The sequence below is a fragment of the Thalassoroseus sp. genome (assembly GCF_984380535.1).
The window spans coordinates 1-57671 of sequence record NZ_CFHRBF010000015.1 but is presented as its reverse complement, the minus strand read 5'-3'; the positions used below and the strand labels follow the sequence as shown (position 1 = coordinate 57671).

Sequence of the window (57671 nt, the reverse complement as noted above, 5' to 3'; positions counted from 1 at the left end):
GGCGGCGGTCACTGAGGAATCCACCCCGCCGGAAAGTCCACAAATCACGCGGTTATTGCCGACGCGTTCGCGGATCGTCTGCGTTTCCCGCTCGATCAGCGAACTAATTCGCCAGGTTCCATGACATCCACAAACCTGCGTCACGAAGTTTGCCAGCAATCGCCCACCAAAAGCGGTGTGCGTGACTTCCGGGTGGAATTGCAGACCATAAATCGGGGCGTTCTTGTGACGAACGGCCGCGTGTGGACAGGTCTCGGTTTCTGCAAGCGAATCGAAATGCTCGCTGAGATTCTCGACTTGGTCCCCGTGACTCATCCACACCGTGGATTCCACGGGAATGCCTTGGAACAGTGCGTCAATGTCGTGACTTCGCAGCGTTGTCCGTCCGAATTCCCGAGAATGGCCCGGTGTAATCGCACTACCTTGCGAACGACACACCAATTGCATTCCGTAGCAAATCCCCAGAATCGGTATGCCGAGGTTGAAGATTTCGGGATCGGGTTGCGGCGCACCGTCACCGTACACACTGGCCGGTCCGCCGGAAAGAATCAGCCCCTTCGGGTACAATTCGCGTATCCGTGACGCAGGCAAATCGTGGCGGACGAGTTGGCAAAACACGTTCTGTTCCCGCACGCGACGAGTAATCAGCTGTGCGGTTTGCGAACCAAAATCCATGACGAGAACGAGTTCTTCGTCTTGGGTATTGACCAGTCCGGGCGATGAACCCGCCGGAGCAATGTCGGACATCGATCGTATTCTTCCTGCTAAGTCGCGTTACTTCTTCGGGGCTTCCAGACCAATACCGGAATAGTAGAAACCACGTTCGGCCATCTTGATTGGGTCGTACAAATTGCGTCCGTCGATGATCACGGGGTTCGTCAACTTGTGCTTAATGAATTCAAAATCAGGATTTCGGAATCCATTCCATTCGGTGACGATCGCCAAAGCGTCGGCTCCCTCCAAGGTGTCATAGTGGTGGGAGAAGTACTGCAAGCGATCACCGTAAATCTCGCGAACATTCTCCTGAGCGACCGGATCATGCACGTGCGGAATGGCACCGTCTTCCAGCAGTCGATCCAGTAGAACCAAGGACGGTGCTTCCCGGATGTCATCGGTGCGAGGTTTGAACGACAGGCCCCAGACCGCAATGGTTTTGCCCTTCAAATCGCCGTTGAAGTAAGTTTTCAACTTCCGATGCAGCACTTCTTTTTGGCTGTTGTTGACGTTATCGACGGTTTTCAGGATTTGAGCGTCGAGCCCGTTGTCCTCCGCCACGCGAACCAACGCCCGCACATCTTTTGGGAAACAGGAACCGCCGTAACCGACACCCGGAAACAGGAACGAAAACCCAATGCGTTGATCGTGCCCGATACCGCGTCGGACATCGTTCACATCGGCACCGACCAATTCACAGAGGTTCGCCATTTCGTTGATGAAGCTAATTTTCGTGGCCAACATGCAGTTGGCCACGTACTTCGTCATCTCCGCACTCTCAAGCCCCATCACGAGGAACGGTTTGTCCGTCCGCAGGAATGGTTTATACAGTTCGTGCAACGTTTCACCGACTTCCGGTCGTTCAACACCGACCACCACGCGGTCAGGTTTCGTGAAGTCGTCAATCGCTGCCCCTTCCTTAAGGAATTCCGGATTCGACGCCACATCGACCGTTCGGCCGGTCAATTCCTTGAGTCGCCGAGAGACCTCCCGATTGGTACCGACTGGCACAGTACTCTTGACGATCACAATGACATGGTCGTTCAAATGTGGAGCAAGCGACTCGGTCACCTTCCAAATGCCGTTCAAATTCGCGGAACCATCGTCGCCCTGTGGCGTGCCGACAGCGATAAACACGCAATCGGCTTTCGGGACTGCTTCTTCGTAGTCGGTCGTGAACTTAAGACGACCGGACGCTGCGTTCCGTGTGACCAGTTCCGTCAAGCCGGGCTCGTAGATCGGGATTTCATTGCGATTCAGACCGGCGATTTTGTTCTTATCGATATCGACACAGGTGACATCATTGCCACTCTCGGCCAAACATGTGCCGGTGACCAAACCGACATAGCCGGTACCAATCATCACAATTTTCACGTTCCCGCTCCTTGCCAGTTGGGATGAGTCCCTTCGAGCCCACATGACTTGAATGGAAAACTCACGTTCGCGACAAAAGTTGCCACGACGTGAGTGGTTCGAATCTGAGAATTCGATCAGATCGGAATCCTAATCGAATTGCGTCCACCTGCCTAGCGAAACTGCCGCCGGAAGTCTGAGATCACACGCGCTCTGGTGTTGCCCGCGGGCCGCGATACAATACTCTTTGAGAATTCCCTGACGAATTCCGCCCGGACTAATGTCTGTCGATCCGATCCCGGAGTCCTGAAATGGCTGGCCAATCGTCGTTTTCTGCGGAACTATTGGATCAATTCCATGCGTTGGACCGTCGGATCCGCCATGCCCATGTGCTGCGTGGACTGGGGATTCTCCTGTTGTTGATCGGATTGGTGACCGGATTGGCACTTCTCGCCGACTGGCTATGGGGGTTGCCGACGCCGTTGCGATTGGTGACGTTAGGCCTTGCGGTTGGTCTCGTGCTGGTAGTGGGTTGGCGTCGGGTCGTGTCTCCAGCCCTGCAACGACGCACATTGCCCGAATTGGCAGCGGTGGTCGAAGCGGCTCATCCGGAGTTAAAAGGGCGACTGGTCACGCTAGCCGAGTGGAACGATCCCGAATCGACACTCGATCAGGAAAGTTCCGCCCTAATGCGGCGACTACTCGAACGACAAACGCTGAAATCGATCGATCGATTGGAATTTGGCGAAACCATTTCTACTCGCCGCTCGAAACGGATGATCCTGGCGGGGTTCGCCGCGATTGCCGTTCTCCTTCTGCCTTGGTTTGTCCGACCGACTGCCTACGGCCAATTGTGGTCTCGGTTGTTATTCCCTTGGGGAGAATACCGTAATCCGACTCTACTGACGTTCCACATCGAAGATGGCAACCGCGCGGTGGCGAAGGGTGACAACATCACGCTCCGAGTGCGACCGGATTCCGAACTCAAGCTAACGGAAGACAAACTCCCACCGGCCATCCGACTGGTTTGGCGGGACGATGAGGGTGGGCTCGACGATCGGCTGCTCGAATTCGAATCGACAACGAACTCCTGGACGTTCACACGATCACGGGTAGAGCGTTCGTTTACGATGTATGTCGATCATGATGGCCCGGCGTCTCCCGAATACCGGGTGGAAGTTCGCCCACGTCCGGAAATCACTGGGGCCACGCTGGAAGTCATTCCCCCGAGCTACACCGGAATGCCCGCCGAGGTGTTTGACGGCATTGTCGGTGATATCCCGGTATTCGAGCACAGTCGGCTCATCGTTCGTGTGGAAACTTCCTTGCCGGTGGAGTCCGCACAATGGACTTGGTTGCAGACTCGCGTTCATGCATTCAATGCCGACCCCGAAACACCATTGCCCGACGGGACACCCATTCCGCTCGAAGTCAGCAAAGACGGACAAACAGCGACAGCGGAGTGGATCGCTGCATATGGCGGAACGTTTGGTCTCGACGTGACTCACGCGAACGGATTGTCCAATCTTGACGAGACGTATCGTAATTTGGCCGTTGTTCCCGACCTGCCACCTCAACTGACTATCGTCGATGAACCGGTATCGGACCGCGTGCGACCGGACGATGTCTTTTTTATCACTGCGACCGCCAGCGATGACATTGCCATCGAGGAATTCGAGTTGCATCTCGAATCGCCAAATGACAACCACGATATTCGGCCGGTGAACCAGGATCAGTTGTCGCAGCAATTAGTGGAACACGCCTTCCGCGTAGACCTTTCCGAGTTGAATCTCCAGCCCGGCGACACGCTCACCTATCGTTTGCGAACTGTGGACGGACGCAAAATCCCCGGTCCTCAGGAGGTTTGGTCGCGAAGTCGGACACTGACGCTTCGCAGCGACGCTCCGAGTGTCGATGCCGCCAAGGTCGCCAAACGACAACAAGACTGGCGACAAGAATTTGACGAAATCCGCGAAGACTTAGCGGAAGTCCGTAGCGAAGTCCAAGCACTGCACGAGCAAGCTGAAACCGATCAAGAAGAACAGATAGAGTTCGAACAAGACGCCGAACTACCGGCGTTGTCCGAACAAGAAGCGGAGTTGGCCGACCGACTCGAGCAACTTGCGGAGGAATTGACGGATCACCCGTTGTTTCAGCGAGTCGCGAAAGACTTCCAATCAACCGCCCGCGAAACCTTGGACCAAGCCGCCGCCGAATTAGCCGAGGCACCACAACAGAAACTGAACGAGAAAGTCGACACACTCGAGCGGAACCAGGCACAACTTGCCGACGCCGAGAAGAAATTGGAGCAGGCCGCGAAGGAATTCGAGTTGGCGTCCGCCCTCGAACGCGACCTACAAGAGATTCCCGAGTTGGCCCGCGAGGCGGAGAAACTCGCCGATCAATCTGAGCAACTCGCGAACGAACAAGCCGCCGCGGCACAAGAACCGAACGCTGCGGAACAAGACCGTCAGCAAGCCGAATTGGCCAAGCGTCAGAACGAGCTGGTTGCCGACCAAGCGGAGTTGGAAGATCGGTTGGACGATTTGCTAGAGCGTCGTCCGGAGTTACTCGACGTGGCTCGCCGAGAAGAACTCGAGCAACTTCAGGAATTGGTCAAGGAAGCTGAGCGATTGGCGAAGGCCGAAGATCAATTGGCTGAATCCATCGAGCAAGACGCAAAGCAGGCCGCCGAAGCCGCGAAAGAATTGGCAAAACGTCAAGCGGAACTCGCGAAAGCCATCGCAGAACTGGCCAAGCAACAGACGGATGCCGACACAAAAAACACCGAAGACGAACAACCGATCGACCCTCAAAAAGCCCAAGCCGCAGCCGATGCCTTGGCACGTGGCGATCTCGCCGAAGCCGAGCAGAAGAACCAACAACTAGCCGACCAGATCGAACAGTTGCTCAAGGAAAATCGTCCGCAACCCCAACCAAATAACAACCAGGAGAATGCGTCGCCGTCAGCAAGCGAGCTAGCCAAACAACAACAAGAACTCCGCAAACAAACGGAAGAACTGAGCAAGAACAACGCTGCGACCGAAGACGATCGCGCGAAGTTACAGGCAGCCCAAGACCAACTCGCAGAGCAAGTCGAGAAGCTTGCCGACACTGCTCAGAAACCAGCTGATGCGGATTCGAAGAAGTCGCAACAGTCAGCCCTCGAAGCCATGCAAAAGGCGAGCGAAGCCCTTGAGAATGGCGAGTTAGACAATGCTCAAGCAGAGCAGAAAACCGCTGAGTCTGAATTGGAGAAACTCGCGAAACAGAATTCGGAGCCACCAGGGAACCCGATCGATCCCGAGACCGTAAAGGAAATGCAGCGTCTCGCAGAAGAGATGCGACAACTTCAAGAAGAGATCGAACGACTCCGCCAAGAACAAGGCGCGACCGACGAACCGAACTCGTCAGACACACAGCAAACTGAGACCAATCCAGAGCCGAACACGAACCGCTCTGACGAAGCCCCGATGAACCCGGGTAACACATCGGAGCAACCGCAAGAAGAGCCCCAAAACGCTCAGCCAGAGAATGCGGAACCTGCGAGTGAACCGCAGCCGTCCGAACCATCGCCAGCCGAGAACACGCAAACCCAACCAGCGGGACAAGACCCGACGTCCCCTTCGGCTCAGGACAACCGTGACGCCAACCAACAGCCTGGCAGCGAGAATTCGGAAAACAACGCCGAAGCCGCGAACTCTTCCAACGACAACGCGGAGTCGCCACCGCAATCGAACGCGGGACAGAATTCTGAGCCAACCCCCGGACAACAACTTGCGCAGCAACAACGACAACTCGCTCAACAAGCTGCTCAATTAGCGTTGGATGTCGCCCGTGAACGCGGGGCCGAATCCGAGGAAGGACAGAGAGCGTTGGAGATGGCTCGCCGAGCCGAACAAGCTGCTCAGTCAATGGAGAACGGTCAACCACAACAGGCGAGCGAGGCCGCCGAGCAAAGTGCGAACGCCGCTGAGCAATCCGCGGAACAACTCGGCCAACCACGAGGCAACTCCCCCGCAAACCCACAATTGCAACAGCAAGCCGAGCAACTCGCCAACGCGCAACGAGCACAACAACGGGCACTCGAACAAGCAGCCCAATCACCAGCCGGTCGACGGTCGGCTCGACAGACAGGGCAGGAATCGTTGAATCAAGCCACCCAGGAGCTTTCTGAAAGACTCGCCGAGGCCGCTCGCAACTTGAACTCCCAGCCACTCAATCTCAATGAACCTGGCCAACAAGCCGGTCAGCAGGCCCAAGCCGCCGAAGACGCCCAAGGTTCCATGCAGCAGGCGAGTCAATCACTCGGTCGTGGCAATGACAGCCAAGCGGCACAGTCCGCTCGACAAGCGGCCGAATCGCTACGACAAGCGGCCGGACAAGCCGCACAGGCGACGAACGAACCGGCCGACTCCTCCTCATCGTCCCCCGTCCCGGGTAATTTGGCTCGCCAACTCGCAGAAGCCAAACGACAGTTGGCGGAAGCTCAGCAGCAACTCGCTCAGGGAAATCAATCCCAGAATGCCCAACCGAGCGGACAACAACCCGACGCAAATTCTCAGCCCCAAGGGAATTCCAATTCTGAGCCCAACGATGCCAACAGCCAAAGTGCGGACGCGAACGCCTCGCCGAGCCCGATGAGTTCGCAAGCTAATTCGGCCGGCTCGCAATCGTCGAATCAACCCGGTCAACCGTCGAACGGATCACAGAATCCTTCTTCACAGAGCCTGCAGCAGGCGGCTCAGGCATTGCAGCAGGCTGCCCGCAGCATGCAACCGGGCCGACCGTCGTCTCAACAAGCGTCTTCGCAGCCGGGTGAATCGTCTCAGTCGTCTGAGGGTGGCGATGGGAGTGGCACGCATGCCGACATGGATATTTCCAGCATCGAACAGGAACTCCAACGACGAGCCCGGCGGGAATGGGGCCAACTACCTGGCAACCTAAGGACCGAAATCCTGCAAGGTAGTCAACGCAAACCCAACGGCGATTACGCGAAACTCATCAAATGGTATTCCGAAGAAATCCAGAAAGCCCAGGAGAAGTTGGCTCCATGACGCGGTTATTCCCAAGGATTCTTCTGATTGTCAGTGTCTGCGTCACTTCGGTACGGGCGGACGAGCGAACCGCGGAAGATCGCAAAGTCGATGCGGCGGTTGCTAAGGCGTTGAACTACCTGGCGGGCGTGCAACAGCCCTCCGGTGCGTGGCGGGTGGACGCTTACGGCGAATCGACGGCTGGCACTTCGCTCGCGGTCATGGCGTTTCTGGCTGCTGGTCATCTACCAGGCGAGGGACCGTATGGCGATGCCATCAATCGTGGTATCGATTGGGTTCTCGACCATCAAGAACCGAACGGCATGCTGATCAATCCGCGACATACAAGTCACGGCCCGATGTACAGTCATGGCATCAGTACGTTGATGGTCGCCGAGATCATCGGCATGGTCGATGTGGAACGCGGGAAGAAAGCCAAGAAAGTTTTAGAAGAGGCCATCCGGCTCATTCTGAATGCGCAGGAAGTGGCTAAATCTCCCGGCAACGAAGGGGGTTGGCGGTATTCTCCCCATAGTCGGGACAGTGACCTCAGCGTCACCGGTTGGCAACTACTTGCCCTGCGAGCAGCAAAAGACGTGGGGTGTGACGTGCCCGCGGACAACATCGAACAGGCAATCGAATATGTGAAGCGTTGTCACCATCGTGGTGGCTTTGCCTATCAACCGCGACAAAATCCGACTGCCGTCCGCACGGGAACCGGAATTCTGTGCTTGGAAGTTGCCGGCGATCACCACAGTGACGAAGCACTCGCCGGCGTGCAGTATCTGCAAAATCGCCCGCTGCGGTGGAACGATCAGCATTGTTTCTACGGCGTGTATTATTGCAGCGTTGGCATGTTCAAAATTGGTGGCGACGCGTGGAAGCAAACCCAGCAGCAGATCAACAGCATGCTACTCCAGCACCAGTCGCTCAACGGCAGTTGGCTATGCGACAAGGAAAATAACCTTGGTCGCGGTTACTGCACCAGCATGGCAATTTTGGCCCTCACAATCGATTATCGGTATCTGCCGATTTATCAGCGGTGAAGGTCGATTTTCTTTTCGGTGCGTTTGCGATATCATCCTACACTCATAGACTGTCTGTCATTCAGCGGTCTAATCAATTCGAATTTTTCATCGCCATTGTTGAGACTTCACTCCGATGCCGTACTCCATCGACCGTGCCGAAGAACTGAAAACCGAGTTGACGGACAAATACGTGGTCGTTGACCCGAAGCAACCGCACCTCAAGCGTTTTGCGAAACGCACGGGTATCGTGAAGACCGTCAACATGAATGGCCGTGCTTTGGTGCAGTTCGATGCGCCGGAAGACATTTCCTGGTACGACATCGATCCCAGTTTTTTGAAGATCGTCGATAAACCCCAGCCCAAACCCAAGGCGGAGGAAGCCCCGGCGAAAGAAGCCCCTGCCGCCAAGAGTTCCGCTCCTGCCGCGAAGGCTGCGACGGGCAAGAAGCTCAGCCCCATCGAAATGGCCCGTCAACAAGACGCCGCCAAGAAAGCTGCTGCCGCCGCAGGCGAAGGTGGGAAGAAGCTCAGTCCGATTGAGATGGCTCGGCAACAAGATGCCGCGAAGAAAGCCGCCGCTGCGGGGGAGAAGAAACTGAGCCCCATCGAACAAGCTCGCCAGCAGGATGCCGCGAAAAAGGCGGAAGAGTCGCCCGCACCTGCTGATCCACCCGCCGGTAAGAAACTCTCGCCGTTGGAGATGGCACGGATGCAGGACAAGAAAAAGTCCGAGTAACCGCCACTTGGCTGACACAGACTTTCTTCAGTGCAGAATTTCGTTGTTAGTTGGTGAGCAACCAGGGCATCATCTCGTGACCGGCAATTTGCCAATCGCTTTGGCTGGCCACCACTTCATTGTAAGCCGTCGCCGAGTCCGCTGAGATTCCCGTCCCGCAAGACGTAAACGGCACCAAGCCGTGGCTATGCGTTTTCGTTCGCAGAAACGTGGGATGGTCAGGGGTAATCAAAATTCGGTAATCGCCCTGACTTTTCAGGTACGCATGGAGCGGGGCGACGATGTGCCGATCGATTTCTTCGAGTGCCTTCACTTTTGCAGCTGCATCGCCTTCGTGTGAGGCTTCGTCGGTCGCTTCCACATGCACGGTGATCAAGTCGATATCCGATAAGGCGTCGATCGCGTATTGTCCCTTGGCGGCATAGTCGGTATCGGTGTAGCCGGTTGCCCCGGGAACTTCGATCACGTTCCAACCCACCAACCGTGCCATTCCACGCAGCAGATCGACGGCAGTAATTACCGCTCCCTGTTTGCCGAAGCGGGAGTCGAATGCTTCCATATCGGGTCGCTTGCCAAGTCCCCACAACCAAATGCTTGAAACCGGTCGCTCGCCACGTGCCGCTCGTCGGCGATTGACGTCGCAGTCAGCGAACAGTTCCTGACTCCGCTGCATCAAAGACCGTAATTCCTCCGCACCGGGACCGTCTGGAAGGTGCGGTTCGATCGGTTGGTCAGTGATGTCATGCGGCGGTGTCGAGGTGGTGTCTTTCGAGAACGGAGCCTCGCCGTCGCGAGACCGGAAAAGCAGCAAGTTGCGGTAACTCACTCCCGCATGAAACTTCCAGTTCGAGTCGCCGCAGCACTCCTTTTGCAGCAATTCGATGAGTTCCCGGCCTTCGTCATTGGGAATCTGGTGAGCTGTAAACGACTCCATCTTGCCGTCGTTGAGCGTCACGAAGTTGCAACGGATGGCCCAATCGTCCGGCCCGAGTTCGATCCCCTGCGCCGCCGCTTCGATCGGTGCCCGTCCGGTATGAAACTGCAGCGGGTCATAACCGAACAGACTCATCGTACCAACATCGCTGCCCGGCGGGAGTGACTCCGGCACCGTCAGTGCTTGCCCGATCCGACCGAGAGTTGTCACATGATCCATCGCAGGAACGCTGGCTGCTTCCAACGGAGTGCGACCGCCCAGCGAACTTTGGGGTTCGTCAGCACAGCCATCAGGAATAATTAATGCGAATTTCATGGTCGAACTCGTTCGGTGACTTAAAACAGGAACTATCGCGAATCCGCCCGATTGCATCAAGGTCTCAACCTGTCGTCTGGATGTGTAATCGGGATGGCTGTGATATAATCCAAGCAACTCCAAGACGCTCTACCAGGATGACTTCGTATGCCAACTTCGCTATTGCATCCCCGCGACGAAATTATGCAAACGATGGAGCGAATCTATCGCTACCGCATGACGACGACTTCCGGTGGCAACCTTTCCATTCGCGATACCGACGACGTTTGGATCACACCGGCTCGAATCGACAAAGGAAGTTTGCGACGTGACGATATTGTCTGTGTGACGAAGTCCGGTGACTCATCTGGCCCACATCGGCCGTCCTCGGAATTCCCATTTCACAAGGCCATTTATGATCGACGTCCCGATTTCGGTGGCATCGTTCACGCTCACCCGGTGGCGCTCGTCGCATTCAGCATCGCGGGACAAATTCCGCGGACCGGTCTGTTCCCTCAAGCCCGTCATGTTTGTGGTGATGTCGGATTCGCCCCGTACGCATTGCCCGGAAGTCAGAAACTGGCGGAAAACATCGCGGACGCATTTACAGAATCGGTGAATGCAGTGATTCTGGAAAATCATGGCGTTGTGGTCGGTGGAACGACACTTTCCGACGCCTACCAACGGTTCGAAACGCTGGAATTTCTCGCCAAAATCCTGATCAAAGCCGGCCATATCGGTGAGGTCAATTCGCTCTCCGACTCGCAATTCCAGATGTTCCAGAACCGCCAGGTCGATGTCGCCGGATCATTGCATGATGGTGAATCGTCCATACCGATGTCGAGTCAAGAAAAAGAACTTCGTCGCCAATTGAAAGAGTTTGTTCGACGAGGCTGTCGCCAGCGACTGTTGATTAGCACCGAAGGAAGTTTTTCAGCACGTCTTGGCGAAGATTCCTTCCTGATTACGCCATCCCAACAAGATCGGGAACAGTTGGACCTGGGCGACTTCGTGCGAGTTGCGGGCGACGAATGTGAAGCGGGAAAAACGCCCAGCCGGGCCAGTCGGGCTCATCAGGCGATTTATCGACGATATCCCGAGGTGCAATCGATCGTGTTCGCTCACCCTGTGAATGCCACTGCCTTTAGCGTCACCCAAACCCAACTGGATGCGCGAACGATCCCGGAGAGTTATCTATTCCTGCGAGATGTCCATCGGCTTCGGTTCGGGCTGCCGTACCAGAATGCCACCGAACTTGCAGAAAGCATTTCTATGGAGCAACCCGTTGCGCTCTTAGAAAACGACGGTGTGCTTGTGATTGGAACAAGCGTGCTCGATGCTTTCGATCGTCTCGAAGTTCTCGAAGCGACCGCAGAGGCGTTGATCAATACACGACCACTTGGCCCGGTGACTTCCATGTCGAACGATGTCATCGAGGAACTCCGAGCGGCGTTTCTCGGCTAAATGTTCAACCGAAACTTACGCGTCCGAAAACTGTGTCGATTTCTTTCCCGTTTGACTGAAGGAGAATGCAAGTGACCTGCCAAGTGACCGAACTCGACGAAGGTAAGCTTATCCAAGTGGATCTCACCGGCAAGCTGTCCGGCGAAGACTACGAACACTTCGTGCCACTTGTCGAGCAGAAGATTCAACAATTCGGCAAAGTCAAAATGCTAGTCGTGTTACAAGATTTCCACGGTTGGGACGCCAGTGCGTTGTGGGACGACATCAAGTTTGACGCAAAACATTTCCGCGATATCGAACGGCTCGCGTTGGTCGGCGACAGTCGTTGGGAAAAGGGCATGGCAGTCTTTTGCAAACCGTTCACATCGGCAAAGGTCAAATATTTCGATATCAGCGAACTGGCTGCCGCTCGGGAATGGGTTCAGTCTGCCGCTTGATACTCAGGGTCACCGGCATCGCGTGGCATGTCGGCATTCCAGTCGCGGATGGCTCGTCGAAGACGATTGACGACTTCAGGGTGAGCATCCGCGACATTCTCGGTCTCGGACTTGTCTTTGGACAAATCGTAAAGCTGCGGCGTGCTGTCATCGTAGTTGATGTAAAACTTCCATCGCCCGTCGCGAACGGCTAAATCGGGATTGTCTTCGTCGAGTCCATGGCCAAAACCAGGACGATCCGGTGGACGACGCCAAAAGATCGGCAACTTGCGACTTTCCGTCGCTTGGCCTAGCAAGGTCGTAGCTAAATTCTCGCCGTCGAGTTCCACATTTGCCGGGACCTCGACATGACAAATCTCGTAGAGTGATCGATTGAGATCGATAGCGCTGAAGACCGATTGCTCGTTGATCGTCCCCTTCGAATCGTTAGCGAGCAATCCGGGGCTCCATGCGATCAATGGTGAGCGAACGCCGCCTTCATATAGCCACGTCTTCCCACCACGAAGCGGATCCGACGAGCCCGCCCCGATTTCGTGACCGTTATCCGAACACAACAGAATCAGCGTTTGCTTACGAAGTTGTTCGTCGTCACGAATTCGGTCAAATAGCCGAGCGAACTGCTCATCCATCGCATCCAACACACCTCGATACAACGCTCGCTTCCCGTCCTTCCATTTGTCCAATGGCGGAAAGAACGGCGAGTGCACATCATCCGGCCAAACATTGACGTAGAAAGGCTTGCCGTCGTTCTGTGCCTGATCGATAAACTCAAGGGCGGCATCCACAAAGCCGCCGGTAATTTTTGAACGCTGCATCCACGTCACCGGTTTTCCCAGCCGCACCGCTTTCTGCCAGATTCGGCCCGGCTTTTCCCATCCCGGTTGCATCGTCAAGGGCAACAACTTCGCGCCCATGCCTTCGAAATTCGTGAGACTCTGATCGAATCCGTACTTGGTGATGGGCGGGGCATTATCGACATCCCGTTGCCCTCCCATGTGCCATTTCCCGAAGTGACCTGTCGCATACCCGCTTCGCTGCAGTTGACGTGCGAGCATGGGTGCTTCGACATCAAGCCATTGGGCCACGCCTCGTTCTCGATTGCTGCGGCGGTTATTCAAGTAAGACGTAATCCGCCAGCGTTGCGGATACTGCCCGGTCGAGATCGCAACTCGCGATGGCGAGCAAATCGGCGAGTTGACGTAAAACTGCGTGAAGCGAATGCCCTCCGCTGCCAGCCGATCAATGTGCTGCGTCTTTGGCCCTTCGCCATTGAAGCAAGACAGATCCGACCAGCCCATGTCATCGATAAAAACTAAAATGACATTCGGATGATTCGTATCTGCGTCGTTCGCCTGAATCGTAGTAGATGGATTCCAACAAACAACGACACCCGCAACGAGACCACTAAAGAGAAACTTCCACATAAGAGCGCTTTCGACCGAGCGGATTGGGGAACGAATCCGTGATGTCACAACATGCAATGTGACCTCTTCCTACGCTATCGATAGCTGTAGCGAGAATCAAACCCATCCGCAATTCACGCGTTACTGTGGTTTCTCGGCGATTGCGGGCCGTACTGTATTGGCATTAGCGTGTTCAGGAATCCCTAGCAGTGTCGGGTCTTGTGTGTTACTGCCTTCAATGACCGGCAACGGACTCGGGCTGAACCACTCGCGATGCGGAATCTTCGTTTCCTTCGCGGTCGCAACCGCCCCAAGAATTAGCAAGTCCCCCATCCAGAGATCTGCGTTTTCGCCAACTCTCCCGTTGATGATAGGGATCTCATAACGAATGGCATAATGGACTGCCCGCCCATACCAGATGTAAACCAGGCCACTCAGACGCTGACTATTATTCTGTTGGTTCTTTGCGATCGGATAACGACACATCCCCTCCTGATTTGCACGAATCGTCGTCATTCGCTGAGCATCGGAATCGTGTCGTATTTCGTCTGCCGGGTAACGAGTTGTCATCACGACTTGTTGAATAATTTGATCTCGATAGAGTTCGTCAGCCGTTCCGGGTGGTCGTACAAAACGGAATTCGATCGCTAGACCATCTTCGGGAATTTTATCGCCGTGTGTTACCGCTTCGCCTCGACGATCGACTAGCGTAATCTTCAGTTGTGCCGTCTGATAAAGACCACCATTATAGAGTCGCTCACTACGTTCATCGTTGCCGCGATAATACGTGCGAGCCAACCGATGCTTCGGCTCTGATGATCTCACCGGAACAGGGGGACGACCATAGTGCTTCTCTACAGGTTCCACGGCTTGTTCGCGTCGCTCAGTTTGTCGATAGTGCTCGAGTTCGCGTTGCACTCTTTGCAGGTTTGCTCTCGTTTCAAGCAGATATCCATATTGCAATGCGATGATTACAGTGACCAGATAGATGCCCCAGAGGAACGTATAGTGTCGAACGCTGACAGACTGAAGCATCTGTACAAATCGCCCACACTGATTTTCGGAATTCTTAGTTCGGTTCTTGATGCGTTCGATGACTAAGATCGCAACCTGCATCACCACTAGAATTCCAAGAAACCAAAACCGGTAAGGCAGGTGTTCAATCGGATCGCCAAACCTGATTAGTCTTTCCCAAAATCGGCTCGGTGGTTGGGACCGCGTTGGCGGTTCCGTCTGGGAACCATCTGAATTTGCAGTCTCGGATACTCGTTTCTGGCCTAGTTCTTGACCTGATTCTTCTGGCCAAGGTGCTCCCGCTGCAATCCAGTTTTCGATCAACTCCACTTCTATCCTAGAAAGCGGTGGCCGATCATACGGCATACGATAGGAAACGTCGGGCGAGTTAATACGGAGGACGAGCTCATTCTCTTCAAGGTTGCGATTGAAGATCGACAGCATGGAGTCCCCGCCACGTTTCGCATCGGAATAGTTGTCTAGCCGTAGACCACCCTCTTGTTTCCGACCTCCATGACACTCAACACATTTTGATTTCAGGAGACTTTGAACTCGATAGGCGAGTGAATCCTCCGCATAAGTTCGAATGTATGGCGTTTGTGTGAAAAACAACGTGAACGCTGTCATCATGATGACAAGAAGCCGGCGACTAGAATGGCATATTCCGACGCGACAGCGAGCTACAAATTTCAGACTAGATAGGTTCACAATGTCGTCTGATCGATTGCAAGATGATACGACTGAATCTCAAAACTGTGTTACGGTCTTCGATGTCTATAGAATCCGATGTTTTTCTTTGGCCCTTCCGCCACAGGGAAACCCGCGACAAGGAAACAAGACCAATTCTGAGATTATACGACTATCTATTCTTACAAGAACCACATAACAAATAAAAAGCCGAGGTCTAGCAAAAGCCAAACCTCGGCCGAATTCTTCGACTTATTCGCGCGAAGCAAGTCCGATTATTCGAAGTTGCCTTTGACGAAGGTGTCGGTATTCAAGAAAGTACCGGTGTAAACTTCGAACGCGTTGACTTCGCAGGTGCCGTCGGTGTAACCGTCGGTTGCTTCCGAACCACCGGCAGCAGGAAACCCTGGGTTGAGGAAGCCGTCGCCGTTTAGGTCGGCGATTTGTTTGACTGAACCGTCAGCCATCAAGACGTTAGCACCACCACGGTGAATACCAAACCAGTCGCGAAGGTCTTGCAAGATGACTTTGCCATCGTAGGTTGAAGAGGTATCGCTTGTCGGTCCACCCACCGAGGTGACAGTCGTCGCGTAGACGGTTTCTTCGTAGCCGGTGGAACCAACTACGGTTCCGATCGTGGGGAAGGTTTGCGGGATGAACTTGTCTACCAAGACCAAGTTCGGAGCAGCTGGGTCGGAACCTTTGACGGTTTTGACAGCACTGCCGTTCCAGTAGGAAGGACCATCGTTGAAAGACTCAGCCAATCGAGCACCAGCGACCAAGCCTTCGTCGGTAATCGTTCCGTCGAGGTTGAGCGGGGTTTCTTTCAGGATCGCTTCGCCGATGTCCCCAGGAGCACCGTCAGCCAACATGCCGATCGAGCTACCAGGAATGTCAGCTTGGCTCATCAGGTTCTGGGTTAGCGGGCCACGGGTGTTAAGGATACTCTTCATGTCTTTACCGTCAGCTCGCATACCAGGATCGGTAGCAGCTGGGTTCGTGTCGACATACCGAGCTTGTGAACCGGTCGAGTCAACGATACCAGCGGTATCGATTTTCGCCAACCGAGGTTCACCACGAACCATGTGCCAGCCCGAAACGTAGTTCGAGTTGTAGCCTTTACGAATTGCTTCACCGACCAAGTTAGCAGCACCAGGATAAACCTTGCCTTCATACATGTAAGGGGCGGTGCCATTGGCGATGACGTTGCAGATCCCTTTGTTGGCACGACCTGGCAACGAACCTTGACCGTTCGACGAAGCCCCACCGAGGAGGTCGTTCAGCTTTTCCATTCCACGAAGTTCGTTGGAAGGACAACGAATTTGGTTAGGGTTACCAGCGTTGACGCTGACCATGTCAGCCACCCAACCGTAGGTGTCCCAGCAGCCATCGCGGCCGGAGTCATAAGCACCCGAGCAAAGACGTTTTTGAGGGTCTTTGTCAGAGAATGCATAGAGTGCAATACCGATTTGCTTCAAGTTGCTACGACATTGGGTGGCACGGGCCGCTTCCCGAGCCGATTGAATCGCAGGCAGCAGCAGTGCAATCAAAATGGCGATAATCGAAATCACGACAAGGAGTTCGATCAGGGTGAAACCACGGCGTTGTGGCTTCGTAACATTCGAGCGTGTCATTGGGTTCTCTTCCTCGACTAACTGGTGAAATCAAACGCTGACCTAGAGACTTCTCAAGGCGCAGTGCTAGACAGTTCAATGCTCATCCATCAACAGGGGGTGGTCATCCAGACCAGGTATTTTGCATGCAAGCGTTATCGCTGATCACGTTCCGTCGTGATCAAAGTATCGGCCAAAGTTATCCCGGATTGCTTTCGCCACTCGCCTGAAAGATGCAACGAAGTGACCGTAGTACGATCCTTCAACTTTCAGGTTTTGGTTCGACGTCGGTTCCGGGGGTTCTAACCCTGGATTCGTGGATTGAAGGCTCAGTGCGAATGGTTGTGGAAGCCATTCGTTTCGGCCAGGATGCTAGCCGCGGAATATGAGCGTTTCATGAAGCCAATACGAGTTTCCCGTCAATTTGTTTTGGAACCAACGATTTGGCTATTGGCATCAAAGATCGTTGGTATAAGACGGGCAGACGCCCCATAGAACCGGGGGAAAAGAAGAGTGCCCCTTAAGCATGCGACATCTTACATATGTCGAGCAGCGAATACCAGAGAATGAAAAGCGACTTTTCTATCTAGGCAAGATACGAAGACGTCTTTGGGTTCCAACGTTCACGATCTGAAGACAGTTCCAAGCCAAAGCGAACTCGCCAAACAACTTAGAAAGTCTCATCGACAACTGCTGTGTTACGCGGCTCGGTAACTGGGGCCAGTTGTTTCACGACTCCATTCCACCGTTTCCCAGGGCGGTAACGCGACGGTTGGACGAGGCCAACGACTTGGCACCGTGGGACTCGATTGTCCCGAGGGTGGTTGGAGTTTGCTTAGGAGTTCGCTGGCGAGTCGTGGAGCGAGGACGAGTTTCGTCGGCCAAGCTGTGAGATAGGGGCCTGTCTGATCGATTTGATAACTCTCGGGACGGCCACCGTTCGGAGTGCGTCCTTCGGCCCGATCAACCCGATAGGTGGCCCATTCGACATTCGTGAAGTCAATTCCCGGAAGCACGTTGGAAAGCTCGGTTTTCGCACTCGCAATCAGTTCGCGAGCGGATTGTGTCACGCCCAATTCCGAGACTTGCCCACCAATTTGCCAAACCGTGCGGTTTTCGGTGTCGACATCACTCGTGATTGTCACTCGCGTTTTTGCACCGTCGACACAGTGGCCGTTTAGTTTCGGCAGCGGGCCCCGTGCAAGTACCATGTGCAACGGACGTCGCTGCATCGTTTGTGCGTCTAACCCCGCTTGCTGGCGGAGCATCGCATTTCCTGCACCGGCAGCGAAGACAATTTGCGTCGGTGAAACCGTTAGCGTTTCACTGGATGTTGGATGGACCAGTTGCACCGACTGAAGTTGACCGTTCGGTGCCCGGCGAAATTCGGTTCGCTCGGCGTTCACGAGCACAATGGACTCACTGTGTCTCGCTGCGAGATTCTGAATCATCCCGGCAGGCGAGATCACTTGCTCGTCCAAACGAGCGACGGTGCCAGGCACGTTGGCCAACGCTTCGGGTCGTTCGTCCTTCTCCAAACTTTGCGGTGCAACTCGCAACCCAAACCGTGCGCCAATCATTCCTAACCGGGAAGAGACTGATTCCGTTCGCCACAGGTAGCAATAGTCACTCCGTACGGGCGTGTCGGTCAGGTCCGGTTGTCGTTGGCCGGCGAGGCACTCTCGCCAGACCAAAGGCATCTCGCGGATTGCGGTCGCCGAACCGGTCAACAGGCCCTGCAATGTATATTTCAATCCGCCGTGGATGATTCCCTGCGATGCGACCGTCTGACCACTTCCCAGTGCTGATGCCTCTACTAAGATCGCGGAATATCCGTTGCGGACAGCTTCGTCCAAGAGCCACAGCCCAGCCACTCCACCGCCAAAGATGATCAGATCACGATGCATCACGTCGACTTTCTCGTTTTCCGAAGACTATTGTCGCAATCGTTACCAAAGATGACTTTGTGCAAACTCGACGACATCCCCGAACAGCACATAGAACAGGCTTTTCTGGCCGCAATGAATTTTCCCGCGGACCTCGGCACCGATGCGGCGTTGTTCGATGAGATCGGCGTCAACCCCCACAAACACGTCGATCACGCTGCCGTCCGTAGCGGACACACTGGTCCGCGTTGCGATCTCCCCGAGCGTGCCTTGGAACCTACTCTCCGGATCGGTCGCCAACACAAAATCGACAGGCAACTCCGTTATGCCGGTCGCCTCGGATGCTTCGAGTAAATGTCCCAATCGACGTTCGGGCAATTTGAGTTCCAACCGCCAGGGACCGTTTTCGTTCATGACTTCTAGCAGACGTTCGCCACGTCGCACGGGGCGGTTCAACAACATCTGTTCGACTTGGAATGTCGAAATTGTGCCATCGATCGGAGCGCGAATCGTCAGCTTTTCGATTTGCGATTCCAGTTCCGTCAATTGTTGGCTAAGGCCGCGAATTTCGATCGCCGTTTGTGCGTATCGTCCTCGCAGCCGAATTTCTTCCTCACGTTTCGCCTCGCGACTCGCCGCCGCAATGCCCGCTTCCAGCGTTTTCAGGAGTTGCTGTTTCTCGGCGAGTCGACCACGGGTGTCGAGTTGTTGCGTATTGAGTTCGTCGTTGCGAAGTTTCAGTAATACATCACCCTGAGAGACATGATCGCCACCAGTAATCGCCAATTCGACAACTTCGCCGTCCCACGGTGCAAAGATTTCCTGTCGAACCGAAGGCATCAACTGCCCCGTGCCTTCGACACGGTAGTCCGCAGGAATGAACGCCAAGCCGCATGCGATACCCGCCAGCAGGCAGATCGCCAAGATCGTTTGCCATACGATCCGCCCATGGAACGCTTGCCACATTCGTCCGAGGAATTTCCAAAGCGGTAGCAAGAGAATTCGGTGGTGCGTGCGGGCGTTGTGTAGAGCGGTCCCGAGATGATCGGCCAACAGTTCGGTCTGCTTCAATTGCGGAGGTGTCAACCAACCTTCGGTCGTGCGTTCGACGATGAGTACGCCGAAACATTTTTGCGATCGATACTTGCGTTTGTCCTTTTGCCGATCGGATTCCATCAACGGTGTCGGTTCGACCAGCGGCACCAACCGGACCATCCGTGATCGACTTTCCTTGACGAAGTTCGTCAAGGGCTTCAACAGCGACGGCGGCAGCCCTTCGGTGTTCCCGACGTACGTGATGGGTTGTCCCGCGCGGACGATCGGCCTGGCGAGTTGACGCATCGTGCGGATCAAATTCGATCGCCGCTTCACGCGTGCTTGCCCACTAACGGCGACAATTTCCGTCCGGACACCGCGTTTGACGGCAATGCTCACGCGATCGCATTTCAGAAGTTTGCGTCCATCGTTGACCGCCGTCAATGCGACTTCTTGTGGGTCGAGGCTGCGATGCAGCCCACTGATCATTTTTTCGAAGTCGGACCAAAACCCGAGTTGTCGGTCGGGGGAAGTTGTCTCGTCGCGCCAAGCGAGATATCGCCCGGCGTAGGCAGCCGCCTCTTCGAGGAACTGCAAATGTTCGAGGCGATGCAACTCCGGCGAATCGGTCGACAGAAAATGTTCCGCGACGCCAACCACGCGATCGCCCAACCGCAATGGAACCAACAACAGCACGTGATCCGTCGGCAATTCGAAAGAACCGGAAGCACCGGGAACATGGACGACCGGTTCACGGGTCTTCAGTACCGAAGCCAATACGACCAAGTTCCGCTGCATCGCGGAGCGGTCGCCGGACAATCCCACGTCCGGCAAGTTGCGATCACTTAGCAAACCAATCCGTTCGCTGCCGTCGAGCATCCACACGGCCGATGCAATGGCCCCGGTTTGTTGGGATGTTTTCGCCAACCATTGCCCGAAGAACTGATCTTCGGCAATTTCGGACGTTGCCAACTGTTCGATGTCATTGATGATTTGAACCGCGACGCGGGAATCCAGGGGTTTGGAATCGCGTTCGGCAGTCGCGTTCAGACGCTCCGCGTTTGGCTGAGTCGGGCGAGTAGTTGTCTCGGGCATGGCGTGTCCGCTTCCTTGCAGAACATCCGCAATGGTCAATCATTCACGGTTTGAATGCCGCAGAGTGTCGGATGGAAACGACAATCTGTCAAGATGAGGTAGCGTAACCGGGTTTTGATGGTTGCCGATCACCTGTGCTCCGCCGGTCGGCTGGGCTTGCCCCTGCGTCCGGAGAATCGGTAATCACAGTTCGTCAAGCAACTTCTTGGCGGACTTTGCAGCATCGGATGTGGGTGCGATTTCGATCGCTTCTTCGAGGTATTTTCGGGCTTTGTCGGCATTCGTGCGGAGCAAAAGTTTGCCGAAGCGGAGTTTCGATTTCGCCTTCCGAACCGCATCGTCTGACGCAGACGGCTTTTCGTCCGTGGAAGTTTCATTCATCTCGTCGAAATCGGCGTCGGCGAGTTGTGAATTCGTCTCTCGTTGATCGGGACGGGGCAGGGGACGCGTGGAGTCGTTTTCTTTGATGAGGAAATCGATTTCGCCAGTGTTGTCCGCGAGTTCCCCCCAGGCATCTTGGCAACGCACGAAGAGTTGGCCATCGGCCGGGGCGGTGAATGTGCCGTAGGCGTCCAACTCGAATGGTTCGCCGAGCTGGTAATCGTCGAACAACACGCCCACCAATCGACCGCGATTGTTCTCACCACCGGCGGCGGTAACGGGGGTTCCGTCTTTGGATGTCTTCCAGAACCCGGCGGCCGAATAGTTGTACTCTCCCCCCTTAGTCAGCATGGCTCGCGTGGCTTGCCAACCGCGACCGGCTTCAATTGTCGACCGCAACGTGCGACTCCGCGTGGGTGTTACGAACTTCGCAGTCCAGTCCCAACTGCATAAGTCGGCCCGATAGCCGGTTTCCATAACTTCGAGCATTTCCAGGTACTCGAACACGATTTCATCCGACATCGAACCATAGACCTGCTCGAAACTAACGTTTTTCTTGGTCAACAAGCCCAACCCCAGCGGACGGAATCGCGGTGCGTAGTTGGTGTTGTTGGCCAGCAGGTGACACAACGCCCACCGCCACGCGTAATTCTGCCAAGAGTCGCCCGTGAATTCCGTTTGCGGATTGACGATCTCATTGAGACTCTTCGGTTCGCTTTCTTTGAGGAATCTCAGCACGATGTCGTTGCAATTCAGGCTGGCATCGTCTTTTCGCCAATATTGGCCCATTTCCGCCATGCCTTCGGAATACCACAGTGGCCCCGATGTGCCGAATGTCTGGTGACAATACGCATGCACCGCCTCGTGCTGGGGAGTGCCCCGATCCGCGACCGCGTACACCTTCGATTTCGTCTGCCGAGACACGGCTGAAATCCGGGAGACACTCGCCGTAACCCCGGCACCACTGCGGATTTGCCTCACCCCATCAGGGTCCATTTGAGCAATTGCCTGCGGCGGCCAACGAGTGATGTCCTCCGCGACGAACATCTCGATGATTTGTTTGTTCGGTTGGCCCCAATAGGTGGATATTAACCCCAGCATGGTTTCCAAGCGGGTCAGCAGCTCTCGGGCATCGTCAGCGGCGAGATCGGTGTGCATCAGAAAATTTCGGGAATTGTACGTCCGCACGTTCGCCGTCTGAGCTATTGCCGGTTCCACCGTGAATGTGCCGAGGAGAACAGCAAAGATCCCGACGTATCCCAATCGCAAACTCATATGAAACGACCATCACTGGAAAGAGGGTTCATGGAAGTTTTCTAAAATATTCAATTGTACCCGGCCTCTTAGTCGTTGTCGTCGGCTTTTCGGATCAGCTAGCAAATCAACAGTTTCCCCAGGCAAATTGCCCGTTGGTCATGGAAAATCGGTACAATTGGCAGGAGTGACGAGTGTGACGGATATCAATTCTGATCAATTCTGGAACTCTTATTGAAACGCAGGACGAGAATTCGTTTCAACACTAGGAAATGGCATTTGCGCGATCGTTACTAACACAACCTATTACAACAAAAGACGTTGTGTGCCACTGCTAGCTTGCCTAGCAGTGCGAGTCACCAGTTGACCGCAAGTTGCTGAAAACACTTCTGGACAAGCCAGCAGTGGCACTCGCTAACTCTAACAGATGCAATTTCCTGAACACGCTGGCCCTATCAATTCTGGAGAAAGCCGATTATGTCGCAAGCGATAGCCAACCCGGAGGAGTTGCGGAGGTTTGCTCAACTTCTGAAGCAGTTCAACAATACACTTGCCGAGCAAGCGACGGCGTTGTCCGGGCATTTGGAAACCTTGTCCACGACATGGCGGGACCAAGAGAACCGCCGATTCGCCGAGGAATTCGACCGAAACCTGAAAAGCATGGCCCGGTTTGTGGAAGTCAACGAGCAGTATATCCCCTTCCTCCTCCGCAAAGCGGAACGCATCGAGGAGTATCTGCAGCAACGCTAGTGGCATGACATAAACTTGATGATGTGATGAGGTCTTATGTGATGATGTAGGACCCGCAGCTTTCTTCACATCATCGCCGCCAAACCTCATCGCATCATCATCTGGAAACATCATGAGCGGTTCCGCACACATTACCGACGTCGAGGCCATTGCGAATTTCCTGGTCGCACTCCGGCGGTTTCAGGATGAATCGCTGACGGCCATCGCCATGCTTAACCAACAAGTCGCGCGGGCGTTGCAGTTTTTCGATCACGACTTACCTGGCCAATGGAAACGACAAGTGCGTCATTGTTACGACGATATTTCCGAGGCCCGCGTGCGATTGGAAACGCGACGAAATCGCACCGTGGGCGGGCAGCGTCCGGCGTGCATTGAAGAACAACAGGACCTCGCGAAGGCCAAGAAGAAACTGGAAGAAACCGAAGAAAAGGTCGAACTAACCCGCCGCTGGGCGATCAACCTTCATCAGGAAAGCGACGAATTTCGTGGCCGATCCGGGCGTTGTAAGTACTATCTCGAAAATGATTTGCAAAAGACAATCGCGTTACTCGAACGCACGTTGTCGTCGGTCGAGAAGTATCTCGATCGCCCCCTGACGGATGCGGAAGAATCCGAATCGACCTCACCCACGGAGAAACCTTGACCAATGCGATCCGCCGATTTGAACACCGGAGCTGCCGCACTCCAAACCGCGACCGATACCTTGTTGGAACATTGGCAGACGACGAAAGATGTCTGGAACGATAGCAATAGTCGCAATTTGGAAGACGAACATTTGCGACCACTGCTCAAGGAAATCTCCGACGCACTTCGTGCGGTCAATCACTTGGGCGAAGTTTTGAATCAAGCCGAGCGGGAATGCCTGCCCGAAACTCGACCATTGTTGTAACGAACATCCAACTGCGACCAAAGCGATCAACCTATGACCGATTCCGACTCACGATTTCACCCCACACGATACCGCGAATTGCTCGAACGGTTTCTGAGCGGTGTTCAACAGCGTCACCAAGCCGAGCAGGAGTTGGCTGCTGCTCGATTGGCCGGCGACGATCCGGAACTCGACGAACGCCGCGTCGAACTGGAAAACCTCACTGCGAGTGCCGAACAACAGCACCATGAAATCGAGGAAGATTACGCGTCAAGACGGGCAGCGATCGAAGCCGAACATCAATCCGAAATCAAGGCAGCCGAGTCCGAGTACAGGTCGGCGACTTCCGAGGCGAATAAGACCTGGTCGGCTCAGACCGAAGAAGTGGAAGCGAAGTTTCGTGAGAACGATTGGATGTTGTCTTCGTTGCTCGATGACGAGTCCGACGACAGCCCCAAACGCGAATATGAAACCTTCCGGAGCAACGTCGAAGCGGCTGACGAGCGAATCGCGGCGGAGTCTGCGGCACTTCGCGACACATACGACCGCATCGCCAAAATCGTGCAATCGCGTGGACACTGGCGGGGTGATCCTAGCGGTCCGCAGGTCGAATCCGTGCGTTCCGCGGAGAAAGCTCGCGAACGATTCGATATCGCGAAAAACGCTTTCGATGAGCACGTCATTGAATTCGAAAAACACTGGTTTCCACGGATCGTCTCCGGTTGGCGTGTGCTCGCTATCGGTCTTGTGATTTGGTTGGGCTTGTTTGCCGCTCTGTTCTTCGGTATCGATCCCCAGCAAATCGGGCTGCGGAATTTGGACCGTATCGCCTGGGCGCTTGCCAGTGGTGGGGCACTGGTTGTGATCTGTGGGTTGGTCGGGCTGATTCTGTGGGACATTGCCTCGCGAAAAACCTGGACTGCGTTTGTGCCGTTGTATGAATCGATTGTGATCGCCAGTGACGCCCAACGCCAATGGAGCAAACGCTCCAAAGCGGAGATGAATCGGCGTGAGACCGAATTCCGCGAGCGTCAAGCGTATGTCCAATCACGTCGTCAAACGGCCGAGGAAAAATTCCACCGCGAACGCACGGAGCGGCTGCAAGCCATCACAGCCACCCGCGATGAGAAACTTAAAGCCGCCCTCATCGTGCGTGATGAACGAATCCAACATGCTAACCGAGTTGTCGCCGATCAAAAGACTGCGTTAGAACAAGAACATCGAAAACGCCTCGACGATTGGACCACCGAGTTCGAACAGCGGCGGACTCGACTTGAACACCGGATCGCCGAACTGCAGGCGGATCGTGCGAGCGGCGAAGCCAATCGTCTCAATGCAATCAAAAATGAATGGTCAGCGCTTCTAGCGAACATCCGCCAAAGCGCGGATGAAATTCAATCGGCCGGCGAAACGAACAGGATCGAATGGCACGAGATCCTGGATGCCAACTGGCCGGTGCCGGAGCAGATTCCGTCCCAACTGCGGATCGGTGACTACCGCCTCGATTTGCCCAGCCATATTGAACAGAAGTTCGAAACCGAGCCGGTCGGGCTGGAGACCGAATCCGCTTGGCATTTGCCCTTGATGTTGCCGTTTCCGCATTCGCCGAGCTTGGTTGTGGAAACGAACCAGGGCGGTCGCAACGAAGCTGTCGCGGTGTTGCAAGTCGCGATGCTGCGACTGCTTACGCAACTTCCGCCAGGCAAAGTACGGTTTACGGTGATCGATCCGGTAGGTCTGGGCGAACCGTTTTCCGCGTTCATGCACTTGGCCGATTTTGACGACCTCTTGATCACCAATCGCATTTGGACCGAGTCCGCGCATATCGATCAACAACTTTCCGACCTCACCGAACACTTGGAGAATGTCTTCCAGAAGTACCTGCGGAATGAGTTCGAGACCATCGAGGACTACAACCATCACGCCGGCGAAGTGGCCGAGCCGTATCGAATTTTAGTTGTCGCCGGTTTTCCATCGGCGTTCACGGAACGGGCGGCGTCGCGGTTGACAAGCATCATGGCGAGCGGCCCGCGTTGTGGCGTCTACACCCTGCTGAGTGTCGATACCCGACAACCCTTGCCACGTGGTTTCCAACTCTCCGATGTCGAGCAAAACGCAACGGTCCTGCGTTGGCAAGGGGATGGTTTCCGAAGTTCGATCGATGGCAAACACATTTTACCAATGTTGCCCGATACACCTCCCGAACCGAATGTATTCACCAGTATTGTCAGGAAACTTGGTGATCTCTCACGTCATGTACGGCGGGTGGAAGTGCCGTTTCATCGCATCGTGCCGCCGGAAGATCGCTATTGGACGGACGACAGTCGAGCCGTGTTGGATTGTCCACTCGGTCGATCGGGAGCGACGAAGTTGCAACATCTGCGATTCGGCATCGGTACATCGCAACACGCGTTGGTCGCCGGTCGGACGGGTTCGGGGAAATCGACGTTGCTTCACGTGCTGATCACCACGTTGGCTTTGAAATACAGCCCGGACGATGTCGAGTTCTATCTGATCGACTTTAAGAAAGGCGTGGAGTTCAAAACCTATGCGTCTCACAATTTGCCACACGCGAAGGTGATTGCGATCGAGAGCGATCGCGAATTTGGCGTGAGCACGCTGCAGCGGTTGGACGAAGTTCTAAAAGAACGTGGGGAACTTTTTCGCGACTTGGGCGTGCAAGACATTGGTCAGTTTCGAGACGCCCAACCGGACACACCGATGCCACGGATTCTGCTCGTCGTCGATGAGTTCCAAGAATTCTTCGTGGAAGACGATCGTCACTCGCAAACCGCAAGTCTGCTGCTCGACCGTTTGGTTCGACAAGGGCGAGCGTTCGGGATGCATGTGTTGCTCGGTTCGCAAACGCTCGGCGGGGCGTATTCGCTCGCGAGAACGACGCTCAGTCAAATGGCGGTGCGAATTGCGCTTCAGTGTAGTGAAGCGGATGCACACCTGATTCTCAGTGAAGACAACACCGCTGCTCGGTTGCTGACCCGCCCAGGTGAAGCGATTTACAACGATGCCAACGGTATGCTCGAAGGGAATAACCTCTTCCAAGTTGCCTGGCTGGGAGATGAGGAGCACGATCGCTATTTGGAAGACGTGCGGAAACTGGCGGTTCAGCACGATCGTTCGCCGACGAGTCCCATCGTGTTCGAAGGGAACATCCCCGCGAGTTTGGTCCGCAACGATGAACTCGTCAGTCGACTCAAGTCTTTGCCGCCAGAGACAACAGAAACTCCGCTGCGGGTTTGGTGGGGCGAGCCGGTTTCAATCAGCCAACCCACACAGACGGCGTTCGCGCATCAGGCGGGAGCAAACGTGTTGATCGTCGGCCAAGCGGGCACAATGCTCGATGGGCTGTTCATCGGCGCTTGCCTAAGTCTCGCATCGGGAATAGCTGTTACCGAGCCAGGTCGTCTGCCAACGTTCTGCGTATTCGAGGAAAATGACGAACCAGATTCCATGTGGCATTCACTCAGCGAGATGTTGCCTCAGGAGGTGAAAATCGTCACACCCCAAACCACGGCAGACATGATTCGTGCGATCGTCACCGAAGTGAAACGACGCACCGACGAAAACGTGGATGGACCACCCGTCAATCTGTTCATCAACGACGTCAGTCAGTTCCGCGATCTGCGAAAAGCCGACGATGATTTCGGGTTCTCAACTAGCCTGGATCGCGACAAGCCGGTTAGCCCTGGTAAAGCATTTGGCGAGATTCTCCGTGATGGTCCGGCGGTGGGTGTTCATACGATCGTGTCGGCCAACTCGTATAACTCGGTCGACCGTTGGTTTGGTCGGCAACTCCTGCGGGAGTTTGAGACGCGGATTGTTTTTCAGATGAGCCCGGCTGATTCCAGCAACTTGATCGACTCTCCGGCCGCCGGTCGACTCGGACCAAACCGCGCACTTTTGTACCGTGATGATCAAGGAACACTCGAAAAATTCCGTCCGTACGGTCCGCCGAGTTTGGAGACTTTGCAAGACGTTTTCGATGCGTCCGATAGAGTACAAATGCTCGAAGAACTGGAGACTGCGGAAGATATCAACGAATGGACGATCTCGTAAACAAATGTCTTCACAATTTCCACGAAAAGTCGACCATTTTGCGAACACTTGGCATGCGAAGAACATGAAAATTCTTCAAAAACCGCGATTGTGGCAGTTTTAATATTCTGTTATCACCCCGCCTCGCAGCAATATCTTGCTTAACAATCACATCCGACTGCAACCGGTCGCACGGCGGGATTCGTGGACCGATTGGGGAGCATCTCTCTTGAGCAGTTCGACGCAACACAAATTACGGGTCTTGTTTGTCGATGACGAACCGGCCATTCGCGAGGTCATGAAGATCGAACTCCCAAGGATGGGACACGATCTGACGGTCTGCGAAGATGGTCAATCGGCACTCAAGGTTTTGGAAGATTCTTCCTTCGACGCCGCCATCGTCGATCTGAAGATGCCTGGGTTATCCGGCTGGGATGTTGTAGAACATCTCAAAAAGGTTTCGCCGGAAACCGAGTTCATCATCAGTACCGGTCATGGTGACATGAAGGAAGCAATTCGTGCCCTCCGCGAAGGGGCGTACGACTTCCTACCCAAACCGTGCAAACTCTTCGAAATTGCCAACGTACTACAACGCGTTGGTGATAAGAAGGCGTTGACGAACAAAACCATCGCCCTCGAAACCCGATTGAAACGGGTCGAAGGACAAACGAATATCGTCGGTTCTTCACCGGGCATGACCCGTGTGAAGACGTTGATCGAAAAGATCGCACCGACAGATTCGACGGTCCTCATCCTCGGCGAAACCGGGACTGGGAAAGAACTTGTCGCCCGCAGCGTGCACGAGCAAAGCTTGCGAGCGAACGGGCCATTCGTACCGGTCAACTGCGGTGCCCTGCCAGAGAACCTGATCGAAAGCGAATTCTTCGGCCATCGCAAAGGTGCCTTCACCGGTGCCGATCAGCCGCGGAAAGGTTTGTTCGAAGTTGCCGACGGTGGGACGTTGTTCCTGGACGAATTGGGCGAACTCGACAAGTCGATGCAGGTCAAATTGCTGCGGTTCTTGGAATCGGGTGAAATTCGCCGCGTCGGTGAGAACGAACCGTTCAATGTCGATGTGCGAATCGTCTGTGCAACCAACCGCGACTTGCAGGAAATGGCCGAGGAAGGCCAGTTCCGCGAAGACTTGATCTTCCGCGTGAACACCTTCGAAATCCATCTGCCACCACTGCGGGAACGCAAAGAAGACATTCCGGAAATCGCGCTCGCGTTGATCGCTCGGCATCTCAAACGCAATGATGTCTCACGGGACATCATGACACCGGAAGCAATCGAAACGCTGATCAATCACGAATGGACCGGCAACATCCGTGAATTGGCGAACGCTTTGGAACACGCCGTGATTCTCTCCGGCGGCAAACCGATTGCTCCCGAAGATCTGCCACGAGCCGTCACTCGGCCGGGTGCACGTCCGGGTGGACATGCGGTCAAATTCTCCGGTGGCGGCAAAGTTCGCACGCTACGGGAAGTCGAGATGGAAGTCATTCTCGACACCCTCGAAAAGCACGACGGCGATAAACCCAAAACCGCCAGCGAACTCGGTATCGCCCTGAAAACGCTGTACAACAAGCTGAACCAGTATCAAGCTCAGCACCAATCCAAAGCTGGATGATCCGGTCTCGCACGATAATCACACTTTTCAAAGCCTCCGGGAGATTTCCTGGGGGCTTTTTGCGTTTGATTTTTGCGTTTGATCGGTCGGTTGGGTCGTGTTCCAGCGTGCATCTGCGACCACTCCCGGACGAAGCTGGGACTTGTCTGAGATGATAAATGCCGGTACATCGGTCAGTATTCGAATGCACCAAACAACCAAGCGCGAGAAAAATCATGGCACAGCCGCAGTTTATCGATGGTCGCGACTCGACGACCTATGCTCCATTTGTGCTGATTGACAGCCGGGACTCGGAATGGAAAGACTTGCGGTTGCAGTTCAGCGATCACGCTTGGACGCAAGCAAATATCGGTGACGATTACATCGGAGAATGCTATCTCAACGGCTACGGCATTCAGGGATTGGTGTTCGCGGCGCTTCTCCAAGCTGGATTGGACCCGGTCCCTGCGGGTGTCGAGCCGAATTCCGAGGGCGACACCTGTTATATTCACTTCAGCAATTTCGAAACCGCCGTGGAAACCGCGACGCTGGCTTACGAAATGATTCATGACAAAGCCAAACGAACCGCGTGTGCCGAGTTGGCGGTCGAAGAAGGACTCGACGATATCTAGCCGCGAGTTTTCGCTTCCCCAACACACCACGATTCTTCACAAATTCACAAAGCCTCCGGGATGCAACCTGGGGGCTTTTTGCGTTACACTTGGGATATCCATCTCGCTGCTTACACCGTCGGAATTCATTGATGATTGAAACGCAGAGTCTCACCAAGAAATATGGGGATTTGGTCGCCGTCAACGAGATCAATTTGAATCTCAAGGAGGGCGATGTGTTCGGGTTCATCGGTCCGAACGGCTCGGGCAAGACGACCACAATGCGGATGATCGCCACGCTGCTCAATCCCGATTACGGCGAAGCGTACGTCTGCGGCAAAAGCATCTACACGCATCCCCAGGAGATTCGTCGGCTGGTCGGTTATATGCCCGACTTCTTCGGGGTGTACGATGATATGACCGTCATCGAATATCTCGAATTCTTCGCCGCCACGTACCGCATCGACGGACCGGCTCGACGAAAAGTGTGCGAGGAAAAACTCGAACTGGTGGACCTCTCATTCAAACGCGATGCGTACGCCAGCCAACTCTCACGGGGGCAAACCCAACGGCTTGGTCTGGCGCGGACTTTGTTGCATGAGCCACAAGTGTTGCTGCTCGACGAACCAGCGAGCGGTCTCGACCCGCGTGCCCGAATCGAGATTCGCGGATTGCTTAAACGCTTGGGCGAAACGAACAAAACGATCGTTGTCTCCAGCCACATCCTGCCGGAATTGGCCGACGTATGTACTCGGGTCGGAATGATCGAGAAGGGCAACTTGATCGTCGACGACTACGTCAAAGAAGTCATGCGGAAAGCACGGGAAACGATCACACTCGACATCCGCGTCACGACCGATGCCGAGGGTGCCGCTAAACTTCTGGAGCAACAGGATTCGGTCGCGTCAATCACCATGATCGGTGAAACCATCCGGGCTTACCTCGATCGTGAAACGCTGGATTACAGCACACTCCCGACCATGCTGATCGAAGCCGGTTACCGCATCCAAATGTTCCGCGAAGAAGACGTCAACCTCGAAACCGCCTTCATGGAACTCACGAAAGGCGTGCAGCAATAACGCGTACTCGAAATAGGGCGGACCAACTATGATTGCAGCACCTTGGTACCTATTGGCGGCTGGGATTGTCCTCGTAATTATTGCGTACTTCATGGCGGGGCTGAGCGGATCGTCGGGAAATCGTGGGCCGGTGATCGACGAGCGTATGTCTGACGAGGAAATCGCCCGCAATATGCAGCAAGCGCAGTCGCTGCCCCCGTCCAGCATCGTTTTGCTCTTGGGCTTCGTGCTGATCGGTGTCAGTCTCATCTGGCGACTCGTGCGGTATTTTGTCTGATTGCGGTTAACCGAAAAACCGACGAGGCGTTTGGAACACCGCGTCGGTTCGTTGATGCCAACCGCGACAATCAGCGTGCATAATAGTGGTAGGTGACGGTCGGCTCGAATGATTCGCCGGGTTTCAGATCGAATTGCCAGCGAACGACAGAGCTATTGTTGACGGAGGGATCGCCGTTGTAGTCCTGCCAGTCGGCTGCCGAGTAAGGTTGCAGCGTGATTTTGCCATCGTCAGAGGATTCGGTCGCCTTTCCGCCGATGCGGAACGATATTTCCGCACGAATGGGATGGGACTTGTAGTTCGTGATCTTCAGCTTCACCTGCTTTTCGATCTTGGCATAAGTGTAGCCGTTCCATTGCATGCCATTCGCGATGCGGCCGATTTCCTCCTCGGCAGCGTTGGCCCGCACATCGACGGCGATCGTCACGGGCACACGAACTTCGCCGCCGCGTGAGGTGTATGTCAGCAACTCCTGCGCGAGCGGCAGATTCCCTTGCATGATGAGGGCCGCCCCGGTCGTCCAGGGGACTTCCGTATTGTTTGGCATTTCGATTTGATGCCAAACGTCGTTCTTCGCGAGTTTCAACGGCGAGTTTGCATCCGAACCGGTGCTGGCCGCACCGTCGCGTCGACGCTTCACGTGTAAGTCCCAGGTGTAGCGATTCTCAAAGGGTGCGTGGCCGGTGAAGATCGGAATCGAAGCACGATCGCCCTTCTTAAGTTCCATCTTTGGCAGCGAATACACGAATAAGTCCTGCACGCCGCCAGTTGTGAGTTCATCGGGCAGCACGATTCCGCCACCCGCCTGGCCATTGCCCCCGCGATTGTCGCCACGCCACTCGCTGGCACGTTGGGAAAACATCGCGTTGCTGTAGGAGTTGTTCATTATCTGGCCCATTACCTGCGGGGCCGCCTCCGCCAGCGAGTTGATCAACGTGCGTTCCAAAACCAGCGGACTCACGATTTCCCGAAAGCGAAAGTTCGGCACGCCCACCACCAGATCAATCGCCGCTTTGGAAAAGTCCTCGGCTTCGTTAAGGATTTCTCCCTGCAAAGCCAGACTCGCTTCGCGTTTCTGGCCGTCATCGTTCAACGCCATCCGGTACGTGGGAATCCAACGCAGTCCGGGGCGGAAATACATCAACGTGAGTTCTTGTTTTTGGCCAGGGGTGTCAAATCGGAAGGTGAGTTGTTTCGTCTTGACCTTTGTTTTGACGTCGCGAGTGACCGTGGTTTTCAGATCGTTGCCAATCAAGTGACGAACTTCACTGATGGGCAAAACGACGTTGCCATCGCGAGTTCCCAGAACAACATATTGACCATTGATGCCGCTGATCACGGGGCGTGCGTAGTCGGCGTTGCGTGAAAGTACGGAGATCGCGAATGGGTCGATACCGGCAGATTCCCAGCGTTCTCGTGCGAGATTGGTTTCGGTGGGCTGGGCCAGCACTTTTTGAATTGTGCCGACGATTTCTTCGCGACTCGACAAGTTGAGTTTGACATCTTTGCCGATGTTGGATTCGAGTAGGTCGAGCATTTGAGTGGCCGACTGTTTGGTTTCCGACACGTCTTCGCGTTCGGTTTCCCGCGCCAACATGCTGATGAGTCGCCCTTTCGTCGGCACTGCCCAGAACGAGCCGAGCACAGCCGCGTCTGGCACTTCATGCGTGAAAACTTCCCCATTTTCGTTCGTGGTCGCCGTTCCTTTCTTGATGACCATCGCGTAGCCATCTTTGAAGATGATGAGCCGTTCGGTCGTCAATTCGAGTTCGTGCGGATCGTCCTTGTCCGCCGAAAATGCCAAACCCGTGCCCCAGGAATTGAGTCCCGTGAGAACTCCCACGAGTGCAATGAGAATCGTCCGCGACATGATGTGTAAACTCCTAAGGAAATGCTGTAGCAACTTTTCAGCACGTCATTCTAATAGTTTTCCGCAATGCATTCGGTAACGGCTACGTAACAGGGAAAATTTGGTGTCGCATTCGTTGCAGGACGCCAAACCGTTCTACCACGAACTTGACAATCCCAATGCTGCGACGCAAAGTTGTGAAATTTGCTGCACGGAAAGTCAGCCTCGAGGAAACAGAAGGAATTGTCTGCCTGTCGATTCGTTTGTTGCCGATTGGAGTTGGGACGTGCTGACTGACATTGGAGAATTCTTCGTGGGAGCGTATCTGCAGTTGATCGAACGGTGTGACGTGGTTGACTACAACGTCCGACCGCCTGGCGGAGGGCTTGCGGGATTAGGTGAATTAGACGTTGTCGGCTTCAGTTTCACGACGAATACCGCCTATCTCTGCGAAGTGACAACACATATTCGCGGCTTGCTTTACAGCAGCAATCAGGACTCCGTCGCCCGTGTCGCTCGGAAACATGAGCGGCAACAACATTACGCGGCCAAGTATCTGGATAACTTCAGCAACATCCGCTACCAGTTTTGGTCCCCGGTCGTTCCTAAGGGCTACCTGACTGAAAACCTGGCGAAGATCGAAACGCTCGAACTTGTCATCAATGGTGAGTACAAGCAGCGAATCGACGAACTCCGGCAGCTAGCAAGTAAAGTGACCTACGATGCGAGAAACCCGGTTTTCCGGATGCTGCAGATCTTGGAACATCTGCGAGATTGAGATGTGCGAACAAGGCAACACGTCATTACTGTTCGGGTCAATCATGTGGGTTTGCCTCGCGCGCGAACACCGTGGGAGCGGCGTTAAAGATGGCAGAAGTGTTAAAGACGGCATGATCGGGGAATCGATAGAGATGGAGACGGGTCGTTATCGCCTCTAGCGATATACGACGTGGGGGGACCATTGAATTCACGGACTGGTGCCGATTATGCCGCACACTGCCGATTTTTCGCCTTCTTCACGACTGGCTTTCGGACACACTTCCTGGCGAAGAATGTTGCTTCTCGGAGTATGTGGGTTCGTTCTGGCGGGAAAGATCCCCGCAACGATGGCCCAAACACCATCGAGGTTCCCCGCTGAATTGACGGAAGCGTCGTTGTTTCCGGGGAACTCACCGAAGAAAGTCAGCTCGAAACCAGTGAAGAAACAGCCGACGCGAGCGACGGAACACAGCTTCTGGGACACGGCCCCCGGTTCGTCGAAATATGCGTTGCCGGCGGAATACTTGGAGACGCCAACCGAGTCGGAAGTTGTACAGTCGGATTACATCCCGTCGGCGGCACCCGCTGTCGTCGAGGCATCGTACACTGTGCCACCCATGGACGGTATTCCCGGATATCCCCTGACCAGCCATTCCAGCTTTCCCGAAGAGCCGACGCAAATCATCACGCATCCACACAATGTGATCTTCAAGACGATCAAAGCCGGTGGAGTGTTTTCGATCGGGAATGGCAAGTATGCCGACATTCTCGAGCCCGGTTGGACCGTTCAAGGTGCCGGGCGAGCATTGATCGACTGGCCGAATGAGGACTTGGTACCGTTCGCCGAGTTGGGTGGCGGCTACATGCACCAATATGGTGAAGCCAAGAACGAAACCATCAGCGATGCGACGTTGACCCAATCCGTCAACACGACACCCATCTCACAGGGCGTACTTCCCGACTCGGTACGGACTGAACTTCAGGAACTCCACCGTGGCTGGGTTCACTTGGCGTTAGGGACGATCTTCAACACGGCCAACGACGACTCTGGTTTCCAATTTACGGGTCGTGTCGGCGTCCGATTGGGACACGTTGATGCTCGCTTCACCGAACGCCCGACCGCTGCCGCCGCCTCGAACATCCAGGGTTTAATTGATTCCCAACCCGGCGTCGACTTCGACCTCGATGCAGGAAACGAAAACACCGATGTCTTTTGGGGTGTCGTCACTGGTGCCGGAGTGAGCACACCTTGGCAATCCATCTGGCTGTACGATCACTGGATCGGCGACGCCAACCTTGGTGTGGAGTTCGAGTACATTCACGATTGGTTCGACCTGGGAACCTTTGACGAAGGCACCAACGGGCTCAGCAACATCAACGTGATGCTCAACCTCAGCCTGAAACGATAATTCAGCCGTCTTGCATCATTCGGCGTCTGGAACGGGGTCGCTTTCGGCCAAGCTTTTGAGGACTTTGTTCTTCTGATCTTCGTCGCTAATTAGTTCGGCAACTTCGAGGGCGGCATCTCCGTCGTTATTTTCTGCCAACACTTTAGCCGCCGTTTCCGCAGCTGAGTTCCGCATCGAGACGTCTTGAATCTCGTTAAGAGCATCGATGACTACACCTTCGTCAGACGCTTTCGATGCAGCCAACGCGACTTCTTTCAACGACTCGTTGCGTTCGGTCACATCCGTGATTTTTTTGGCCGCTTCGAGCTTCTGATCGAGCGAAAGCTCGCCGTCTTGCTGTGGCGAGCAACCGATCATTACCATGGTCATAAGATGGACAGCGACGGACGCGAACAAGAAGCGAGACATAGAGACCTCGTTGTCGGAGAAGTGAGTGTTTGTTCCATTCTAATGCGAGACCATCCTACCTGATTGAGAATCACGTCCGCAAGGAAGCGATCGTTCAGACAACGCACTGAGATGACAGGCGGAAGGGCCACGAGAAATGTCAAGAACAACACCAATTGTTGGCGTCATCATGGGCAGCCAATCCGACTGGGATACGATGCGGCATGCGGTTGAAATGTTGCAGCGATTCGAAATTCCGTACGAAGCGGAAGTCGTTTCCGCCCACCGCACTCCCGAGCGTCTAGTGGAATACGCAAAAACTGCCAGCGAGCGTGGCTTAAAAGTCATTATTGCCGGTGCCGGTGGTGCTGCCCATCTGCCGGGTATGGTAGCGTCGCTGACGACTCTTCCGGTCCTCGGCGTGCCAGTGAAGAGTCGTGCACTCAACGGGTTAGATTCGTTGCTGTCGATCGTACAGATGCCAGGTGGTGTGCCGGTCGGTACGCTAGCGATCGGAGACAGCGGTGCCAAGAATGCCGCTTTGTTGGCGATTCGAATTCTCTCCACGAGCGACGACGAGCTTCGAGGGCAACTCGAAAAATTCCAACACGAGCAGACGGCAACAGTCCTCGAAACTGCACAGAATTTGGAGTAAGATCGGCGGAACCGTTTCTTCAGCTATCCGCGAAACTCCCCTGTCTGCAAGTTTGATGAACAATCCGATTCTTCCTGGCTCAACACTTGGAGTCCTTGGCAGTGGCCAACTTGGACGCATGTTTGCACTCTCCGCCCGTGAGATGGGTTACCGCGTTCATGTGTTTTCGACCGACGCCGACTCCCCGACCGGGCAAGTAGCCGACCGTGAATTTGTGGGCGACTACACCGATACCGACGCCATTTCGGAATTCGCGAAAAGTGTCGATGTTGTCTCGTTCGAGTTCGAGAACGTACCCGCAATCGCAACCGATACCGCAGAGCGGTTCACACCCGTTAGGCCAGCCGGTTCGGTGTTGCAGACGACCCAAAATCGGCTCCGTGAAAAAACGGCGTTGGCGAATCGTGGACTACCCGTCACGCCGTTCGCACCAGTGCGTTCACTCGGCGAATTGAAGAAGGCGATTACAACACTCGGCACACCGGCCGTCTTGAAAACCGCAGCTTGGGGATACGACGGGAAGGGTCAAACGGTCATTCAAGATCCCGACGACGCGGAACGGGGCTGGGCAGAACTGCAAACCGACGAAGCGATTCTTGAAGCTTTTATCGAATACGAGTGTGAGATTTCAGTCGTCGCCGCTCGCACCGTTTACGCAGGTGAAGTTCAACTGCAATTCTATGGACCGATTCGCAATGACCATGCGAATCACATCCTCGATGTGTCGACGGTTCCCGCGGGGATTTCTCAAGCGACCGCCGACGCCGCCTTTGAGATTGCCCGACAGGTAATGACGACACTCGACGTGATCGGTGTTCTATGCGTCGAGTTTTTCATGGCACCTGGCAACATTCTGATGATCAACGAGTTGGCACCACGACCACACAACTCCGGGCACCTCACCATTGAAGCTTATGCGACGAGCCAATTCGAGCAACAAGTGCGATCCATATGTGCTTTGCCGTTGGGTTCGACGGAGCTATTGCGTCCGGCGGCCATGGCGAATTTGCTAGGCGACGTTTGGGAAAATGGCGAACCGAACTGGGCGCGAGCATTGCGTGATCCGAACGTCAATCTTCATCTCTACGGCAAACAGGAACCGCGTGTCGGTCGGAAAATGGGTCACCTGACGGCGCTCGGTGATACCATCGAGGCCGCCAGGCAATCCGTGATTAATGCTCGAAACGCCTTGAGTCAGCCGACCGCGGACGAATAGCAGTGCGTCAATAACAACTGCATTTCCAGCCACTGAACTTCTTCAGCGACTTGAGTTGCCTTCGCGTCGCCCGTGCGAGCGCAATGCTGACAGAAGTCGACGAATGCGAACGGGTCCCATTCTCTATCCGCGAACGATCCAACGACGTCAGTCGCGGAATAGTGCGAACCGACTTTCTGAGCCATTTCCGCAAGTTGCGGAAAAATCGGATGATCGCCGACGTTGCGGAACCAATACTTCGAGTTGCCATAATCCGGTTCGCGACGGTGCATAATCGCATGCCAATAGTTGCCATCGCGATCACGGCCCTGATGTTCAATACTCTGGGACTGCTCGTGGCTGGCGTCGAGAAAATCGTGAATCTGTAACAGACCTGCTTTAATCGCTGTCAGTTCGATGTGCGAGATGCCATCACGTTTCCAAGTTTTCGGGTCGACCGACAAGATCGCATCCCGAAGCCAAGACTTTGAACGTCCCGGTTTCTTCGGAGCTAATTTCGGTAGGGTTTGCCCTTCGCCGGTCATTGCCGTTCCAGAGCGGTTTTGCGTGTTGCTGGCATCGATTTCAACATGCTCGCCCTGATTGATGCATCTTACGATCCACTCCCACAACGGATCATCGTTGTCGGCAAGTTTTCCGTGCGCATCGAGGTGACTTTTTCGGACGAAGACAGCCGCGTTCTCGGCTATCGGTCGAATCAACGCCGCCAATGTCTGCGGAAAGTTCTGCCAATCGGCTGCTGAGGCGTCATTACCGAGTTTGAGAGCGACCGGAGTTTGGTTGGCAACCAAGCGACTGACGAATTCCCCCATATCGGCCAGCAGTTCGGACAACCGAGAATCCACGAACCCTACTAAATCACTGTCAGCAGCATGGAGCGATTCGTTGAGTTCCGCAGTCGATAGCCGATCCAACGGGCGATCGGCGATCGACCGCACATTGAGCAGATTCGCATCGTGGGCGGGGGCTTGTTCGGCTTGTGAACCGCAAATATAGATGTCGATCGGGCGGCTCATCGGCGTGGGTTCCTTGTGTTCGAGTGAATCGTACGATTTCGGTATACCAAACTCACCAAGCGAACGAAACACACCGGAAACCAACGAAAAACACCCGCCGATCGAAATCGGCGGGTGTCGTGTGTGGGTATTCAAGCAAAGAACTTTAGGTTGGCTTACAGGTCGTCAGCGTTTTCGACTGGAGGACGACGCGGGCCACGTTCCCGACGCTCGCCATCGCCTTCACCACGAGGACCGCGTCCGCGACCACCTTGACCGAAACGTTCGGCCATTTGTTTGGCCATGGCTTCCATTTCGGCTTTATCGAGGAAACCGTCTTTGTTGGTATCACGTTCGGCGAAACCCTCAGCGAACCGACCGGTGACTTCGTCTTTGGCAATCTTGCCGTCTTTGTTTTTATCGTTTTGATCAAGCATCCGAGTCACGAAGGTTTTAGCGAACTCTTCGGGATTGAATTCCGGACGAGGACCACCAAATCCTGGCCCGCCAGGACCGCCTTGGCCAAACCGACCAAAGCCTTCCGGACGCATCTCTTCACGGCTGATTGTGCCGTCGCCGTCTTTGTCGAGAGACTTCAACGCAGCAACTGCGTTTTTGATTTCTTCAGCCGACAGAGTGCCGTCTTTGTCTTTGTCGATGGCTTCGACAACCGGATTCGAGGGTGGACGGAACCCACCGCGATCACCAAACCCTCGGCCTTCGCCACGTTCGCCTCGCTCACCGCGTTCTCCGCGTCCCCGTTCGCCACGACCTTCACGCTCACCACCGGGTTGGGCGAACGCTTGGGCTGTGCAAACTACCATTGCCAACGCTGCCAACCAACTGATTTTTCCGAACCGCATTGTGACTCTCTCCAGTTTAAGGGGTCTTGATTGTGTTGCTCACCAGCTTCTCTTACCCGACTTGTCGTCGGGCACAGGAGGTTAAACACCACCTGCCACCAAGGGTTTCTGACGTTTTCGGAAAATTCCAAAAACGGGCCGACATTGTTCGCCGGGCGAAATCGGATTGCGGTTTCGCTTTGGCCTTGATTCTCACGAGCCCGTGTGACGTAATGAACACTGACAACATCACATCTCGCGTTCCCGAAGACTGTCTTGTCTCATGAGTTCCTTTCATCCTGCCGTGAATCATCGGCGTCGCACATTTCTCTCAACGGGGACTGCCGGAATCGGGGCGGCCGTGCTGGCATCGTTCCTGCGTTCACAAGCGACAGCCGAAGACGCCAATCAATCCGAACGCTGGCAAGGCGTTGTGAGCCCACTTCATCACGCACTGAAAGCAAAGCGAATCATTTACTTGGGGATGGCTGGCGGACCGAGTCATCTGGAAACGCTCGATGACAAACCGAAACTCGCCGAGATGCATGGCAAACCGATGCCGGCCGAGCTGACGAAAGGACAGCCAATCGCCCAACTTCAAGGGCGACAACTCAAATGCTTCGCTCCGCAGGTGAAGTTCAAGAGTTTCGGCGAATCGGGCCAGCGGATGGCCGAGGTGTTTCCGAAAATGGGTTCCGTCGCGGACGATCTGTGCATCGTCAATTCGATGGTGACGGAAGCGATCAATCACGACCCGGCTCACACCTACATGAATACCGGTTCGCTGATTTCCGGGCGACCGAGCATGGGGAGTTGGCTCAACTATGGTTTGGGTAGTGAGAGCGAAAGTCTGCCGGGGTTTGTGGTGCTCACGTCTGTCGGAAAGTTCGGGCAAGCCCAACCGATTGCCGCTCGTCAATGGCATAGCGGATTTTTGCCGAGTCGGTTTCAGGGCGTGGAATTCCGTTCGACAGGCGATCCGGTGTCGTACGTCAGCAATCCACCAGGTGTGACTCGCGAACGCCAAGCCGACATCGTGAATACCGTCAACACCTTGAACGCACTTGGCAACGGACTGGTGCAGAATCCGGAAGTCGCGACGCGTATCCAAGCCTACGAGACTGCGTTTCAGATGCAGCGAAGCATTCCCGAATTAGTCGATCTTTCGGGCGAACCGAAACACATTTTCGATCTCTATGGAACTAAAGGCGGCGATGGTTCCTTTGCGGCGAACTGTCTGCTCGCGCGACGATTGGCGGAGCGGGGCGTGCGATTCGTGCAGTTGTATCATCGAGCTTGGGACCACCATGGTGGGATTCAGCGGGCGATTCAGGGGACCGCGGGCGAAGTCGACCAAGCCTGTGCCGCCTTGATCACCGACTTGAAGCAACGCGATATGCTCAAAGACACGCTTGTGATCTGGGGCGGTGAATTTGGCCGCACACCAATGGCCCAGGGGAATGGCCGCGACCATCACATCAAAGGTTTCAGTCTGTGGATGGCCGGCGGCGGAATCCGTGGTGGAATCACTCATGGAGCGACCGACGATTTCGGATACAATTCCGTGGAAGATGTCGTGCACGTCAACGACTTCCACGCCACGATCTTGCACCTCTTAGGCATCAATCACAAAAAACTGACTTTCAAATTCCAAGGCCGCGACTTCCGACTCACCGATGTCGGCGGACACGTCGTCGAACCATTGCTGGCGTAAAATATGAGATGAAGCCCAAGTTAATCTTGATCGAAAACTTCTGCGAGGACCACAAAAACCTATTGAACGTACTCTAAGACACGGTGTCGTGGGACGAGCGAATGACAACCAGAAGAACGGCCTCGTTTGGGGTCCCGTACAATTACTCTGGCATTTCCTATCCGGAAACACCACTCCCTGGAGTGTTGCGTCCGATGATTGATCGATTAGCAATTCAGTTGGGAATCAGATTCAACAATTGCCTGCTGAATCATTATCAGTCGGGCGAAAACACGATGGGATTTCACTCAGATGACACTTCCTGTCTACTTCCTGAAACCGGAGTTGCCATTGTTTCGTTAGGATCGGAGCGAGAAATCACTTTTCGCAGCAAGAACGACTCATCGGTGAATTACTCGGTGACCATGTTGCCGGGAATGCTGTTATCTATGGATAACGAAGTTCAAGAAAATTGGTTGCACGGAATTCAAAGAGCCGCTGACGTTGGGCCACGCATCAGCCTCACTTGGCGGGCATTTCAGACCTCGTAACTAACGGAATACTCAACTCAACAATACCGAGCCGAGTCGCTGAAAGCACCAATTATGACGGATTCCGATTTGGATTTGAATCAACTGTCTGACGCCGAACTCGTCGAGCGTTATCGTGAGACCGGTGACGAGGCCGCTGCGACGACGTTGCACGATCGATATTTGCTGCGGTTGATGAATTTGGTCGGTCAGCACTTGTCGCGGAAGTTTAATCCGCGTTTGGGGCCGGAAGATGTGGTTCAAAGTGTGTTTCGTTCGATGTTCCGTCTCACACGAGCTGGTCGATTCGAATTCGATGGCGAGAACGATTTCTGGAAATTGCTGCTCACGATGGCATTGAACAAGGTGCGGAACAAGGTCCGTCGCGAGCAAGCCGACAAACGCGACCCCGCCAAGGAGACCGGCAACACGCAATCGCCCGCGATCCAAGGCTTTGCCGTCAGCCGCTTTGGCGAACCGCTCTCACCCGCCGAAGTCGTCGAGTTCGCCGACACCCTGGAATTCGTGCTACAAAACCTGACCGAGGAAGAACAGCAACTCATCCAGATGCGGATGGAAGGACTCACGCAGAAGGAAATCGCCGAGAAGATGGGCGTCGATGCCCGCACCATTCGCCGTCGCTTCGCCAATATCCGCGACCGCGGCGCGAGCTTGCTGGGCATCGAAGAACCGGAGTAACTTCTTCAGCAACACGCTCAGCTCTGGAGTGAAATAGTCATTTCAAATCAATCCAAACCTACCGAAACTGATCTTCCGTTTTGGCCGCGGTTTATATGGACGTTGTTTCTCGGGCAAGCAGTTGTTTTGGTTCCGGCGGCTATTTGGTTTCTGATTGAATCCGGCACAGGAATCGGTTCTGGTGACACGTCCCTCCCGATCGAGCAGCCTGTTTCCGACCGACCTCTCGTGATCGAATGGCGAAGAATCGGACCAGAAGACAGCCCCGACCAGCGAACCGAGTTCGACGACGATGTAGTTCGCAATCGGACGCACGTTGAATGATCGTGAATTATTCGACGATTCACGAAGCGACCGGCGTGCGTTCCATTGCATGCCAAATCTGCTCCACGCGGTCGGCGACATCGTTCGGCAGTGGTCGGGACGAATACGCTGCTTGCGTGTAGAGACGCGCAAGTTCGCGAGCAGCGTTCGCGATCTCCGGTTCGGCTTCACCTAGTCGAGCGGCGTATTCGAGAGCCGTCATCTCAATCGGGCGGGGCACTCCACATTCGGTTCCCAAGGCCTCCAGGGCGGCAAAGGTATACCGCAGCAACTCTTCCGGCGGCATCGAACTCGCCGTCCCCGAGTGGAATGGATTGCGAAAACTCGCAAACGGTTTCGGAGCGGGGCGATATTCCGTCTCCGTTTGCTCTATCGCTGCCTTGGTTTTCTGCGATGCTTTGCCCCCGAACAAACTCGCCAAGTCCGCCAGGAACTTGCGAATTGCGGTGATGACCTGCTCACGGTAACGAATCAACAGCACAATCACCGCGACTGCGAGCAATCCATAGATTATGAATTTAACGAACTTGGAAACGGACTCTTGAATCGATTGACTCACATCCTGACCAGAGGATTGAGAAGAACCGGAGTCGTCTTGCCTTTCTGGTTCCCCTTCGTCGAACTTGGATGATCCTTGATTTCCGGATTGATCCGAGTCGTCTTCTTTTTCTTGTGGGTCTCCTTTTTCTTGTGGGTCTCCCCCCTTCTCGTTCGAGGAAGATTTTTGCTCACCGCTGGTTTGCTGACCCTGACCGTCTTTTTCTCCATCGCCACCCTGCGGATTTTCGGACTCCCCCTGTTCGCCGGTCTGTTCGCCTTGGGATCCCTTGGAACCTTCGGTTGCGTTTTCGTTTTCCTCGCCCGCTGGTCGCCCTTCGCCTTCGCCGGCATCGTCACTGCTCATCGCGTATTCGGATGCCTGACCGATCCGCTCGCTGACCTCATCCACCACATTGGAAATCGAATAAGCTGCATTCGGACGAGGCAAGAGCACGGTCAAAATCAACACAGCCAACGCTAACCCTAGGCCCATTGTGAGCCAAGTCGCCGTGACCGATGTTGGCATCGTGAGCCGACGCTGACGAAGATATCGCCGCAGACCGAGAAAACTCGTCGTCAGCAGCAATCCGATTCCCGCAGCGACATACACCCATAGCAGACGGAACGCACCGTCGCGGGTGGCCGATTCCGATCGCGGGATGAACGCCTGCCCGATGCCGAAAATCGGTAACGCCGCCAGTGAGAAATACACCACCCACAACCCCGGCGAATGCGGACGTTTTTTTTGATCCTCACTGTCACTCTCGGACGAGTCATCGATCGACGCGGGTTCCGCCGTAGATTCTTCAATCCCCGCGACTTGCAAGAGTCCCTCACCGGAGGCGTCTTGCGTGTCGTCGATTAGGGTGCAATCGTACGTCAATTGTTTTGTGCACCACCAGATGATTCCGAGCAACGCAACGCCAATAATTGGATTATCGAGAAACCGCAGCACGACCAACAGAATCGCAATCCAAAATGCGATGGTGTAGGCGAACGCATGTTCGGAGCCCTGTTCGATCGCAATTCGAGAGATCAACACCGCCGCAAACACGAACCAACCCAACACCCAGCGGAACCGACCGGCGTGATCGCCGTGATAACTCACGTCCAACAGGAAGAACGCTAAACTGCCGACCAACAGCATGATGAGCGCGGGACTAATCGCAATCGCCACGTAGTCGGCAAGCGTCTGAGTTGGTTTACGTTTCGCCATGATCGAGCAGTCTTCGCGACGGTGAGGATTGCTTCATCGTACCATGTCCGCATTACACGCCAACACCGACCGCATCCTGAATTCGCGTGAATCCATCTTGAGTTAGCAACTTCGCCAAACCGCGATTGATCCTCGCCACTACGCCCGGTCCTTCGTAAATCAACGCCGTGTAGATTTGCACGAGTGATGCCCCCAAGCGAATCTTTCGATAGGCGTCCTCCGCTGTGAAGACGCCACCGCCGCCGATAATCACATGCCGAGAGTGATCCAACCGGGGGTACAAACTCGCGATGCAACCATCGATCCATTCCCGCACCGGCCGCCCGGCAATCGCTCCGGGCCGGTTTCGCCACGCCTCGGGCGGCGTCTTTAGATTCAACGAGTCCGGCTTTCCCGGCGGAAGATTGAACATAAACCCTTTGACGAATTCAAAGTCATCGACTTCTGCCAGCCATCGTTCATGAGTTGCGGTGTCCGTCGCAGGAATCACCTTCAGAAACACGGGCGAGACCGGCGAAATGGACTGTAGTCGCTCCAGTAATCGTCGAATACCGCCCGGTTCTGCGAACACATCTCGTCCGCCCTCCGCGTTTGGGCAACTGAGGTTGAGCGTCAGGTAATCGGCATGTCGGTGAACTCGAGCCACACTGGTGGCATAGTCTTCAATGATGTCGTCGACCGAACTCGCCGGTGCGTCCAGTCCGTAGTTGGTGGCGACCAGATTCACGCCGAGTGGAATTCGCAACCGAGCCGCCGCCACACGTTCGGCAACAACTTCCACACCGTCATTCGGCAGACCGTAGTGGACTTGAATCACTTGGTCCTGAGGCAATCGGTACAGTCTCGGTTTCGGATTTCCCACCGAGGCAAACGCCGAGACGGAACCAATCTCGACCGTCCCGAACCCCATGCGGTCCAGCATGTTTAATGCCCGCCCACTTTTATCCCAACCGGCGGCCAGTCCGATTGGGTTGGAGAACTGCAGTCCGGCGACTTCGGTCGCTAATTCCGGCGCACGGAACGTCAGTGCTTTCTCACAGCACCAAGGCAGCAGTGGAATACGACCAGCAACCCGGCATACGGTGACCGCTGCGTTATGTGCGGATTCGGGATTGAGTCGGAACAACAGCGGACGGACCAGCGTCGAATACCAATTCATCGTCTCACATTACCCGCCTGCAGCGTCTTGCAGCAACATCACGAAGAACTGCACAAGTTCCAGGTAGTTTTCGACCGCGATCCGTTCGTTAACGCCGTGAATTCGCTTCAAATCATCGCCACTCAACCGTAGCGGAAGAAACCGGTAAGTGTTCTCGGTCAGACCTTCATAATGTCGTGAATCCGTCGATACGACCGCCAGACCGGGTGCGACGAGAATCTCAGCATCGAGCTGCCTTATGATGCGTTCGATACGCTGAAAATCTGGCGACTGATGATCGGACACAAACGAAGCCGCATTCGGCTCGCCCCGCAGTTCATAAGTAACACGATCGTCATCGCCCACTTGGCGGATATGCTCCAACACCGATTCCGGAGTGTCGCCGGGCTTGAGCCGGAAGTTGACTAGTGCCGTCGCTTCCCCGGGTAGAGCGTTTTCTGCCTGACCCCCGTTGAAAACGGTTGCGGCCGTCGTGGTTCGGAGCAGGGCATTCAGCGAGCGGGATTCACTAAGCGAGGAAATCACCAACGGCTTCAACACGTCTCGATTGGCGAGCGCGAAGCGCTGAGTCAACGAAAGATGCGGACCAATGCGATCAAGCATTAAACCGACGGGTCCGGAAAAACTCGCCGGCAGCGGCTTGGCTTCAACTTTGGAGATCGCGGCCGCCAGAATCCCAACGGCAGTTTGCGGTGGAGGCATCGACGAGTGTCCGCGAGCTTCATCGGAGAGTCTGACAGACAATCGAGCTGTCGCGTATCCTTTCTCAGCCACCGCCACCAATGCCATCGGTGATTCGAGGCCGGGAATCGTGTGCGAGACGATCACGCCGCCTTCGTCCAACACAAACCGAAACCGCACGCCACGCCCACGCAGTGCAACGGCGATCTGCTGATTCCCATTCTTCCCGCCGATTTCCTCATCGTGCCCGAACGCCAAGTAGACATCACACTCCGGCAGAAAACCCTTTTGGAGCAGGTGTTCCACCGCCTCGAGCATTCCCACTACGCCGCACTTCACATCGAGCGAACCTCGTCCCCAGATGAACCCATCGGCGATCTCGCCGCCCCACGGATTATGTGTCCAACGAGGTTCCTCCGATTCCGGCACCGGCACGACGTCCAGGTGCGACATCAATAGAATCGGCGTTGCTGATGAATCTGTCCCCGGCCAACGGTAGAGCAAACTGCACTCGGCAAACACCTCACGTTGCAACTCTGCATGCACCCGCGGAAAGTTCGCTTCGAGGTATCTGTGTAGTTTTTGGAATTCGTCCGGATCGAACACCGCCGGTGTAGCCACCGTCCGAAACCGTATCGCTCCCGCGAACCGCGTTGCTGCGGCTTCGTCAATCGTCGGGAATGTCGTCGGCGGAACGGAAATCGAATCAGATGACAACGCCAACGTCCGCCACATCATCACACTGATGGCCAACAATAGGCCAGCCGCGAAAATCAGAGCCAATCGCACCAACCAACGCCGAAGTCGGGGTGGGAGCCACGTCTTCGATTCCTTAGAATTGACGGTATTCATGATCTGTGTGATGAACTGATCTCACGATGACAACATCAGAATTTCCAGACGAACAAATCGTTCGTGACTTGCAAGATATGGCGAGGCTTGGGTTTTCGGTGGTCGAGATGATCGAATACATTCTCATTGCCGGTGATTACGAGTCCGATGCAGCCTTTCCTGTTGTCGTCTATCTAGCGACTGCATTTCAGCTACCGCTCATGCAAATTCGTGAAGTCGAACGCTGCCGATTGTTTGCGGGGAGTATTAGCGACGATGAGCTTGATGACCTGCTACTACCCGGATTTTGGCGGGCCATCGGCGATGGAAATTGATTGTAAGAGTGTCGAAGGTTGTTAAGAAGTCTCAATCTCACTCGCTCTTGCGGCAAAATTGGTGCCGTTCTAGAATGCATGGGCTGAGATTTTCGTGCAAGTTGTCAAGCCGAGTTTTTGGATTGCCTTGCGTGTTCGCAGGGTGAGAACAGGGAACGTGCAGCAGGGATGAAGCAAGTTGCGGTTCTGGGGTCGACCGGTTCGATCGGGACGAGTTGTCTCGACGTGCTCGCGGCTAATGCGTCTGAAATGGCTCCGGTCGCATTGACGGCTCATCGGAGTTGGACTGAACTTGCGCAGCAAACGCAGCAATTTCGCCCGCGTTGGGCTGTGCTGAGTGATGCGAGCATCCGCGAACAAGTTGACCGCTCCGCGTTCCACCCCGAGACCGAATTGCTGTTCGGACCGGACGCGGTCGAGCAGGTTTCTTCGGCGGCGGAAACCGATATCGTCATTTCCGGGATCGTCGGAGCGGCGGGTTTGCGGGGGACTTGGGCGGCAGTCGAGAGTGGCAAAACCGTCGGCATTGCGAACAAAGAGACGCTCGTCGTTGCCGGCCCGTTGGTCATGCAACTGGCGAAACAAACCGGCGCGGCATTGCTGCCGGTTGACAGTGAACACTCGGCGATCTACCAGTGCCTTCAATCTGGACGGGCGAATGAAGTCCGCCGGGTGGTGCTGACGGCCAGTGGCGGGCCGTTTCGGGGTTGGTCGGCGGACAGATTGGAAACCGTGACCGTCGAGATGGCACTCAATCATCCGACGTGGAACATGGGTCCGAAGATCACCGTCGATTCCGCCACGATGATCAACAAAGCCCTCGAAGTGATCGAAGCCCGCTGGTTGTTTGATCTGTCGCGGGATCAAATCGGCGTGGTGGTGCATCCGCAGTCGATCATTCATTCGTTCGTGGAATTTGTCGATGGGTCGGTGATTGCCCAGTTGTCGCCGCCCGATATGAAGCTACCAATTCAATATGCCCTCACGTACCCGCAGCGGACGGAGGGCGTGTGTCCGCGGATGGATTGGCAATCCGCGATGCAACTCGAACTGTTGCCGCCCGACTTCAACGCCTTTCCCGGCCTGGAGTTAGGGTTCGAAGTGGCCGAACGTGGGGGAACCTGCGGGGCGGTCCTGAATGCGGCTAACGAAGTGGCGGTCGCACGGTTCTTAGATGGTACACTTACTTTTCCGCAAATCCCCCGTGCTTGCCGCGCGGTTCTGGATGCTCATACGTTCGACCCCACACCGAAACTGTCGGACCTGTTCCGCTGGGACGAATGGGCTCGTAAGGAGATGACTCGTTGGCACGCTTGAAATCCCGTACCGGACGGTTGCTTCCGGTTCTCACGCTGGCTCCGTTGGGGCTGATCATTCCCGCCTTTCTCATGCTGGCGGCGATCTCGCTGAGTTCGATCGTCAGTTTTCTCTACGTCGCCTTAGGGCTGGGATTGGTGATCTTCTTTCACGAACTTGGTCACTTTGCGGTCGCGAAGTGGTGCGATGTGAAAGTGGAACGCTTTAGCATCGGTTTTGGACCGATTCTCTGGAGCACCAAACGCGGCGAAACGGAATACGCATTGTCGATCATTCCGTTCGGCGGGTACGTGAAAATGCTTGGCCAAGACGATATGGACCCGAGTCAAATGTCGAACGAAGAGATCGCTGAAGATCCGCGTTCGTACTCGGCGAAGTCGGTTCCGCAGCGGATGGCGATCATCTCCGCAGGGGTGATCATGAACATCATCACTGGGATGCTGTTCTTCGCGATCGCCTTTAGTTCCGGTGTGCAAGCGACACCGAGTATTATTGGCGGCGTTCAACCTGGGAAACCGGCCTGGCAAGCGGGCATGGAATCGGGCGACCGCATCACACAGATTAACAATCGCAAAGTCGAGACGTTCAGCGATATTCAACGCGGCGTGGCATTGACCGATGGGGAACTGCGGATCGCCGGCTTCAAACGAGACGGCAGCGAATTTGAGATTACCCTCGCGCCGGATGAATCGGGCACGCGTCGACTGATCGGTGCGGCTCCGATGCCTGCGAGTCTGAAAGTTGCCGACATCGAGGACCCCGAACAATCGGTCGTTGAACCTGGCACACCGGCGGCCGATGTCAAAAGCGGGTTCCAACGCCGAGACGTCATCCGCAAAGCCGCGATTCACGGAGAAGAACCGCAACCATTCGAGACCATTTCCAACTTGCAAGCGTGGCTGTCCGAGCCCCAGGTGCGTGCCGAGGCTGTCGATTTCTATGTCGAACGTTTTGACGAAGAAGGCAATGGCACGATGATCGAAGAACCGATCACCGTGAAGCCGGAGTCCTTCCGAACACTCGGACTGTGGACGGATATTACGCAGATCGTCGACATCGTCGCTGGCTCTCCGGCTGATCAAGCGGGCTTCAAGGTGGGCGACAAAATCACACACGTCAACGGAAAAGCAGTCGGAACGGAAATTGATCCGATGCGACTTCCGGATTTTTTTCATGCGTTGCGAAACACCGAAGCCCCGGTGGATCTTCCGGATGATTGGGAACCGGGAGTTGTCGAAGTCATTGTGAACCGCTCCCCTGACGAGGGCGGTGCGAAAGATCTCACGCTCAAGGTCAAGCCCATCGACAAACCAGGCTGGACAGACCTGATGATGCGTGCGGGAATTCTTTCCCAAGGATTGCCCGCAACGGTGCCTTCGATCGGTATCGCGTTCAATGCGATTCCCGTCGTGTTGCATGTCGAACCGAACAGCCCCGCCGAGAAGGCCGGACTGAAAAAAGGCGAACGCATCAAACAAATGGCTCTCATCGCCGACCCGGATATGCCGGCCGACATCTTCGGCGACAAACTCGAACCGGTGCAGTTCGACAAGAAAGAGAACTGGGCCTACGCCTTCCGTTTGATGCAAATGCTTCCGACTCGGAGCGTCAAACTGACGGTGAGCAACGAAAAAGGTGAAGTCCGTAACGTGGAGTTGGCTCCACTCGCCTCGAAGGACTGGTTCCAGCCCAGTTATCGTGGGGTCTATCTCGAAGGCCTCTCCGAAGTCCAGAAGGCAGACAGTTTCGTGGGTGCAGTTGGCATGGGCGTGGATTACACCAAGAATTCCGCGGTCGACATTTACCTCACACTACGGAGTCTGTTCAGCGGCGGGATTTCGCCAAAAGAACTTCATGGCCCAGTCGACATCGCCAAAATGGGCTACGCAGTAGCCAAGCAAGGGTTGAATCAACTCTTGCTGTTCCTCGGCTTCCTGAGCGTTAACCTGGCGGTCGTGAACTTCCTGCCGATTCCGGTGCTTGACGGCGGTCACATGGTGTTCCTGATCTGGGAAGGTGTAACCCGAAGCAAACCTAGCGAACGGGTGCTACAGACGGCTCAACTGCTCGGATTCCTGTTCATCGTTGGTCTGATGCTCTTCGTGCTGTACCTGGATTTGTTTGTGCATGCCAACCCTGGTTAGAGCCACGTTGTCTAGTCTGCTGTCCGAACACAACTGCTTGGAATGGTCCGCACTGCGGACCCTACGTCTGACTCCTGTCACCTGATCCCTACTTCATGTCCATCCGAGCTTACTTTCAATTAATGCGGTTTCCGGCAGTGTTTTCGGCATTGTCGGATATCGCGTTGGGTTTCGCGCTGACACGTCTTGGCAGCACTGCCGCTCCGAATGTGCCTTGGTGGCAGCTGGGAATGTTAGCCCTCGTTTCGGCATGTTTGTACCTTGCCGGGATGGTGTTCAACGACGTATTCGATCGCCAGATCGACGCCGTCGAACGCCCGCAACGACCGATCCCCTCCGGTCGTGTTTCCGTCTCTGCAGCGGTTCGATTCGGCAGCATCCTCATTGTAGTCGGCCTGATCGCTGCGAGCGTTGTTAGTTGGTCAAGTTTGACAGTCGCCGTCGTGCTGACGGCATGTATCTTTCTGTATGACGGCGGCCTGAAGAAAACAATTCTCGGTCCGTTAGCGATGGGTGGATGCCGATTTCTGAATATTCTTCTTGGCGGTAGCGCCCATGCCGACTGGTCGAAGTTGACCGATGTTTCGTCGATGACGAGTCTACCGCCGCTGTTGTGGATCGCGGGCGGCATGTGTGTATACATTGCCGGTGTCACGCTGTTTGCCCGAGAGGAAGCGGGGGAAAGTCGTCGCGGTCCGCTATTGGGTGGGTTGTTAGTCATCGACGTGGGGCTACTTATTTTCTTGGCGTGGCTCGTTTATGTTCCCGAGGTACGTCCGGGTTTTCCGCTCGCACTGGGGGTCGTGATGTACACGATCAATCGGCGACTTGCCGACGCAATCACATCACCTTCACCCGCGAAAGTGCAGTTGGCCGTGCGGGTGATGCTGCTGTCGATCATTATGATTGATGCCATCTTGTTGTCGGCGTGGACCGAGAATATCACACTCGGATTGTCGGTTGCTGCCCTGCTGATTCCCGCCCTGACCGTCGGACGTTGGATTTACGTGACCTGAACAGGTCGGCAAGCTATCGAATTCCTGATGAGAATTCCCGGCCCGATTCTTTGAGTCTGGTGTTCAATGTGGCAGACTGCATGACAGTCTCTATCGCCCCGTCACATTGAGGACTGATCTAATGAATTGGCATCACTTCGCTACGCGAATCGTGTTTCCGGGTTGTGTTTTGGCATGTGGCGCATTCACTCTGGATGCGGCAGATGAAGACGCCTCCCAAGAACCGGCATTGTTTGAACAGCTCGACAAAAACGGCGACGGCGTTCTCGAACGGTCCGAATTGACTGACGATCGCCAGAAGTTTTTCGACCGTATCGTGCGAGTTGCCGACAAGAATGAGGATGGCAAACTCACCGCAACCGAGTTTGCAGAAGCGATCAAACCGAATCGACCAGCTGCGACCGAGGCCTTCGGCGATGGCAACCCGAATCAGCGACGCGGCGGCGACATCACACAAATGCTTCGCCGACTCGATCGAGATGGTAATCAGAAAATTTCCAAAGATGAAATTCCCGAACCGCTCCGCGAACGGTTGATGCCATTGTTCGAACGACTTGGGAAAGACGAATTAACGATGCAGGAATTCCAAGCCGGAATGGCTCGGGGGATGCAACCACAAGACTTCACTAATCGCCTTTTCTCGCAGCTAGACCGCAACAAGAACGACAAAATTGAACTCAGCGAATTGCCCGAACGGATGCGGGAAAATGTGGAACGAGTGCTGCAACAGATGGGGAAAGCCGACGCCGACGGATTAACGAAAGAGGAGTTCGCCCAGGTGATGCGTCGTAGTCAACCGCGAGGAATGCAACCGCGGGGACCGCAACCGCCATCGATTTTCCAACGTCTAGATGCTGACCGGAATGGCAGTCTCTCAAAAGCCGAGATCGCCAAAGCACCGGAAATCCTCGCAACGATGGACGCCAACGGCGATGGCGAAATTACACCGGATGAAATCGAACGCACCGGACGTAGTGGGATGCGACCAAACGCCGGACCACGCCCTGAAAATCGCGATGGTTTTCCGCGATTCCTGCAGGAGGCGGACGAAAACAAGGACGGCAAAATCTCAAAAGATGAAGCCCCCGAACGTATGAAACGCGGTTTCGATCGCATTGATGCCGATGGTGACGGCTTCATTACTCCCGAAGAAGCCCAGAAGATGTTCGATCGTCGCCCGCAATCCAACTGAGTAACGATACTCGCCGAAAGTTCCGCCACTTCGGCGAGTCATTCCAACCGAAGATGCTTCGCTAGAAACGCCACGAGTGGATCACCCGCAATCTCCGGATTCGGCAGCACCAGATATGCACTCAGGTGATCGACCACGCGGAGGTCAGACCCGATTCGCTGTTTCAGCCGATTGATTTTTTCCCGATCGGAATAACCAAGAACAGCGAATCGGTCTTCGAGACGAATATCTGCAATTCCCCAATTCGCCGCGAGCAATTGCATGTTGCGAACAGCAATCAATCGCTCCGCCGGTTTAGGAATCGGACCAAACCGGTCGCGAAATTCTTCCCGGATCGATTCTAGTTCTTCGAAGTTTTGAACCGCGGAGAGTTTGCGGTACATCTCGATTTTCTGCCGTCCGTGCGGAATGTATTCCTGAGGGATAAATGCCGAGATCGGCAAGTTCGTGTTGACGTGCACATGCTCGCGAATCGGTTCGCCTTTGAGCCGATGAACGGCATTCTCAAGGAGTTGGCAGTACAGTTCGTACCCCACCGACGCAATGTGCCCGCTTTGCTCGTTTCCGAGAATATTGCCCGCCCCGCGAATTTCCAAGTCGCGCATCGCGATCCGAAACCCGCTACCGAGTTCGCTGTATTCCTCGATCGCTTTCAGCCGTTTGGTGGCATCGCTGGTAAGCGGTTTGCCCTCTTCCAGCAGCAAATAACAATACGCCCGATGTTTGTACCGTCCGACTCGGCCACGCAATTGGTGCAACTCCGCAAGACCATACTTGTCGGCCTGATGGATAAAAATCGTATTCGCGTTCGGAATATCCAAGCCCGATTCGATAATCGTGGTGGCGACGAGAACATCGAGCCGACCGGAAACGAAATCGTACATCACCGTTTCAAGCTCATCGCCAGTCATTTGCCCATGACCGATGCCGATGTTCGCTTCGGGCACAATTTTTTGAATCCGGTCAGCAATGCGTTGGATGTTATACACCCGGTTATGCACAAAATAGACCTGCCCACCTCGATTTAATTCCCGCACGATCGCCGAGCGGATGAGGTGTTCATCGAATCGACTGATCCGGGTCTCGATCGGTACACGGTCTTGCGGAGCGGTCGTGAGGTTCGAAATATCCCGAATGCCGAGCACCGCCATGTGCAAGGTGCGGGGAATCGGTGTCGCCGATAACGTGAGCACATCGACTTCCAACCGCTTTCGCTTCAACATTTCCTTGTGATCGACACCGAAGCGTTGCTCTTCGTCGATGATCAACAGACCGAGATCGCGAAACCGGATATCCTTCTGCACGATCCGGTGTGTGCCGATAACGATGTCGACATTTCCCGTCGCCATGCGTTCGAGAATTTCCCGCTGTTCCCGTTTGGAACGGAACCGCGAGAGCACATCGATCGAGACCGGGAACTCGGCCATTCGTTCACAAAAACTGCGAAAGTGTTGTTCGGCGAGCACCGTTGTCGGCACGAGAATGGCAACTTGTTTGCCGGCATCGACCATCTTAAACGCCGCCCGCATCGCGACTTCGGTCTTGCCGAAACCGACATCGCCGCAGATCAACCGGTCCATCGGACGCGGTCGCATCAGGTCGGCTTTGCATTCGGCGATCGCGTGGTCTTGGTCCTCTGTTTCGACATACGGAAACGCCGCAGCGAATTCGTTGACCCAGTCGCTATCCGGCGGACACGCAAACCCCGGCTTCGCTTCGCGGGCCGCTTGCAGGCGAATCATGTCGGCCGCCATGTCCCGTACGGATTCGGCAGCTTTTTCCTTCTTCTTCGCCCAGCTTTTGCCACCGAGTTTCGAAAGCGGCGGGGAACTTTTAGCTGCCCCCACGTATTTTTGGACAAGGTGAATCAGCGAAACAGGCACCAGAATTCGCACGGAATCGGCAAACTCAATCGCCAAGTGTTCTTCGGCTTGATCGTCTTTTTCGAGGATTTCCATCCCGCGAAACCGACCGATACCATGCGATAGATGGACGACCAAATCGCCCGGGCGAAGATCGAGGAATGTATCGAGGGCCCGCGAATCGGCATGACGCCGTTTTCGCCGTGGTGCCCGTCGCACGTCGGTCCGCCCGAAGAGCTGGGCATCGCTGAGCACGACGAGATTCTCGCTCTTCAGCCGAAACCCTTCGCCCACATGTCCCAGACACAATTGAATTCGCGACGAAATTTCCTCGTCGATCTCCGCAAGCATTTCCGAAAGCCGCCGCTGTTCGCCTTCGTTATGACAGGCCAGCAGCACGGTTTCGTCGGGGGATAAGACCGACGCCAATTCCAGCATCACATCCGACCGTGGCCCGGCGAACTTTTCGATGCTTTCCACCTGCAATCGACATTGCACATCCTCGACAGCATCCCCCATCGCGGAGAGCGTGACTGTGCTGAAGTTCCGGGTCTTCGCCAGTGTTGGCTCGACATCAAACAATGTCGGCGGACGCCCCAGGCGATCGAGATACGCGTGCCCCTCTTGAACAATGTCCGGCAGTTCGACCAAACCAATCCACGTTCCCTCTGGCAAGTCGTCGAGAAAACACGCCGAGGAATGTTCGTCGTCCGGATCTGGCGAGATCACAGTGATCGAAATGGAATCGAGGTCTTCGAGTTTTCGTTGTGTTTCCACATCGAAACGACGGATCGATTCAATCTCATCGCCAAAGAATTCCACGCGATACGGATCGACGGCATCGGGTGGATATAAATCGAGAATGCCCCCGTGCATGCTGAATTCACCGGGTGCCTCCAAAGCCGGCACGCGATCGAAACCGCGGTCAATCAGCCACTGCATAAAGTCATCAGATTCAATCTCCATCCCGACCTTCAGTTGCCGAGTACCTTCCTGACGGCTCTTGACAGAAGGCACCGGTTGCAGCAAAGCAGGCAAACTGGTGACGATTATCGACGGCGGATCGGGACTGGTGACAGATTGCAAAATTCGCAAACGGCCGCCAAAAACCGCATCGGCGATACTCTGTTCCTCTGGCATGGTCGCCCAAGCCGGGAACACCTCGGGGACAACATCGCCGAAATTCGACACGTCGAGAGCAAAGTCATCAACGTCGGCAATCCGCGGCAGCACAATGACGACTGGACCAGGCGCGTCCTCCGTAAGTGCCAGACTGGCCAGCGCGCACGCTGATCCCCACGTTCCATCGAGACCCGCGTGCCCTCCGGATTGGAGCGTACGGATAACCTCGTCGAAACCCGGCAACCGACGGAGACAATTCGTCAGCTCGTTCAATCCGTGAATGACGTGCCGTGTCGTTGGCATAGTCCGAAATTGTAGCGAACCCGACCCGGTTGACAACATCTTCAGCGGTTATTGGGTAATTTCCCACTCCGTATCGAGTTCGAAGGGATACATCGGCCGACGACGATGGTGAAAGCTGAGTCGCGTCATATCCGCACACGTCGAGCCCGGCGTGTTGACTCTCAGAAAACTCGGACACACTTCCGAATAGGCGGCCAAGGGGGCGTTGACTCCCTTCGCGACTAAAATATCGAACTCCACCGGATCGAGATTGCAGGACCGAACCTGTTCCAAACTGAACGGCACCATTCGTCGTGAAGTCAGCATCACAGTAACGCCCGAATCGGTTGTGACGACAGCCGTCAGACCTTGGTCAAATTTCGTGATTCCACCATGACGAGGTTTCGACTCTTGGAATTTCCCGTCGTGAAGGGACACAACTGTCGCGACGCACTCGACCGGCGAGCCATGCTGATCGTCGACGTGCCCGCCAAGGGACAACTTCACTTTCGAACCCATCTCCACTGACTGACACACCTTCACCGCCGCCGGGTCGAACAGACACACGAACGACCGTCCGCGTTTCCGCTTGTGCAAGGCCGCCAACAATTCCGTACCGTCGGCTGCGGAACCACCACCGACGTTGTCGCCCATATCGAGCAAGCAGACCGGGCCGGGAATGGAATTGCATTGTTCCAGGGCTTCGCTGATACTCAATAGTCGCCCGCGAAAATCTTCGCGTCGTTGCCACAACCGTTTGGCTAATTCCTGGGCAGATCGCTCGGCTAACTTGTGGTCATTGTCGGTAACCGCGATTGTAGCCGATCCCATCTCGGCAACATCCGCATAGGGAAACCCCAGCACAATACTATTCGAAAGCAAACCGGGCCGTGCCAGTTGAGCATTGGCGAAGTCGTAATGCGGGCGGAAATGGGATTCCGTGGTCATCTGCCGTTCGATGTTGATCGCCAACGGCGGGAAAACGGCGGCCATCGTGGGCTGAAC

The 57671-nt window shown here is 55.1% G+C and carries 43 protein-coding genes and 1 pseudogene (1 of these 44 running past the window's edge); 25 read left to right on the top strand and 19 right to left on the bottom strand.

Going from position 1 to position 57671, the window contains the following annotated elements:
* Both guaA and AC5DDB_RS20415 read right to left on the bottom strand, forming a co-directional pair.
* Nucleotides 1-747, bottom strand: partial view of a glutamine-hydrolyzing GMP synthase gene (gene guaA, locus AC5DDB_RS20420; protein ID WP_491741613.1) — the 5' end (the start) only. Its footprint begins 843 nt before the window's first position; the window shows 747 of its 1590 coding nt (coding positions 1-747); the start codon lies at nt 745-747; its stop codon lies beyond the left edge, outside the window.
* Nucleotides 748-774: 27 nt separating this feature from the next.
* Nucleotides 775-2088 carry a UDP-glucose dehydrogenase family protein gene (locus AC5DDB_RS20415; RefSeq protein ID WP_491741612.1) on the bottom strand — a complete coding sequence of 438 codons (1314 nt, stop codon included), beginning with the start codon at nt 2086-2088 and terminating at the stop codon, nt 775-777.
* Between the two features lie 290 nt (nt 2089-2378).
* Here AC5DDB_RS20415 and AC5DDB_RS20410 point away from each other — a divergent pair, with 290 nt between their 5' ends.
* The 3 genes from AC5DDB_RS20410 (at nt 2379) to AC5DDB_RS20400 (ending at nt 8867) form a co-directional block, all read left to right on the top strand.
* On the top strand, nt 2379-7124 hold the full coding sequence (locus AC5DDB_RS20410; RefSeq protein WP_491741611.1) for a hypothetical protein: 4746 nt from the start codon (nt 2379-2381) through the stop codon (nt 7122-7124).
* On the top strand, nt 7121-8149 hold the full coding sequence (locus tag AC5DDB_RS20405) for a prenyltransferase/squalene oxidase repeat-containing protein (protein ID WP_491741610.1): 1029 nt from the start codon (nt 7121-7123) through the stop codon (nt 8147-8149). The genes AC5DDB_RS20410 and AC5DDB_RS20405 overlap by 4 nt, the downstream gene beginning before the upstream one ends.
* 115 nt (nt 8150-8264) lie before the next feature.
* Nucleotides 8265-8867: a hypothetical protein gene (locus AC5DDB_RS20400; RefSeq protein WP_491741609.1), complete on the top strand. Its 603-nt coding sequence runs from the start codon at nt 8265-8267 to the stop codon at nt 8865-8867.
* Nucleotides 8868-8913: 46 nt separating this feature from the next.
* Here the strand turns inward: AC5DDB_RS20400 and AC5DDB_RS20395 are convergent, their stop codons facing one another.
* A complete protein-coding gene (locus AC5DDB_RS20395; RefSeq protein WP_491741608.1) occupies nt 8914-10116 on the bottom strand; it encodes a cofactor-independent phosphoglycerate mutase in 1203 nt (400 codons plus the stop codon).
* 147 nt (nt 10117-10263) lie between these two features.
* Here AC5DDB_RS20395 and AC5DDB_RS20390 point away from each other — a divergent pair, with 147 nt between their 5' ends.
* A complete protein-coding gene (locus tag AC5DDB_RS20390) occupies nt 10264-11559 on the top strand; it encodes a class II aldolase/adducin family protein (RefSeq protein ID WP_491741607.1) in 1296 nt (431 codons plus the stop codon).
* Between the two features lie 71 nt (nt 11560-11630).
* Entirely contained in the window at nt 11631-11996 is a 366-nt protein-coding gene (locus tag AC5DDB_RS20385) for a SpoIIAA family protein (protein WP_491741606.1), read from the top strand.
* On the opposite strand, the gene AC5DDB_RS20380 is transcribed toward AC5DDB_RS20385, so the two are convergent.
* From AC5DDB_RS20380 to AC5DDB_RS20350, 7 genes and pseudogenes are all read right to left on the bottom strand, one after another.
* Entirely contained in the window at nt 11981-13420 is a 1440-nt protein-coding gene (locus tag AC5DDB_RS20380) for a sulfatase-like hydrolase/transferase (protein ID WP_491741605.1), read from the bottom strand. The two genes, AC5DDB_RS20385 and AC5DDB_RS20380, sit on opposite strands and share 16 nt — an antisense overlap.
* A 120-nt stretch (nt 13421-13540) precedes the next feature.
* Nucleotides 13541-14515: a hypothetical protein gene (locus AC5DDB_RS20375; RefSeq protein WP_491741720.1), complete on the bottom strand. Its 975-nt coding sequence runs from the start codon at nt 14513-14515 to the stop codon at nt 13541-13543.
* A gap of 270 nt (nt 14516-14785) precedes the next feature.
* Nucleotides 14786-15040 (bottom strand): annotated as a pseudogene (locus AC5DDB_RS20370) (c-type cytochrome domain-containing protein); the annotation flags it as partial.
* A 335-nt stretch (nt 15041-15375) separates the two neighbouring features.
* On the bottom strand, nt 15376-16734 hold the full coding sequence (locus AC5DDB_RS20365) for a DUF1559 family PulG-like putative transporter (RefSeq protein ID WP_491741604.1): 1359 nt from the start codon (nt 16732-16734) through the stop codon (nt 15376-15378).
* Between the two features lie 677 nt (nt 16735-17411).
* Nucleotides 17412-18620 carry an FAD-dependent oxidoreductase gene (locus tag AC5DDB_RS20360; protein WP_491741716.1) on the bottom strand — a complete coding sequence of 403 codons (1209 nt, stop codon included), beginning with the start codon at nt 18618-18620 and terminating at the stop codon, nt 17412-17414.
* Nucleotides 18621-18662: 42 nt separating this feature from the next.
* Complete coding sequence (locus tag AC5DDB_RS20355) at nt 18663-20729, bottom strand: hypothetical protein (RefSeq protein WP_491741603.1); 2067 nt, start codon at nt 20727-20729, stop codon at nt 18663-18665.
* Nucleotides 20730-20912: 183 nt separating this feature from the next.
* On the bottom strand, nt 20913-22385 hold the full coding sequence (locus AC5DDB_RS20350; protein WP_491741602.1) for a tetratricopeptide repeat protein: 1473 nt from the start codon (nt 22383-22385) through the stop codon (nt 20913-20915).
* 456 nt (nt 22386-22841) lie between these two features.
* On the opposite strand from AC5DDB_RS20350, the gene AC5DDB_RS20345 reads away from it, so the two are divergent.
* The 8 genes from AC5DDB_RS20345 to AC5DDB_RS20310 all read left to right on the top strand — a co-directional run bounded on the left by AC5DDB_RS20345 (nt 22842) and on the right by AC5DDB_RS20310 (nt 31611).
* On the top strand, nt 22842-23114 hold the full coding sequence (locus AC5DDB_RS20345; RefSeq protein WP_491741601.1) for a WXG100 family type VII secretion target: 273 nt from the start codon (nt 22842-22844) through the stop codon (nt 23112-23114).
* Nucleotides 23115-23226: 112 nt separating this feature from the next.
* The gene (locus AC5DDB_RS20340) at nt 23227-23757 is read left to right on the top strand and encodes a hypothetical protein (protein ID WP_491741600.1); all 531 of its coding nucleotides are present in this window, start codon (nt 23227-23229) and stop codon (nt 23755-23757) included.
* Nucleotides 23758-23760: 3 nt separating this feature from the next.
* Complete coding sequence (locus tag AC5DDB_RS20335) at nt 23761-24003, top strand: hypothetical protein (protein WP_491741599.1); 243 nt, start codon at nt 23761-23763, stop codon at nt 24001-24003.
* A gap of 33 nt (nt 24004-24036) precedes the next feature.
* Nucleotides 24037-28056 carry an FtsK/SpoIIIE domain-containing protein gene (locus AC5DDB_RS20330; RefSeq protein ID WP_491741598.1) on the top strand — a complete coding sequence of 1340 codons (4020 nt, stop codon included), beginning with the start codon at nt 24037-24039 and terminating at the stop codon, nt 28054-28056.
* 208 nt (nt 28057-28264) lie between these two features.
* Nucleotides 28265-29665: a sigma-54-dependent transcriptional regulator gene (locus AC5DDB_RS20325; protein ID WP_491741597.1), complete on the top strand. Its 1401-nt coding sequence runs from the start codon at nt 28265-28267 to the stop codon at nt 29663-29665.
* A 215-nt stretch (nt 29666-29880) separates the two neighbouring features.
* Nucleotides 29881-30276, top strand: a complete 396-nt coding sequence (locus AC5DDB_RS20320) for a hypothetical protein (protein WP_491741596.1) — start codon at nt 29881-29883, stop codon at nt 30274-30276.
* 131 nt (nt 30277-30407) lie between these two features.
* Complete coding sequence (locus tag AC5DDB_RS20315) at nt 30408-31334, top strand: ABC transporter ATP-binding protein (RefSeq protein ID WP_491741595.1); 927 nt, start codon at nt 30408-30410, stop codon at nt 31332-31334.
* A 28-nt stretch (nt 31335-31362) separates the two neighbouring features.
* Complete coding sequence (locus AC5DDB_RS20310) at nt 31363-31611, top strand: hypothetical protein (protein WP_491741594.1); 249 nt, start codon at nt 31363-31365, stop codon at nt 31609-31611.
* A 70-nt stretch (nt 31612-31681) separates the two neighbouring features.
* Here AC5DDB_RS20310 and AC5DDB_RS20305 read toward each other — a convergent pair whose 3' ends face one another.
* Entirely contained in the window at nt 31682-33481 is a 1800-nt protein-coding gene (locus AC5DDB_RS20305) for a hypothetical protein (RefSeq protein WP_491741593.1), read from the bottom strand.
* A 265-nt stretch (nt 33482-33746) separates the two neighbouring features.
* On the opposite strand from AC5DDB_RS20305, the gene AC5DDB_RS20300 reads away from it, so the two are divergent.
* Together AC5DDB_RS20300 and AC5DDB_RS20295 are read left to right on the top strand one after the other, a co-directional pair.
* Complete coding sequence (locus AC5DDB_RS20300) at nt 33747-34238, top strand: hypothetical protein (protein ID WP_491741592.1); 492 nt, start codon at nt 33747-33749, stop codon at nt 34236-34238.
* 328 nt (nt 34239-34566) lie between these two features.
* Nucleotides 34567-35628, top strand: coding sequence for a hypothetical protein (locus tag AC5DDB_RS20295; RefSeq protein WP_491741591.1), 1062 nt, complete (start codon nt 34567-34569; stop codon nt 35626-35628).
* Between the two features lie 15 nt (nt 35629-35643).
* On the opposite strand, the gene AC5DDB_RS20290 is transcribed toward AC5DDB_RS20295, so the two are convergent.
* Nucleotides 35644-36036 carry a hypothetical protein gene (locus AC5DDB_RS20290; protein WP_491741590.1) on the bottom strand — a complete coding sequence of 131 codons (393 nt, stop codon included), beginning with the start codon at nt 36034-36036 and terminating at the stop codon, nt 35644-35646.
* 136 nt (nt 36037-36172) lie between these two features.
* Here AC5DDB_RS20290 and purE point away from each other — a divergent pair, with 136 nt between their 5' ends.
* Entirely contained in the window at nt 36173-36670 is a 498-nt protein-coding gene (gene purE, locus AC5DDB_RS20285; protein WP_491741589.1) for a 5-(carboxyamino)imidazole ribonucleotide mutase, read from the top strand.
* A gap of 55 nt (nt 36671-36725) precedes the next feature.
* Complete coding sequence (locus AC5DDB_RS20280) at nt 36726-37886, top strand: 5-(carboxyamino)imidazole ribonucleotide synthase (protein ID WP_491741588.1); 1161 nt, start codon at nt 36726-36728, stop codon at nt 37884-37886.
* On the opposite strand, the gene AC5DDB_RS20275 is transcribed toward AC5DDB_RS20280, so the two are convergent.
* Entirely contained in the window at nt 37865-38902 is a 1038-nt protein-coding gene (locus tag AC5DDB_RS20275; RefSeq protein ID WP_491741587.1) for a hypothetical protein, read from the bottom strand. The genes AC5DDB_RS20280 and AC5DDB_RS20275 overlap by 22 nt on opposite strands.
* Nucleotides 38903-39057: 155 nt before the next feature.
* Nucleotides 39058-39744, bottom strand: coding sequence for an EF-hand domain-containing protein (locus AC5DDB_RS20270; protein WP_491741586.1), 687 nt, complete (start codon nt 39742-39744; stop codon nt 39058-39060).
* A 262-nt stretch (nt 39745-40006) separates the two neighbouring features.
* On the opposite strand from AC5DDB_RS20270, the gene AC5DDB_RS20265 reads away from it, so the two are divergent.
* From AC5DDB_RS20265 to AC5DDB_RS20255, 3 genes are all read left to right on the top strand, one after another.
* Nucleotides 40007-41437, top strand: coding sequence for a DUF1501 domain-containing protein (locus AC5DDB_RS20265; RefSeq protein WP_491741585.1), 1431 nt, complete (start codon nt 40007-40009; stop codon nt 41435-41437).
* Nucleotides 41438-41538: 101 nt separating this feature from the next.
* Nucleotides 41539-41967: an alpha-ketoglutarate-dependent dioxygenase AlkB gene (locus AC5DDB_RS20260; RefSeq protein WP_491741584.1), complete on the top strand. Its 429-nt coding sequence runs from the start codon at nt 41539-41541 to the stop codon at nt 41965-41967.
* Nucleotides 41968-42021: 54 nt separating this feature from the next.
* On the top strand, nt 42022-42645 hold the full coding sequence (locus tag AC5DDB_RS20255; protein ID WP_491741583.1) for an RNA polymerase sigma factor: 624 nt from the start codon (nt 42022-42024) through the stop codon (nt 42643-42645).
* A 343-nt stretch (nt 42646-42988) separates the two neighbouring features.
* Here the strand turns inward: AC5DDB_RS20255 and AC5DDB_RS20250 are convergent, their stop codons facing one another.
* Genes AC5DDB_RS20250 through AC5DDB_RS20240 form a run of 3 tightly spaced genes read right to left on the bottom strand, consistent with a single transcriptional unit; the run spans nt 42989 to nt 47417 of the window.
* Nucleotides 42989-44725, bottom strand: coding sequence for a DUF4129 domain-containing protein (locus AC5DDB_RS20250; protein ID WP_491741582.1), 1737 nt, complete (start codon nt 44723-44725; stop codon nt 42989-42991).
* A 52-nt stretch (nt 44726-44777) separates the two neighbouring features.
* The gene (locus AC5DDB_RS20245; protein WP_491741581.1) at nt 44778-45884 is read right to left on the bottom strand and encodes a quinone-dependent dihydroorotate dehydrogenase; all 1107 of its coding nucleotides are present in this window, start codon (nt 45882-45884) and stop codon (nt 44778-44780) included.
* A gap of 9 nt (nt 45885-45893) precedes the next feature.
* Nucleotides 45894-47417, bottom strand: a complete 1524-nt coding sequence (locus tag AC5DDB_RS20240) for a M20 family peptidase (protein WP_491741580.1) — start codon at nt 47415-47417, stop codon at nt 45894-45896.
* Between the two features lie 26 nt (nt 47418-47443).
* Here AC5DDB_RS20240 and AC5DDB_RS20235 point away from each other — a divergent pair, with 26 nt between their 5' ends.
* The 5 genes from AC5DDB_RS20235 to AC5DDB_RS20215 all read left to right on the top strand — a co-directional run bounded on the left by AC5DDB_RS20235 (nt 47444) and on the right by AC5DDB_RS20215 (nt 53400).
* Nucleotides 47444-47731 (top strand): hypothetical protein, encoded by a 288-nt coding sequence (locus AC5DDB_RS20235; protein ID WP_491741579.1) that lies wholly within the window; start codon nt 47444-47446, stop codon nt 47729-47731.
* 168 nt (nt 47732-47899) lie between these two features.
* Nucleotides 47900-49048 (top strand): 1-deoxy-D-xylulose-5-phosphate reductoisomerase, encoded by a 1149-nt coding sequence (dxr, locus tag AC5DDB_RS20230; protein WP_491741578.1) that lies wholly within the window; start codon nt 47900-47902, stop codon nt 49046-49048.
* On the top strand, nt 49036-51192 hold the full coding sequence (locus AC5DDB_RS20225; RefSeq protein WP_491741577.1) for a site-2 protease family protein: 2157 nt from the start codon (nt 49036-49038) through the stop codon (nt 51190-51192). The genes dxr and AC5DDB_RS20225 overlap by 13 nt, the downstream gene beginning before the upstream one ends.
* Before the next feature lie 95 nt (nt 51193-51287).
* On the top strand, nt 51288-52208 hold the full coding sequence (locus AC5DDB_RS20220; protein WP_491741576.1) for a UbiA family prenyltransferase: 921 nt from the start codon (nt 51288-51290) through the stop codon (nt 52206-52208).
* A gap of 121 nt (nt 52209-52329) precedes the next feature.
* The gene (locus AC5DDB_RS20215; RefSeq protein ID WP_491741575.1) at nt 52330-53400 is read left to right on the top strand and encodes an EF-hand domain-containing protein; all 1071 of its coding nucleotides are present in this window, start codon (nt 52330-52332) and stop codon (nt 53398-53400) included.
* Between the two features lie 38 nt (nt 53401-53438).
* On the opposite strand, the gene mfd is transcribed toward AC5DDB_RS20215, so the two are convergent.
* Nucleotides 53439-56687, bottom strand: coding sequence for a transcription-repair coupling factor (gene mfd, locus AC5DDB_RS20210; RefSeq protein WP_491741574.1), 3249 nt, complete (start codon nt 56685-56687; stop codon nt 53439-53441).
* Between the two features lie 48 nt (nt 56688-56735).
* The coding region (locus AC5DDB_RS20205; protein ID WP_491741573.1) for an MlrC C-terminal domain-containing protein at nt 56736-57671 on the bottom strand (936 nt) is incomplete at its 5' end.

Bases quoted from the DNA above. Each gene is read 5' to 3' on its own strand.
- AC5DDB_RS20410 (WP_491741611.1), top strand. From the start codon at position 2,379: ATGGCTGGCCAATCGTCGTTTTCTGCGGAACTATTGGATCAATTCCAT.
- AC5DDB_RS20405 (WP_491741610.1), top strand. From the start codon at position 7,121: ATGACGCGGTTATTCCCAAGGATTCTTCTGATTGTCAGTGTCTGCGTC.
- AC5DDB_RS20400 (WP_491741609.1), top strand. From the start codon at position 8,265: ATGCCGTACTCCATCGACCGTGCCGAAGAACTGAAAACCGAGTTGACG.
- AC5DDB_RS20395 (WP_491741608.1), bottom strand. From the start codon at position 10,116: ATGAAATTCGCATTAATTATTCCTGATGGCTGTGCTGACGAACCCCAA.
- AC5DDB_RS20390 (WP_491741607.1), top strand. From the start codon at position 10,264: ATGCCAACTTCGCTATTGCATCCCCGCGACGAAATTATGCAAACGATG.
- AC5DDB_RS20380 (WP_491741605.1), bottom strand. From the start codon at position 13,420: ATGTGGAAGTTTCTCTTTAGTGGTCTCGTTGCGGGTGTCGTTGTTTGT.
- AC5DDB_RS20375 (WP_491741720.1), bottom strand. From the start codon at position 14,515: ATGCAGGTTGCGATCTTAGTCATCGAACGCATCAAGAACCGAACTAAG.
- AC5DDB_RS20365 (WP_491741604.1), bottom strand. From the start codon at position 16,734: ATGACACGCTCGAATGTTACGAAGCCACAACGCCGTGGTTTCACCCTG.
- AC5DDB_RS20360 (WP_491741716.1), bottom strand. From the start codon at position 18,620: ATGCATCGTGATCTGATCATCTTTGGCGGTGGAGTGGCTGGGCTGTGG.
- AC5DDB_RS20355 (WP_491741603.1), bottom strand. From the start codon at position 20,729: ATGCCCGAGACAACTACTCGCCCGACTCAGCCAAACGCGGAGCGTCTG.
- AC5DDB_RS20350 (WP_491741602.1), bottom strand. From the start codon at position 22,385: ATGAGTTTGCGATTGGGATACGTCGGGATCTTTGCTGTTCTCCTCGGC.
- AC5DDB_RS20345 (WP_491741601.1), top strand. From the start codon at position 22,842: ATGTCGCAAGCGATAGCCAACCCGGAGGAGTTGCGGAGGTTTGCTCAA.
- AC5DDB_RS20340 (WP_491741600.1), top strand. From the start codon at position 23,227: ATGAGCGGTTCCGCACACATTACCGACGTCGAGGCCATTGCGAATTTC.
- AC5DDB_RS20335 (WP_491741599.1), top strand. From the start codon at position 23,761: ATGCGATCCGCCGATTTGAACACCGGAGCTGCCGCACTCCAAACCGCG.
- AC5DDB_RS20330 (WP_491741598.1), top strand. From the start codon at position 24,037: ATGACCGATTCCGACTCACGATTTCACCCCACACGATACCGCGAATTG.
- AC5DDB_RS20320 (WP_491741596.1), top strand. From the start codon at position 29,881: ATGGCACAGCCGCAGTTTATCGATGGTCGCGACTCGACGACCTATGCT.
- AC5DDB_RS20315 (WP_491741595.1), top strand. From the start codon at position 30,408: ATGATTGAAACGCAGAGTCTCACCAAGAAATATGGGGATTTGGTCGCC.
- AC5DDB_RS20310 (WP_491741594.1), top strand. From the start codon at position 31,363: ATGATTGCAGCACCTTGGTACCTATTGGCGGCTGGGATTGTCCTCGTA.
- AC5DDB_RS20305 (WP_491741593.1), bottom strand. From the start codon at position 33,481: ATGTCGCGGACGATTCTCATTGCACTCGTGGGAGTTCTCACGGGACTC.
- AC5DDB_RS20295 (WP_491741591.1), top strand. From the start codon at position 34,567: ATGGCCCAAACACCATCGAGGTTCCCCGCTGAATTGACGGAAGCGTCG.
- AC5DDB_RS20290 (WP_491741590.1), bottom strand. From the start codon at position 36,036: ATGTCTCGCTTCTTGTTCGCGTCCGTCGCTGTCCATCTTATGACCATG.
- purE (WP_491741589.1), top strand. From the start codon at position 36,173: ATGTCAAGAACAACACCAATTGTTGGCGTCATCATGGGCAGCCAATCC.
- AC5DDB_RS20280 (WP_491741588.1), top strand. From the start codon at position 36,726: ATGAACAATCCGATTCTTCCTGGCTCAACACTTGGAGTCCTTGGCAGT.
- AC5DDB_RS20275 (WP_491741587.1), bottom strand. From the start codon at position 38,902: ATGAGCCGCCCGATCGACATCTATATTTGCGGTTCACAAGCCGAACAA.
- AC5DDB_RS20270 (WP_491741586.1), bottom strand. From the start codon at position 39,744: ATGCGGTTCGGAAAAATCAGTTGGTTGGCAGCGTTGGCAATGGTAGTT.
- AC5DDB_RS20265 (WP_491741585.1), top strand. From the start codon at position 40,007: ATGAGTTCCTTTCATCCTGCCGTGAATCATCGGCGTCGCACATTTCTC.
- AC5DDB_RS20260 (WP_491741584.1), top strand. From the start codon at position 41,539: ATGACAACCAGAAGAACGGCCTCGTTTGGGGTCCCGTACAATTACTCT.
- AC5DDB_RS20255 (WP_491741583.1), top strand. From the start codon at position 42,022: ATGACGGATTCCGATTTGGATTTGAATCAACTGTCTGACGCCGAACTC.
- AC5DDB_RS20250 (WP_491741582.1), bottom strand. From the start codon at position 44,725: ATGGCGAAACGTAAACCAACTCAGACGCTTGCCGACTACGTGGCGATT.
- AC5DDB_RS20245 (WP_491741581.1), bottom strand. From the start codon at position 45,884: ATGAATTGGTATTCGACGCTGGTCCGTCCGCTGTTGTTCCGACTCAAT.
- AC5DDB_RS20240 (WP_491741580.1), bottom strand. From the start codon at position 47,417: ATGAATACCGTCAATTCTAAGGAATCGAAGACGTGGCTCCCACCCCGA.
- AC5DDB_RS20235 (WP_491741579.1), top strand. From the start codon at position 47,444: ATGACAACATCAGAATTTCCAGACGAACAAATCGTTCGTGACTTGCAA.
- dxr (WP_491741578.1), top strand. From the start codon at position 47,900: ATGAAGCAAGTTGCGGTTCTGGGGTCGACCGGTTCGATCGGGACGAGT.
- AC5DDB_RS20220 (WP_491741576.1), top strand. From the start codon at position 51,288: ATGTCCATCCGAGCTTACTTTCAATTAATGCGGTTTCCGGCAGTGTTT.
- AC5DDB_RS20215 (WP_491741575.1), top strand. From the start codon at position 52,330: ATGAATTGGCATCACTTCGCTACGCGAATCGTGTTTCCGGGTTGTGTT.
- mfd (WP_491741574.1), bottom strand. From the start codon at position 56,687: ATGCCAACGACACGGCACGTCATTCACGGATTGAACGAGCTGACGAAT.